This window comes from Cronobacter universalis NCTC 9529 (genome assembly GCF_001277175.1).
Lineage (GTDB): Bacteria > Pseudomonadota > Gammaproteobacteria > Enterobacterales > Enterobacteriaceae > Cronobacter > Cronobacter universalis.
The window spans coordinates 3,994,378-4,049,679 of sequence record NZ_CP012257.1; the positions used below are offsets into that span (position 1 = coordinate 3,994,378).

At 59.2% G+C, this 55,302-nt stretch carries 55 protein-coding genes (2 of these 55 cut by a window edge); 20 read left to right on the forward strand and 35 right to left on the reverse strand.

Annotated features, from left to right (window positions below; translation table 11 throughout):
* The 3 genes from gntR to AFK65_RS18455 all read right to left on the reverse strand — a co-directional run.
* Positions 1 to 492, reverse strand: partial view of a gluconate operon transcriptional repressor GntR gene (gene gntR, locus AFK65_RS18445; RefSeq protein WP_007702792.1) — the 5' end (the start) only. It extends 504 nt beyond the left edge of the window; the window shows 492 of its 996 coding nt (coding positions 1-492); its start codon is at positions 490 to 492; its stop codon lies beyond the left edge, outside the window.
* Positions 493 to 596: 104 nt separating this feature from the next.
* Positions 597 to 1,292 (reverse strand): pirin family protein, encoded by a 696-nt coding sequence (locus AFK65_RS18450; protein ID WP_007702796.1) that lies wholly within the window; start codon positions 1,290 to 1,292, stop codon positions 597 to 599.
* A 121-nt stretch (positions 1,293 to 1,413) separates the two neighbouring features.
* On the reverse strand, positions 1,414 to 2,454 hold the full coding sequence (locus AFK65_RS18455) for an oxidoreductase (RefSeq protein WP_038858718.1): 1,041 nt from the start codon (positions 2,452 to 2,454) through the stop codon (positions 1,414 to 1,416).
* A gap of 311 nt (positions 2,455 to 2,765) precedes the next feature.
* Between AFK65_RS18455 and yhhY the strand changes: the two genes are divergently transcribed.
* Positions 2,766 to 3,263, forward strand: a complete 498-nt coding sequence (yhhY, locus tag AFK65_RS18460; protein ID WP_038858716.1) for an N-acetyltransferase — start codon at positions 2,766 to 2,768, stop codon at positions 3,261 to 3,263.
* A 278-nt stretch (positions 3,264 to 3,541) separates the two neighbouring features.
* Here the strand turns inward: yhhY and ggt are convergent, their stop codons facing one another.
* Positions 3,542 to 5,308, reverse strand: coding sequence for a gamma-glutamyltransferase (ggt, locus tag AFK65_RS18465; RefSeq protein ID WP_038858714.1), 1,767 nt, complete (start codon positions 5,306 to 5,308; stop codon positions 3,542 to 3,544).
* Between the two features lie 125 nt (positions 5,309 to 5,433).
* Between ggt and AFK65_RS18470 the strand changes: the two genes are divergently transcribed.
* The gene (locus AFK65_RS18470; RefSeq protein ID WP_038858712.1) at positions 5,434 to 5,955 is read left to right on the forward strand and encodes a DUF2756 family protein; all 522 of its coding nucleotides are present in this window, start codon (positions 5,434 to 5,436) and stop codon (positions 5,953 to 5,955) included.
* On the opposite strand, the gene ugpQ is transcribed toward AFK65_RS18470, so the two are convergent.
* From ugpQ to AFK65_RS18530, 12 genes are all read right to left on the reverse strand, one after another.
* On the reverse strand, positions 5,952 to 6,692 hold the full coding sequence (ugpQ, locus tag AFK65_RS18475; protein WP_038858711.1) for a glycerophosphodiester phosphodiesterase: 741 nt from the start codon (positions 6,690 to 6,692) through the stop codon (positions 5,952 to 5,954). The genes AFK65_RS18470 and ugpQ overlap by 4 nt on opposite strands.
* Positions 6,689 to 7,762, reverse strand: a complete 1,074-nt coding sequence (locus AFK65_RS18480) for a sn-glycerol-3-phosphate import ATP-binding protein UgpC (RefSeq protein ID WP_007702817.1) — start codon at positions 7,760 to 7,762, stop codon at positions 6,689 to 6,691. The genes ugpQ and AFK65_RS18480 overlap by 4 nt, the downstream gene beginning before the upstream one ends.
* 1 nt (position 7,763) lies before the next feature.
* Positions 7,764 to 8,609, reverse strand: coding sequence for a sn-glycerol-3-phosphate ABC transporter permease UgpE (gene ugpE, locus AFK65_RS18485; RefSeq protein WP_038858709.1), 846 nt, complete (start codon positions 8,607 to 8,609; stop codon positions 7,764 to 7,766).
* Positions 8,606 to 9,493 (reverse strand): sn-glycerol-3-phosphate ABC transporter permease UgpA, encoded by an 888-nt coding sequence (gene ugpA / locus AFK65_RS18490; protein WP_038858707.1) that lies wholly within the window; start codon positions 9,491 to 9,493, stop codon positions 8,606 to 8,608. Before ugpA ends, ugpE begins: the two co-directional genes overlap by 4 nt.
* 136 nt (positions 9,494 to 9,629) lie before the next feature.
* Positions 9,630 to 10,949 carry a sn-glycerol-3-phosphate ABC transporter substrate-binding protein UgpB gene (gene ugpB / locus AFK65_RS18495; RefSeq protein ID WP_032805014.1) on the reverse strand — a complete coding sequence of 440 codons (1,320 nt, stop codon included), beginning with the start codon at positions 10,947 to 10,949 and terminating at the stop codon, positions 9,630 to 9,632.
* A 170-nt stretch (positions 10,950 to 11,119) separates the two neighbouring features.
* The gene (locus tag AFK65_RS18500; RefSeq protein WP_007702851.1) at positions 11,120 to 11,488 is read right to left on the reverse strand and encodes a type II toxin-antitoxin system death-on-curing family toxin; all 369 of its coding nucleotides are present in this window, start codon (positions 11,486 to 11,488) and stop codon (positions 11,120 to 11,122) included.
* Positions 11,488 to 11,709, reverse strand: a complete 222-nt coding sequence (locus AFK65_RS18505; protein WP_007702854.1) for a type II toxin-antitoxin system Phd/YefM family antitoxin — start codon at positions 11,707 to 11,709, stop codon at positions 11,488 to 11,490. Before AFK65_RS18505 ends, AFK65_RS18500 begins: the two co-directional genes overlap by 1 nt.
* A gap of 139 nt (positions 11,710 to 11,848) precedes the next feature.
* A complete protein-coding gene (gene livF / locus AFK65_RS18510; protein ID WP_007702856.1) occupies positions 11,849 to 12,562 on the reverse strand; it encodes a high-affinity branched-chain amino acid ABC transporter ATP-binding protein LivF in 714 nt (237 codons plus the stop codon).
* A 1-nt stretch (position 12,563) separates the two neighbouring features.
* Complete coding sequence (livG, locus tag AFK65_RS18515; RefSeq protein ID WP_007778908.1) at positions 12,564 to 13,331, reverse strand: high-affinity branched-chain amino acid ABC transporter ATP-binding protein LivG; 768 nt, start codon at positions 13,329 to 13,331, stop codon at positions 12,564 to 12,566.
* Positions 13,328 to 14,608 carry a high-affinity branched-chain amino acid ABC transporter permease LivM gene (locus AFK65_RS18520; RefSeq protein ID WP_038858705.1) on the reverse strand — a complete coding sequence of 427 codons (1,281 nt, stop codon included), beginning with the start codon at positions 14,606 to 14,608 and terminating at the stop codon, positions 13,328 to 13,330. The genes livG and AFK65_RS18520 overlap by 4 nt, the downstream gene beginning before the upstream one ends.
* A complete protein-coding gene (gene livH / locus AFK65_RS18525; RefSeq protein WP_004384851.1) occupies positions 14,605 to 15,531 on the reverse strand; it encodes a high-affinity branched-chain amino acid ABC transporter permease LivH in 927 nt (308 codons plus the stop codon). Before livH ends, AFK65_RS18520 begins: the two co-directional genes overlap by 4 nt.
* Positions 15,532 to 15,621: 90 nt before the next feature.
* Positions 15,622 to 15,867, reverse strand: coding sequence for a hypothetical protein (locus AFK65_RS18530; protein ID WP_007702486.1), 246 nt, complete (start codon positions 15,865 to 15,867; stop codon positions 15,622 to 15,624).
* 420 nt (positions 15,868 to 16,287) lie between these two features.
* Here AFK65_RS18530 and panM point away from each other — a divergent pair, with 420 nt between their 5' ends.
* Positions 16,288 to 16,680 (forward strand): aspartate 1-decarboxylase autocleavage activator PanM, encoded by a 393-nt coding sequence (gene panM / locus AFK65_RS18535; RefSeq protein WP_007765109.1) that lies wholly within the window; start codon positions 16,288 to 16,290, stop codon positions 16,678 to 16,680.
* A gap of 174 nt (positions 16,681 to 16,854) precedes the next feature.
* On the opposite strand, the gene AFK65_RS18540 is transcribed toward panM, so the two are convergent.
* From AFK65_RS18540 to AFK65_RS18550, 3 genes are all read right to left on the reverse strand, one after another.
* The gene (locus AFK65_RS18540) at positions 16,855 to 17,958 is read right to left on the reverse strand and encodes a branched-chain amino acid ABC transporter substrate-binding protein (protein ID WP_144421409.1); all 1,104 of its coding nucleotides are present in this window, start codon (positions 17,956 to 17,958) and stop codon (positions 16,855 to 16,857) included.
* A gap of 250 nt (positions 17,959 to 18,208) precedes the next feature.
* The gene (locus tag AFK65_RS18545; RefSeq protein WP_038858702.1) at positions 18,209 to 19,450 is read right to left on the reverse strand and encodes an aromatic amino acid transport family protein; all 1,242 of its coding nucleotides are present in this window, start codon (positions 19,448 to 19,450) and stop codon (positions 18,209 to 18,211) included.
* 376 nt (positions 19,451 to 19,826) lie between these two features.
* Positions 19,827 to 21,092 (reverse strand): 4-aminobutyrate--2-oxoglutarate transaminase, encoded by a 1,266-nt coding sequence (locus tag AFK65_RS18550; RefSeq protein ID WP_038858700.1) that lies wholly within the window; start codon positions 21,090 to 21,092, stop codon positions 19,827 to 19,829.
* Between the two features lie 118 nt (positions 21,093 to 21,210).
* Between AFK65_RS18550 and pdxR the strand changes: the two genes are divergently transcribed.
* Positions 21,211 to 22,704, forward strand: a complete 1,494-nt coding sequence (pdxR, locus tag AFK65_RS18555; RefSeq protein ID WP_071602580.1) for a MocR-like pyridoxine biosynthesis transcription factor PdxR — start codon at positions 21,211 to 21,213, stop codon at positions 22,702 to 22,704.
* Positions 22,705 to 22,752: 48 nt separating this feature from the next.
* On the opposite strand, the gene rpoH is transcribed toward pdxR, so the two are convergent.
* From rpoH to ftsY, 4 genes are all read right to left on the reverse strand, one after another.
* Entirely contained in the window at positions 22,753 to 23,610 is an 858-nt protein-coding gene (gene rpoH / locus AFK65_RS18560; RefSeq protein WP_004384844.1) for an RNA polymerase sigma factor RpoH, read from the reverse strand.
* A gap of 262 nt (positions 23,611 to 23,872) precedes the next feature.
* Positions 23,873 to 24,928, reverse strand: coding sequence for a permease-like cell division protein FtsX (ftsX, locus tag AFK65_RS18565; protein WP_004384843.1), 1,056 nt, complete (start codon positions 24,926 to 24,928; stop codon positions 23,873 to 23,875).
* Complete coding sequence (gene ftsE / locus AFK65_RS18570; RefSeq protein WP_015742802.1) at positions 24,921 to 25,589, reverse strand: cell division ATP-binding protein FtsE; 669 nt, start codon at positions 25,587 to 25,589, stop codon at positions 24,921 to 24,923. Before ftsE ends, ftsX begins: the two co-directional genes overlap by 8 nt.
* Positions 25,590 to 25,591: 2 nt before the next feature.
* The gene (ftsY, locus tag AFK65_RS18575) at positions 25,592 to 27,166 is read right to left on the reverse strand and encodes a signal recognition particle-docking protein FtsY (RefSeq protein ID WP_007702875.1); all 1,575 of its coding nucleotides are present in this window, start codon (positions 27,164 to 27,166) and stop codon (positions 25,592 to 25,594) included.
* A gap of 190 nt (positions 27,167 to 27,356) precedes the next feature.
* Between ftsY and rsmD the strand changes: the two genes are divergently transcribed.
* Positions 27,357 to 27,953 (forward strand): 16S rRNA (guanine(966)-N(2))-methyltransferase, encoded by a 597-nt coding sequence (gene rsmD / locus AFK65_RS18580; RefSeq protein ID WP_038858699.1) that lies wholly within the window; start codon positions 27,357 to 27,359, stop codon positions 27,951 to 27,953.
* A complete protein-coding gene (locus tag AFK65_RS18585; RefSeq protein ID WP_004384839.1) occupies positions 27,943 to 28,212 on the forward strand; it encodes a DUF1145 family protein in 270 nt (89 codons plus the stop codon). Before rsmD ends, AFK65_RS18585 begins: the two co-directional genes overlap by 11 nt.
* Positions 28,213 to 28,268: 56 nt before the next feature.
* Here the strand turns inward: AFK65_RS18585 and AFK65_RS18590 are convergent, their stop codons facing one another.
* Positions 28,269 to 28,634 (reverse strand): DUF2500 domain-containing protein, encoded by a 366-nt coding sequence (locus tag AFK65_RS18590; protein WP_007702880.1) that lies wholly within the window; start codon positions 28,632 to 28,634, stop codon positions 28,269 to 28,271.
* Between the two features lie 140 nt (positions 28,635 to 28,774).
* Here AFK65_RS18590 and AFK65_RS18595 point away from each other — a divergent pair, with 140 nt between their 5' ends.
* Together AFK65_RS18595 and zntA are read left to right on the forward strand one after the other, a co-directional pair.
* Positions 28,775 to 29,401 carry a lysoplasmalogenase gene (locus AFK65_RS18595; protein ID WP_007702881.1) on the forward strand — a complete coding sequence of 209 codons (627 nt, stop codon included), beginning with the start codon at positions 28,775 to 28,777 and terminating at the stop codon, positions 29,399 to 29,401.
* Between the two features lie 100 nt (positions 29,402 to 29,501).
* Positions 29,502 to 31,715 carry a Zn(II)/Cd(II)/Pb(II) translocating P-type ATPase ZntA gene (gene zntA / locus AFK65_RS18600; RefSeq protein ID WP_038858697.1) on the forward strand — a complete coding sequence of 738 codons (2,214 nt, stop codon included), beginning with the start codon at positions 29,502 to 29,504 and terminating at the stop codon, positions 31,713 to 31,715.
* 204 nt (positions 31,716 to 31,919) lie between these two features.
* Here the strand turns inward: zntA and AFK65_RS18605 are convergent, their stop codons facing one another.
* From AFK65_RS18605 to tusA, 4 genes are all read right to left on the reverse strand, one after another.
* Complete coding sequence (locus tag AFK65_RS18605) at positions 31,920 to 33,206, reverse strand: TRAP transporter large permease (RefSeq protein ID WP_007702884.1); 1,287 nt, start codon at positions 33,204 to 33,206, stop codon at positions 31,920 to 31,922.
* Between the two features lie 11 nt (positions 33,207 to 33,217).
* Positions 33,218 to 33,724 (reverse strand): TRAP transporter small permease, encoded by a 507-nt coding sequence (locus tag AFK65_RS18610; protein WP_007702885.1) that lies wholly within the window; start codon positions 33,722 to 33,724, stop codon positions 33,218 to 33,220.
* Between the two features lie 48 nt (positions 33,725 to 33,772).
* Positions 33,773 to 34,756 carry a TRAP transporter substrate-binding protein gene (locus tag AFK65_RS18615; RefSeq protein ID WP_007702886.1) on the reverse strand — a complete coding sequence of 328 codons (984 nt, stop codon included), beginning with the start codon at positions 34,754 to 34,756 and terminating at the stop codon, positions 33,773 to 33,775.
* Between the two features lie 187 nt (positions 34,757 to 34,943).
* A complete protein-coding gene (gene tusA / locus AFK65_RS18620; protein WP_007702887.1) occupies positions 34,944 to 35,189 on the reverse strand; it encodes a sulfurtransferase TusA in 246 nt (81 codons plus the stop codon).
* 207 nt (positions 35,190 to 35,396) lie between these two features.
* On the opposite strand from tusA, the gene AFK65_RS18625 reads away from it, so the two are divergent.
* A complete protein-coding gene (locus AFK65_RS18625; RefSeq protein ID WP_007702888.1) occupies positions 35,397 to 36,062 on the forward strand; it encodes a 7-cyano-7-deazaguanine/7-aminomethyl-7-deazaguanine transporter in 666 nt (221 codons plus the stop codon).
* Between the two features lie 73 nt (positions 36,063 to 36,135).
* Positions 36,136 to 36,693, forward strand: coding sequence for a DcrB family lipoprotein (locus tag AFK65_RS18630; RefSeq protein WP_007702889.1), 558 nt, complete (start codon positions 36,136 to 36,138; stop codon positions 36,691 to 36,693).
* A gap of 39 nt (positions 36,694 to 36,732) precedes the next feature.
* Here AFK65_RS18630 and AFK65_RS18635 read toward each other — a convergent pair whose 3' ends face one another.
* On the reverse strand, positions 36,733 to 37,923 hold the full coding sequence (locus AFK65_RS18635; protein ID WP_007702890.1) for an MFS transporter: 1,191 nt from the start codon (positions 37,921 to 37,923) through the stop codon (positions 36,733 to 36,735).
* 147 nt (positions 37,924 to 38,070) lie between these two features.
* Between AFK65_RS18635 and AFK65_RS18640 the strand changes: the two genes are divergently transcribed.
* Positions 38,071 to 39,138: an AI-2E family transporter gene (locus AFK65_RS18640; RefSeq protein ID WP_038858695.1), complete on the forward strand. Its 1,068-nt coding sequence runs from the start codon at positions 38,071 to 38,073 to the stop codon at positions 39,136 to 39,138.
* 5 nt (positions 39,139 to 39,143) lie between these two features.
* Here AFK65_RS18640 and AFK65_RS18645 read toward each other — a convergent pair whose 3' ends face one another.
* Entirely contained in the window at positions 39,144 to 39,653 is a 510-nt protein-coding gene (locus AFK65_RS18645; protein ID WP_038858693.1) for an NlpC/P60 family protein, read from the reverse strand.
* 294 nt (positions 39,654 to 39,947) lie between these two features.
* Here AFK65_RS18645 and AFK65_RS18650 point away from each other — a divergent pair, with 294 nt between their 5' ends.
* Positions 39,948 to 41,363 carry a glutamine synthetase family protein gene (locus AFK65_RS18650; RefSeq protein ID WP_038858691.1) on the forward strand — a complete coding sequence of 472 codons (1,416 nt, stop codon included), beginning with the start codon at positions 39,948 to 39,950 and terminating at the stop codon, positions 41,361 to 41,363.
* A 23-nt stretch (positions 41,364 to 41,386) separates the two neighbouring features.
* Positions 41,387 to 42,787 (forward strand): alpha,alpha-trehalose-phosphate synthase (UDP-forming), encoded by a 1,401-nt coding sequence (locus AFK65_RS21405; protein ID WP_038858690.1) that lies wholly within the window; start codon positions 41,387 to 41,389, stop codon positions 42,785 to 42,787.
* Between the two features lie 5 nt (positions 42,788 to 42,792).
* On the opposite strand, the gene AFK65_RS18660 is transcribed toward AFK65_RS21405, so the two are convergent.
* Entirely contained in the window at positions 42,793 to 43,983 is a 1,191-nt protein-coding gene (locus tag AFK65_RS18660) for a BaiN/RdsA family NAD(P)/FAD-dependent oxidoreductase (protein ID WP_038858689.1), read from the reverse strand.
* Between the two features lie 229 nt (positions 43,984 to 44,212).
* On the opposite strand from AFK65_RS18660, the gene pitA reads away from it, so the two are divergent.
* Positions 44,213 to 45,715, forward strand: coding sequence for an inorganic phosphate transporter PitA (gene pitA / locus AFK65_RS18665; protein ID WP_038858684.1), 1,503 nt, complete (start codon positions 44,213 to 44,215; stop codon positions 45,713 to 45,715).
* 50 nt (positions 45,716 to 45,765) lie between these two features.
* Here the strand turns inward: pitA and uspB are convergent, their stop codons facing one another.
* On the reverse strand, positions 45,766 to 46,101 hold the full coding sequence (gene uspB / locus AFK65_RS18670; protein ID WP_004388311.1) for a universal stress protein UspB: 336 nt from the start codon (positions 46,099 to 46,101) through the stop codon (positions 45,766 to 45,768).
* A gap of 394 nt (positions 46,102 to 46,495) precedes the next feature.
* Between uspB and uspA the strand changes: the two genes are divergently transcribed.
* From uspA to AFK65_RS18685, 3 genes are all read left to right on the forward strand, one after another.
* On the forward strand, positions 46,496 to 46,933 hold the full coding sequence (gene uspA, locus AFK65_RS18675) for a universal stress protein UspA (RefSeq protein WP_004388310.1): 438 nt from the start codon (positions 46,496 to 46,498) through the stop codon (positions 46,931 to 46,933).
* 174 nt (positions 46,934 to 47,107) lie between these two features.
* The gene (gene relB / locus AFK65_RS18680) at positions 47,108 to 47,299 is read left to right on the forward strand and encodes a type II toxin-antitoxin system RelB family antitoxin (protein WP_007702899.1); all 192 of its coding nucleotides are present in this window, start codon (positions 47,108 to 47,110) and stop codon (positions 47,297 to 47,299) included.
* Positions 47,299 to 47,574 (forward strand): type II toxin-antitoxin system RelE/ParE family toxin, encoded by a 276-nt coding sequence (locus tag AFK65_RS18685; RefSeq protein ID WP_007702902.1) that lies wholly within the window; start codon positions 47,299 to 47,301, stop codon positions 47,572 to 47,574. Before relB ends, AFK65_RS18685 begins: the two co-directional genes overlap by 1 nt.
* A gap of 62 nt (positions 47,575 to 47,636) precedes the next feature.
* Here the strand turns inward: AFK65_RS18685 and rsmJ are convergent, their stop codons facing one another.
* Both rsmJ and prlC read right to left on the reverse strand, forming a co-directional pair.
* The gene (gene rsmJ, locus AFK65_RS18690) at positions 47,637 to 48,389 is read right to left on the reverse strand and encodes a 16S rRNA (guanine(1516)-N(2))-methyltransferase RsmJ (protein WP_038858682.1); all 753 of its coding nucleotides are present in this window, start codon (positions 48,387 to 48,389) and stop codon (positions 47,637 to 47,639) included.
* A gap of 8 nt (positions 48,390 to 48,397) precedes the next feature.
* Positions 48,398 to 50,440 carry an oligopeptidase A gene (prlC, locus tag AFK65_RS18695; RefSeq protein ID WP_038858681.1) on the reverse strand — a complete coding sequence of 681 codons (2,043 nt, stop codon included), beginning with the start codon at positions 50,438 to 50,440 and terminating at the stop codon, positions 48,398 to 48,400.
* A 192-nt stretch (positions 50,441 to 50,632) separates the two neighbouring features.
* On the opposite strand from prlC, the gene AFK65_RS18700 reads away from it, so the two are divergent.
* On the forward strand, positions 50,633 to 51,475 hold the full coding sequence (locus AFK65_RS18700; protein WP_007702919.1) for a 23S rRNA (adenine(2030)-N(6))-methyltransferase RlmJ: 843 nt from the start codon (positions 50,633 to 50,635) through the stop codon (positions 51,473 to 51,475).
* Positions 51,476 to 51,549: 74 nt separating this feature from the next.
* Positions 51,550 to 52,902: a glutathione-disulfide reductase gene (gene gorA / locus AFK65_RS18705; protein ID WP_038858680.1), complete on the forward strand. Its 1,353-nt coding sequence runs from the start codon at positions 51,550 to 51,552 to the stop codon at positions 52,900 to 52,902.
* 76 nt (positions 52,903 to 52,978) lie between these two features.
* Here the strand turns inward: gorA and AFK65_RS18710 are convergent, their stop codons facing one another.
* Positions 52,979 to 54,583 (reverse strand): STY4199 family HEPN domain-containing protein, encoded by a 1,605-nt coding sequence (locus AFK65_RS18710; RefSeq protein WP_038858679.1) that lies wholly within the window; start codon positions 54,581 to 54,583, stop codon positions 52,979 to 52,981.
* Positions 54,584 to 54,855: 272 nt separating this feature from the next.
* Between AFK65_RS18710 and AFK65_RS18715 the strand changes: the two genes are divergently transcribed.
* Positions 54,856 to 55,302: the 5' portion of a GNAT family N-acetyltransferase gene (locus AFK65_RS18715; protein ID WP_007702941.1), read on the forward strand. 120 nt of this gene lie beyond the right edge of the window; only the first 447 of its 567 coding nucleotides appear in the window; it begins with the start codon at positions 54,856 to 54,858; its stop codon lies off the right edge, out of view.

Sequence of the window (55,302 nt, forward strand, 5' to 3'; positions counted from 1 at the left end):
GTTATCAAACCCCACGGCGATATCCAGACACGGCGAGACGCTGTCCATCAGCTCCACCACCGGAATGCCCGCCACTTCAATCATCTTGAGCGTGCGCGGCGTGTGGTTACGCTCGGTTAAAATCAGCCCGTCGATATTCCAGGAGAGCATCGACTCCAGGCGCTCCTCTTCCAGCTCCGGCTTATAGCCGTAGTGGGCGAGCATAGTCTGGTAGCCGTGCGCGTCGATAACGCTTTCGATACCGCGCAAGACTTCGGCGAACACCTGGTTGGTCAGAGAGGGCAGCAGCACGCCGATGGCGCGGCTGGTCGCGTTGGAGAGAATATCCGGCGCGCGGTTGGGAATGTAGCCAAGCTCATCCAGCGCCGCCGCGATTTTGCTGCGCAGCGCCAGCGAGACTTGCTCGGGGTTGCGCAGGTAGCGGCTGATGGTCATTTTGGTCACGCCGACGCGATCGGCCACATCCTGAAGTACCGGTCTTCTCTTTTTCATCGTCCTGAAGGGGGGATAAGGTCATGGGTAATAACCAGTTTATCACGGACGTGCAACAACCTTCCCCTGTTTAGAGGAAGGTTGCGAGTGAGGTTAAGGATTTATCAGACCGGCGGCAGATCGAACAGCAGGATTTCGCTGTCGCTGTCGGCGTGGATAGCAAGCGTCGCTTCATCCCAGATGGCCAGGCCGTCGCTGGTGGTCGCGCGGGTGCCGTTGATGGTCACATCGCCCTTCACGACCTGGATCCAGACGCGGCGGCCAGCGGCGGGCGCATACTCACCGTCTTCGCCATTCAGCAATGCCCAGCGCGACAGTTCCATATCCTGATGCACTTTCAGCGAGCCGTCGCGGGCATCCGGCGACAGTACCAGCTGGCGGCCCCGGGCGGCGTCGAAGCGGCGCTGCTCGTAGCGCGGCTCAATGCCGTTTTCAGACGGAATGATCCAGATCTGGTACAGGCGCAGACGCTCGGTGGCGCTCGGGTTGTACTCGGAGTGGCGCACGCCGGTCCCGGCGCTCATTATCTGGAACTCACCGGCAGGCACCTGCTCTTTGTTGCCCATGCTGTCCTGATGCTCCACCGCGCCTTCCAGCACGTAGGTCAGGATTTCCATGTCTTTATGCGGGTGCGTACCGAAGCCCTGGCCTGCGTCGATCACGTCGTCGTTAATCACCCGCAGGGCGGAAAAGCCCATGAAATTCGGGTCGTAATAGTTAGCGAACGAGAAGGTGTGCCAGGAATCCAGCCAGCCGTGATTCGCATGACCGCGGTCGTTTGCTTTGCGTAAATAGATCATCGTGTACCCCCTTAGCGATTTGATGGGGTAAGTGTGGACCTGTTACGTTCGCGATCATAGAGGGTGAAAATTGACTCCTCTGTTCAAATTTTGTGAACAAGAACAGAGGAGCCGGTATCCCTTATTTCGCAAGGGTTACCGTGGCGGGAGACGCCTGCTCGAAGCCGCGTTCGAGGATCTCGAGGTTAGTAAGCACATCAGATTCTCTGACATAATTCGGCGCGCCGTTGACGAGGGTATCATAGAGCGCGTCATAGACGCGGCCATAGTCGCCCGCTTCCGGTTTAATCTCTTCACGCACCGTTTCGCCGCGCGCGTTGACATACTCCAGATGGCCGATGCTCTCATCCGCGGCAAAGCCCGGCTCGCCCGGCATTATTCCGGCTTTCAGGCTGGTCTCCTGCTGGTCGATGCCATATTTGATAAACGAGCCCTTTTTGCCGTGGACGATAAATTTCGGGTAGTCGATTTTGACGTAGTGACTGGTTTTCACGATGGCTTTCAGATCGCCATAAAAGAGCTGCGCCTCGAAGGTGTCGTCCGGGTTCGCTTTGTTGCGCAGGCTGCGGATGTCATAGCTGACGTGATCGGGGCGGCCGAACAGCGAGATAATCTGATCCATCGTATGCACGCCGAGCCCGAAAAACATGCCGTCTTCCGGCAGGCCGGGTTTGGTTTCCGCCTCGGGCCGGTAGTAGTCGAAATGGCTTTCGATTTCGACAATCTCGCCAAGCTTGCCGCTCTCAATCACTTTACGCGTGGTCAGAAAGCAGGAGTCAAAGCGGCGGTTCTGATACGGCGTGACCACAAGCCCTTTGCTCTTCGCCAGATCCAGCAGCAGACGCGCGTCCGCGACGCTTGTCGTGAACGGTTTTTCCACCAGCACGTTTTTTCCGGCTTCCAGCGCGCGCTTCGCATAGTCAAAGTGGCTGTCGGCATGGGTGCAGATCACCACCAGTTTGACCGAGGCGTCGTTCAGGATGTCATCCAGATCGCTGGTGAAATGAATGTGCTGATAGCGCGGATGGCTTTCCAGCTCCGGTTTGGGGTGGCGACGGAAGATATGCGCGACGTGAAACGTCTCTTTGCGGTGTAAAACGTAGGGGAGATGGTAGCGGGTAGTGCTTTTGCCAAAACCAATAAAAGCGCAATTAATCGTCATTGCCCGGTCCTTTTTAAGAGTAACAGATGGCATTAACCATAGATTACAAGGCAAAAAAAAAGCCAGCACCCGGCTGGCTAAGAAATACTGGAAGCAATGTGAGCAATGTCGTGCTTTCAGGATGATCCGTTGGGGTTCCCCCTGAACGCATGGCAATAATAATCATTATCATTCGCATGTGTCCAGCCTTTTTTGAAAAAAATTTGGGAATTGACCGCCAGGAAAAAAGTACAGATGTTGAAGCGTATCTGGTACGTCGGGTAAGCCACGCGCCCCCGCCGTCGAGCCTTCGACCACACAGGGAGCACGTTATGAATGAGATAATCGTAAGACACGCGGAAGCAGAAGACGCGCAGGCGTTGCAGCAGATCCACACCATGTCGGAAATTATCCATAACACGCTGCAAATCCCACATCCGTCGCTCGCCATGTGGCGCGACCGGCTCGGCGCGCCGCAGCCGGGGCGTCGTCAGCTGGTGGCGTGTATTGATGGCGAGGTCGTGGGGCACCTGGCCTTAACGGTGGAACAAAACCCGCGCCGCAGCCATGTCGCGACCTTCGGGATGAGCGTTCATCCCGGCTGGCGCAACCGCGGCGTGGCATCGGCGCTGCTGCGCGAAATGGTTAATCTGTGTGATAACTGGCTACGCATCGAGCGAATCGAGCTGACCGTGTTTGTTGATAACGCGCCTGCGCTGGCGGTGTACCGTAAATTCGGGTTTGAGACGGAAGGCACGGGCAAGCGCTACGGCCTGCGCAACGGCGAGTATGTGGATGCGTATTTTATGGCGCGGATGAAGGCGGGTTAATAGTTCCCGCGCCGTTTCTGGGGTGGGTAAATCCACAGGGTGGGTAAGCGCAGCGCACCCACCGTTTACATGAAGCGATACGGCGGGTGCGCATGGCTTACCCGCCCTACACCGGGATATGCAAATTTGTAGGATGGGTAAGCGCAGCGCACCCACCGTTTACATGACGCAACACGGCGGGTGCGCGTGGCTTACTCGCCCTGCACCGGGATGTGCAAATTTGTAGGGTGGGTAAGCGCAGCGCACCCACCGTTTACATTGCGCGACACGGCGCTACCTTAATACCCCGCCGTTGAATCATCGACGCTGCGCGGATCGGACGCGCCGTAAAGCGCCCCGTCCGGGCCAATCATAATGCTCTGGGTGCTGCCCATCGCCTCTTTCACCGCCACGTTCTGTCCTTTCTCACGCAGTAGCTTCAGCGTATCCGGGCTAAAGCCCTTCTCCACCCGCAGCTCATCGGGCAGCCACTGGTGATGGAATCGCGGCGCGTTGGTGGCTTCCGCCACGTTCATACCGTAATCAATCGTGTTCACCACCATCTGCAACACGGTGGTGATAATGCGGCTGCCGCCAGGGCTCCCGGTCACCAGCCATGTCTTACCGTCTTTGACGACAATCGTCGGCGACATCGACGACAGCGGGCGTTTCTTCGGCCCCACCGCGTTGGCGTCGCCGCCTACCAGGCCATAGACGTTTGGCGTTCCCGGTTTGGCGGAGAAATCGTCCATCTGGTTATTCATCAGAATCCCGGTATCGCCCGCCACAATGCCGCTGCCGAAGGTGGTGTTAAGCGTATAGGTCACCGCCACCGCATTGCCGTCTTTGTCGACGACCGAAAAATGCGTGGTCTGGTTACTCTCATAAGGCGCGAGGTTGCCCGGTTTAATCTCTTTCGACGGGCGCGCTTTGTTAACATCGATCTGCTGCGCCAGGGATTTCGCGTAGGCCTTGCTGGTCAGCGCCTGCCACGGCACCTTCACGAAATCCGGGTCGCCCAGGTACTCCGAGCGGTCGGCGTAGGCGTATTTTTCCGCCTCGGCCATAATCTGCATCGCGTCGGCGCTGCCGAAGCCATATTTATGCAGGTCGAAATTCTCAAGGATATTCAGGATCTGCACGATATGGATCCCGCCCGACGACGGCGGCGGCATCGAATAGACCTGATAACCGCGGTAGTCGCCGCTCACAGGCGTGCGCTCCACCGCTTTGTAATTCGCCAGATCGGCTTTGGTGATAAGCCCGCCGTTTTTCGCCATCTCGTCGGCTATCTGGTCGGCAATCGGCCCTTTATAAAAAGCGTCCGGGCCATCTTTGGCGATAAGCTCCAGGCTTTTTGCAAGATTCGCCTGCACCAGCTTGTCGCCCTTCTGGTAGGGATTACCGTCCTGTTTCCAGAAAATCGCCTTGCTGGCCGGGTGGTTCGGGAGCGTCTCCACGCCGTAAGTTTTTAAATCGATGGCGAGCGCGTCGTTGACCGTAAAGCCGTCGCGCGCAAGCGTAATGGCGGGCTGAATGACTTTATCGAGCGGCATCGTGCCATATTTTTGCAGCGCCAGCGCGAAACCCGCCACGCTGCCCGGCGTGCCGGAAGCGAGATGCGAAGTGAGCGATTTTTTGCTGTCGGCGTTGCCCTGCGCGTCGAGGAACATATCGCGCGTGGCTTTCTCCGGCGCCATTTCGCGGAAATCGATCGCCGTTACTTTGCCGTCTTTGGTGCGCAGCATCATAAAGCCGCCGCCGCCGAGGTTACCGGCCTGCGGATGCGTCACCGCCAGCGCGAACCCCACCGCGACCGCCGCATCCACCGCGTTACCGCCCTGCTTTAGCACATCGACGCCCACCTGCGTCGCCGCCGCGTCCACCGAGGCGACCATGCCGTGTTCGGCACGCACCGGATGGAAGACATCTTCTTCCACGCCATAAGAGACCGGCGCAGGCGCTGGTGCCGCGACAGGCGGCGGCGCGGCCCCCGCCGTTAAACAAAAGGTGACCGCCAGCGCCGCTATCACGCTCTGGCGTACGGTTTTCCACTGCATCATCATTATTGTTCTCCGCTTATTATCCGGGACGCTCCCCGGAATAAGTCTGGTTCACAACTCTTAAAAGATCATCGTGCCGTCACAGAGGAGGTAAACTGAAAAGATCTTCCAGAGGGGAGGGAAACACCATGAAACGCTATTTACTGATTGCCGCGGCGCTTCCGCTGGCGGCGCTTGCCCAACCGATTAACGTCATCAACAACCCTAACCAGCCGGGGTACGTGAACCCGAGCCAGCAGCGTTTGCAGACGCAGATGCAAAGCCAGCAGCTTCAGCAAAAGGGGATGCTGAATCAGCAGATCCAGAGGCAAAGCCGCCTGCAACAGCAGCAGTTGCAAACTCAGATGAATAATAACGTTGAGCGAATTCAGCAGAACCAGCCGGGGACGCTGAACCCGCAGAGAGAACAGGTGCTGCCGAACACCAATGGCGGCATGCTCAATAGCAGCAGCGGAAGCTCACAGCACATGCTCAACAGCAACGGCGCGACGCTGAACGGCAGCAGCGCAAGCTCACAACACATGCTCAACAGCAACGGCGCGACGCTGAACAGCACACAGCAGCCGCACATGATTGAGCCGCGCCAGAACGGCGATATGCTGCGGCAAAACGGCACTACGCTGAATACGCAGAGCGCCATCACGCCTTAAGCGCGAAAATCCGGCCCGATCTCGTCAATCGCATCGGTGCAGATGCAGTCCACGCCCCAGGCGAGCAGCTCCAGCGCGCGCCGGGGCGAATTCACGGTATAGACCAGAATACGCAGCCCGGCGTCTTTCAGTTGCATGACACGCGCCTGATCCAAAAGCTTATGGTTCAGGTGAATGGAGACGCAGCCAAGACGCGTGGTCAACGCCTGCCAGTCGTCGCGCCATTCGTCCAGCAGTAGCCCGCGCGGCAGTTCCGGCGCCGCCTGTTGCGCCGCCTCCAGCGCCTCGATGGAAAACGACGAGAGCAGCGGCGCGGTCATGCCTTCCCAGAGCGCGCGCGCGGCCAGCGCCACCACGCGCCCGGTTTCGGAATCCGCGCCGGTCGTCGGTTTGATTTCGATATTCGCCATCATGCGGTGCTCGCGGCAGCGCTGCGCCACATCGCTCAGCAGCGCCAGCTTCTCGCCTTTAAACGCGCCGCTAAACCAGCTGCCAGCGTCCACTTTCAGCAGCTCATCCCAGTTCAGCTCGCCCGCCACACCCCAGCCATTGCTGGTGCGCTCCAGCGTGTCGTCATGCAGCAGGAAAATCTGACCGTCTTTCGTGAGCTTGACGTCAAACTCAATCATGGCGTGGCCCAGGCGCGCGCCGGTTTCAATCGCCGCCAGGGTATTTTCCGGCGCCAGTCGGCCGCCGCCGCGGTGGGCGACGATGGGAGGATATGGCCAGTTGCTCATAAACGTTGTCCTGTTTCACCGTCAAAAAAGTGCAGATGATTTTCCGGCAGGTGCAGCCACAGCTGGCTGCCCGGCTGCGGACGCTCCTGATGCGCCAGGCGCGCCACCACTTTCTGGCTGCCCCAGCGGCCATGCGCGAGGTTATCCGCGCCCAGCATCTCCAGCGTATCGAGCGGCAGCGGCACGCCGCCTGCGGCCTGTGAGCTTAGCGCAATATGTTCCGGGCGGATACCCAGCGTCACCTTGCGCCCGGCGAGCGCTTTGTGCAGCCTCCCGAGCGGCAGGGAAAGGCCGCCGTCGACGTCGAAATGGGTGCCTTCGGCATTCACCCGCCCTTCCAGCAGGTTCATCGCCGGGCTGCCGATAAAGCTCGCCACAAAGCGACTGGCGGGTTTTTCGTAGACTTCCACCGGCGTGCCTGTCTGCTCCGCCACGCCTTTGTTCATCACCATCACGCGCTGGGCGAGCGTCATTGCCTCGACCTGATCGTGCGTCACATACAGCGACGTGGTACGCAGGCGGCGATGCAACTCTTGCAGCTCAAGGCGCATCTGTACGCGCAGCCTGGCGTCAAGGTTTGAAAGCGGCTCATCGAAGAGGAACACCGCCGGATCGCGCACAATCGCGCGGCCCATCGCCACGCGCTGGCGCTGGCCGCCGGAGAGCTCGCGCGGGCGACGTTTTAACAGCCCGTCGAGCTCCAGAATGCGCGCCGCCTCTTTAACGCGCTCGGCGATGTGCGCTTTGCCCATCCCGCGAATTTTCAGGCCCCAGGCCATGTTCTCTTCGACATTCATATGCGGGTACAGCGCGTAGTTCTGGAACACCATCGCGATGCCGCGCTCTTTCGGCTCCATTTCGGTGACGCGCTGGCGGTCTATCCAGATATCGCCGCTGCTCACGCGCTCAAGCCCGGCCACCATACGCAGCAGCGTCGATTTGCCGCAGCCGGACGGGCCGACCATCACGATAAATTCGCCATCCGCGATGTCCACCGTCAGCGGCTGAATGACCTGCGTTTTGCCGTTGTCCCAGCTTTTGGTGACCGCCTGTAATTTGAGTCCTGCCATCTTATTTCTCGCTATCCACCAGCCCGCGAACAAACGCGCGCTGCATCACTAAAACAATCACCACCGGCGGGATAAGCGTCAGCAGCATCGCCGCCATCACCTGATTCCACTGCGTGCTGCCCTCGCCCACCGAAATCATGCCTTTAATGCCCGCCACCGCCGTGCCGAGCGACGGATCGGTGATGATCAGCAGCGGCCAGAGATACTGGTTCCAGCCGTAGATAAACGTAATGACGAACAGCGCCGCGAGGTTGGTTTTGGAGAGCGGCAGCACGATGTCGCGGAAAAATCGCATCGGCGAGGCGCCATCGATGCGCGCCGCTTCCATCAGTTCGTCAGGCAGCGTCATAAAGAACTGGCGGAACAGAAAGGTGGCGGTCGCGGACGCCATCAGCGGCAGCGTCAGGCCGGTATAGCTGTCCATCATCTTCAGGTTGGCTATTACTTCCACCGTCGGGAAAATGCGCACTTCCACCGGCAGCATCAGCGTAATAAAAATCATCCAGAAGAAGAGGTTACGCAGCGGGAAGCGAAACCAGACGATAGCGAACGCCGAGAGCATCGACACCGCGATTTTCCCGACGGTAATGCTGAACGCCATGATGAAACTGTTCAGCAGCATCAGCCAGAACGGCGCGCTGTTAGCCCCGACGCCGTTCACCCAAATATCTTTCAGGTTTTCCCACAGGTGCGTGCCGGGGATAAGCGTCATCGGCGTGGCGAACACGGCCTGATTATCGAGCGTCGCCGCGACAAACGCCACGTAGAGCGGAAAGAGAATCGCGGCGATGCCGAGGATCAAAATGGTATGGCTGAAAATCGTCAGCCCAGGGCGGTTTTCAATCATTGGTAACGCACCTTACTTTCCACATAGCGGAACTGCACCACGGTGAGAATAATCACCAGCGCCATCAGCACCACCGACTGCGCGGCGGAGGTGGAGAGATCCAGCCCGGCGAACCCTTCGCGGTAAATCTTGTAGATAAGCGTGGTGGTGGCCTGCACCGGCCCGCCCGCGGTGGCGGCGTCGATAACCGGGAAGGTGTCGAAAAAGGCGTAGACCAGATTCACCACCAACAGGAAAAAGCTCACCGGCGCGATAAGCGGCAGCGACAGCTTAAAGAAGCGGCGCACCGGGCCTGCGCCGTCGATGGCGGCCGCCTCGACCAGCGAGCGCGGGATCGACTGCAACGCCGCGAAGAAAAACAGAAAGTTGTAGCTGATTTGCTTCCAGACCGAGGCGAACACCACCAGGAACATCGCCTGGCCGCTGTTTTGCGAGTGGTTCCAGTAGTAGCCCATCTGCTCAAGCACATGGGTAATGAGCCCGCGTCCGGGATTAAAGAGGAAGATCCACAGCACGGCGGCGATGGCGGGCGCGACGGCGTAGGGCAGCAGCATCAACGTCTGGTAAAAACGGCTGCCGCGCACCACGTAATCCACGAGGGCCGCGAAAAACAGCGATATCAGCAGCCCGCTGACGGTCACCAGCGCGCTGAATTTAATGGTGGTCCAGAAGGAATCCAGGTAGTAGCTGTCGTGAAACAGCTGGGTAAAATTCGCCAGCCCGACAAACTGGCTCGATAGCCCGAACGGATCGATGCTCTGTACGGAGTACCAGAGCGCCTCGCCCGCAGGCCAGATAAAAAAGATGACGGTGATAATCAGCTGCGGCGCCAGTAACGCATAGGGCAGCCAGCCTGAACGAAACACCGGACGGGATGATGACATAGAGAAACGCTTTCCTGAAAAATGCCGGGTGCGGCTGCGCCTTACCCGGCCTACTAATCTGGTGCTTTGTAGGGTGGGTAAGCGAAGCGCACCCGCCGTTCGAAACAACACCCACCGCGCCAACCCGCTACCAGCGTTACGATTTCGTCGACTGCTCGAAGCGGCGCAACAGCTGATTACCACGCTCAACGGCGGAATCCAGCGCCTGCTGCGGGGTTTTCTTGCCGGTCCAGACGCTTTCCAGCTCTTCGTCAACCACGGTGCGGATCTGCGGCATATTGCCCAGACGCAGCCCTTTGGTGAACGGCAACGGCGGCTTGTTCAGCATCTGACGCGTCGCGATATCCGCGCCCGGGTTCTTCTCATAGAAGCCCTGCTGGCGGGTCAGATCGTAAGCGGCTTTAGTGATAGGCAGGTAACCGGTTTTCTGGTGCCATTCGGCGGCATTTTCCGGCTGCGCGAGGAAGTTCAGGAACTCCGCCACGCCTTTATACATCTCCTTGTTTTTGCCCTGCATCACCCACAGGCTCGCCCCGCCGATAATGGCGTTCTGCGGCGCGCCTTTCACGTCGGCGTCATAGGGCATCATGCCCACGCCGTAATTGAATTTGGCGTAGTGGCGGATATCCGCGAGCGAACCGGAAGAGGCGGTAGTGATGGCGCAATCGCCGTTGTAGAACTTCTCGGTGGACTCATCCTTGCGCCCGAAGTAGCTGAAATCGCCTTTCTTATTCAGGTCTTCAAGCAGGGCGATATGCTTCACCTGCTCCGGCTTGTTGAATTCCAGCACCGCGTCAGCGCCGTCAAAGCCATTGTTTTTGGTGGCGACCGGCAGGCCATGCCAGGCGCTGAAGTTTTCAATCTGGATCCAGCCCTGCCAGCCGCTGGCGTAGCCGCACTTCATGCCAGAGGCTTTCAGCTTCGCGGTATAGGCTGCGAGATCCTGCCAGGTTTTCGGCGGCTGCTCCGGGTCTAAGCCCGCTTTTTTGAAAGCGTCTTTGTTGTAGTAGAGCACAGGCGTGGAGCTGTTAAACGGCTGGGAGAGCAGATGGCCGCTTTTCGCGTCGGTGTAGTAACCGGCAACCGTCGGCACAAACTGCGACTCATCGAATTTAATGCCAGCGTCGTTAAACACTTCGTACACAGGCTTGATGGCTTTGGACGCCATCATGGTGGCGGTGCCTACTTCGTAAACCTGCAAAATCGCGGGCGCATTGCCGGTACGGAAAGCGGCGATCCCGGCCGCGAGGCTCTGCTCGTAGTTACCTTTGTAGACCGGCTCGATTTTGTACTCCGGGTGCGCCTCGTTAAACCGTTGCGCCAGTGAATTCACCTCTTTACCCAGTTCGCCTTCCATCGAATGCCAGAACGGAATGGTGGTGGCGGCCATCGCCTGGCTGCTCAGCGCCCATCCCAGAGCCACACAAATTGCTGTACGTCGTAACGAAGCTGTCATGTCTGTTATCTCTCTGATTATGCGTCGTTTGAGATGCGCGAAATCACGCGTTTTATGCTCGCGAGCTAACATGACATGCGCGTATGACAGAAAAATAACTGGATAATGACAAGATAGTGACGTGAGAGCGGCAGAGAAATGACGCGCCGGTGATGGTCTGATGACGCAGGTTAAGCGCGAAGCTGAGCAGCAATCTCTTCCAGCGACAGACGTCCTGCCGCCGCGTTGACGGTCATCTCAACGAAACCCGGATTGGCCGCCACATCAATGCCGTTTCGCTTAAGAAACAACAGCGTGATGAATAGCGCCGTACGCTTGTTATCGTCGTTAAAAATATGGCCGCGCGCAACCGCCAGCAAATGCATGGCCGCCAGCAGCCAGATATCATTAACGCCCTCATACTCATATTTGTTGAGCACGCGGTACATCAGCGCTTCGGCCCGCCCTGGATCAGGCATACCGGTAACCCCCGGCGTGACCTGCAACAGACGGTCATGGAAACGGATTATCTCTTCCGCTGAGATAAAATGAATCGTCATTATTTATCCGCAAGCTCCCTGATTTCATTACCGTGCACAGCCATGATCTCCGCAAATTCCGCATCCAGCTTCGCGGCCTGATAACGCTCGAATTCTTCTGCGCTAATGATCACCGCTGATTTATGGCCACGGCGGGTAATGGTGACTGGCGTCCCGGCCGCCGCTGATTCCAGCGCAGAAGCCAGCTGCTGTCTCGCTTCGCTATAGTTCATGGTACGCATACGCCCTCCTTTCAGGTACAAGTTAATTGTACAACTAAGATGTACGTAAAACAAAAGCCGGGCGGCGAAAAATGCCTTGCCCGGCTTAAATAATGGCGTGTGCCCGGCATGCATTACGCCGCCGGGCCGTACAGGCGAATCAACCGCCGAGATACGCGCTGCGCACCGCTTCGTTGGCAAGCAGCGCCTCGCCGGTGTCTTCCAGCACTACGTGACCGTTCTCCAGCACGTAGCCGCGATCGGCGAGCTTCAGCGCCTGGTTGGCGTTCTGCTCGACCAGGAAAATCGTCATCCCCTCTTTGCGCAGCTGCTCGATGGTGTCGAAAATCTGCTGGATGATGATCGGCGCCAGGCCAAGCGACGGTTCGTCAAGCAGCAGCAGGCGCGGCTGGCTCATCAGCGCGCGGCCAATCGCCAGCATCTGCTGTTCGCCGCCGGACATCGTCCCGGCGCGCTGGATGCGGCGCTCGTGCAGGCGCGGAAAGAGATCGTACACGCGCTGAATGCGCTCCTGATACTGCGGGCGATCGGCGAAGAAGCCGCCCATCGCCAGGTTCTCTTCCACCGTCATACGGGAAAAGACCCGGCGGCCTTCCGGCACAATCGCCACCGCCTCGCGCATGATTTTCGCGGTCTGCCAGTCGGTAATGTCTTTACCATCAAAGATGATTTTCCCGGTGCTCGCGCGCGGGTCGCCGCACAGCGTGCCGAGCAGCGTGGTTTTACCGGCGCCGTTCGCGCCGATCAGGGTGACGATTTCACCCTGGCGAATATGCAGACTGACTTCATGCAGCGCCTGGATTTTGCCGTAGTGCGCGCTCACCCTGTCAAAAGATAACATCACGTTTTCCATCTTATGCCTCACCCAGGTATGCGCGAATCACGTCGGGGTTGTTGCGGATCTGCTCCGGCGTGCCGTTGGCAAGCGGCGTCCCCTGGTTTACCACGTAAATACGGTCCGAAATGCCCATCACCAGTTTCATGTCGTGCTCAATCAGCAGAATGGTCGTGTTGTGATGGTTGCGCAGCTCGACAATCAGTTCGTCCAGCTCTTTGGTCTCTTTCGGGTTCAGGCCCGCCGCCGGTTCGTCAAGCATCAGGATCGCAGGCTGCGTCACCATACAGCGGGCGATCTCCAGACGGCGCTGGTCGCCATACGCCAGGTTGCCCGCCTGGCGGTTGGCGTGCTGCAACAGGTTGATACGCTCAAGCCAGGTAGCGGCGCGATCGAGCGCCTCGCTGTGCGCGCGGCGAAACGCCGGGGTTTTCAGCAGGCCGGAAAACAGCCCGGATTTTAGCTGCTGGTGTTGCGCCACCAGCAGGTTTTCAATCACCGTCATTTCACGGAACAGACGTACGTGCTGGAAGGTGCGCACCACGCCCATCCGGGCGATCTGCTGGCCCGGCAGCCCTTCGAGATGCTGGTCGCGCAGCATAATGGTGCCGCCGGTCGGTTTATAGAAGCCGGTCAGGCAGTTGAACACCGTGGTCTTGCCGGCCCCGTTCGGGCCAATCAGCGAGACGATTTCACGCTCGCGCAGCTCAAGAGAGACATTGTTGACGGCAAGCAGGCCGCCAAAGCGCATCATCAGGCCGCTTACCGATAATAAAGGCTGACTCATGCCTGCTCTCCTTTACTGCTCACACCATTTTTCAGTTTCAGCTGCGGGCGCGTCATCGGCAGCAACCCTTGCGGACGCCAGATCATCATCAGCACCATCAGGCCGCCCAGCACCAGCATGCTGTATTCGTTCAAATCACGCATCAGCTCGCGCGACACCACCAGCAGGATAGCCGCCAGGATCACCGCGAACTGCGAGCCCATGCCGCCCAGCACCACAATCGCCAGCACGAACGCGGATTCCGCGAAGGTGAACGATTCCGGGCTGACAAAGCCCTGGCGCGCCGCAAACAGCGTTCCGGCGAAGCCCGCGAACGCGGCGCTGATGGTAAACGCGGTCAGTTTGATGCGCGTCGGGTTCAGGCCGAGCGAACGGCAGGCGATCTCATCCTCGCGCAGCGCTTCCCAGGCGCGGCCGAGCGGCATACGCAGCAGACGGTTAATCACAAACAGCGAGAACACCACCAGCAGCAACGCCACCAGATAGAGCCAAATCACGCGGTCGCTCGGGTCATACTTCACGCCGAAGAAGTTGCTGAAGGTATCCCAGCCGCCTTCGCGCGCGGTGCGGCTGAACTCCAGGCCGAAGAAGGTCGGTTTCGGGATCTGGCTGATGCCGTTCGGGCCGCCGGTAATTTCCGTGTTATTCAGCAGCAAAATACGCACGATTTCGCCAAAGCCTAAGGTCACGATCGCCAGATAGTCGCCGCGCAGGCGCAGCACCGGGAAGCCGAGCAGAAAACCGGCGGCGGCGGACACCAGGCCCGCCAGCGGCAGACAGGTCCAGAAGCCCAGCCCGTAGTAGTGATTCAGCAGCGCGAAGGTATAAGCGCCGATAGCGTAGAAACCGCCGTAGCCCAGCACCAGCAGGCCGGAAAGGCCTACTACCACGTTCAGGCCGAGGCCCAGAATCACGTAAATCATGGTGAGCGTAGCGATATCCACCGTCCCGCGCGACACCATAAACGGCCACGCCACGGCGACCAGGAGCAGCGCCACCAGGAACAGTTTCTGTTTCACCGTCGAGCCGTCAATCGCCGGCAGAATAAACTTCGGACCGGAGACGTTTTTCAGGCCCTTCTGGAACAGCGGGCGCAGGAGCTGGAATAAAAAGACCACGCCGGTGCCGATGGCGATCCACTCCCAGCGAATGCTGTCGGCGGTATCGACCACGAGACGCGTGCCGTCCAGCTCCAGCTGAACGCCCATAAAAATGCCTGCCAGCAGGAAGAACATGGCGGCGGCCAGCAGCGCCGCCACAAAATGCATCGGTTTCATACTTTTTCTACCTCCGGGCGGCCCAGAATACCGGTCGGCATCACCAGCAAGACGCCGATCAACAGGGCAAACGACACCACATCTTTATATTCCGTGCTCAGATACGCCGAGCAGAGCGATTCGGTCACGCCCAGGATCAGGCCGCCTATCATCGCGCCCGGAATACTGCCGATGCCGCCCAGCACCGCCGCGGTGAAGGCTTTCATCCCGGCCATAAAGCCGATGTAGGGGTTAATCACGCCATAGAACTGGCCGAGCAGCACGCCCGCCACCGCCGCCATCGCCGCGCCAATCACAAAGGTCAGCGCGATAACGCGATCGGTGTTAATCCCAAGCAGGCTCGCCATTTTCAGATCTTCGGCACAGGCGCGACAGGCGCGGCCCATGCGGGAGTAACGGATAAACAGGGTGAGCGCGAGCATTGCGATAAAGGTCACGACCCAGATAACCAGCTGCATGGTGGTGATGCTGGCCGCGAAGTTTTCGCTGCTGCCGATGGTCCACTGGCCGTTAAAGAGGCTCGGGAGCGCGACGTCGCGCGAGCCCTGCGTCAGGCTGACGTAGTTTTGCAGGAAGATAGACATCCCGATGGCGGAGATCAGCGCAATCAGGCGTTTGGAGCTGCGCACGGGGCGATACGCCACGCGCTCGATGCTCCATCCGTAGGCGCTGGAGACGACAATCGCGCCGATAAACGCGGCGCCGACCAGCAGCCAGCTGGCGTCGATGCCCATCATCATCAGCGCGGCGATGATCATGAATGACACATAGCTGCCAATCATATACACCTCGCCGTGGGCGAAGTTGATCATGCCGATAATGCCGTAAACCATGGTATAGCCGATGGCGATCAGCGCGTAAGTACTGCCCAGCGTGACGCCGTTAAACATCTGCTGCAGAAAATAGAGAAACTGCTCGGACATAACGTAACCTTATTAAATCCTGCCGGAAGAAGCGCCGACAGGCGGGATGAATATCGGGTGTGCTTTACTACGACTCGTTATGCAGAACGGTTAACGACCCGTTGGTATGCCGCTTAAAAACGCCAGAGAAAATCCTTTCAGATCGCTTTTTTCATCCCAGTTCAGCGGCCCGGTTACGGCATTCGCGCCGCGAGCGTATCGGTTTCCTGTTAGCGCGGCGGAGGCGGCGCTGTTAACGCCATTTCCGGCCGCCGTGTTGACGGTCATCGCCCTGACTGCCTGAGATAGCGCCAGCGCAACCATCTCCGCAAGCCAGCGCTTTGCGTTGCTGTTCATTCTCAGAATCCCCGTTCGTGATGTGTGTTGCTGTTTAGTTTTATTATGGTTAAAAAACATTCTGCCGTTTTAATAGACAACGCTACTTTTACCTGTCTCTTTAATGAGTTAGCGTGGTTTTTAGCGAAACTATAATTAAAACATCTATTTTTCAGTCTATTAAGCAAAGATAATATTCTGAAATATACCCGAGATAAACAAAAAAAAGCGCAGCGGCCAGCATAAAATATCGGCATTATTAGCCAGATAAAACGCTACCTTTCAGCGTTATGTGCTGGTTAAATTTCATTCCCCGCGCTTTCAAGCTACCTAATCAATAAGACAAAAACTAATCAGCTACCGAATAGATCTTGCCGGGGCGTCCAGCAGCTGAAAAAAATCAGGTAAACTCAGAGATTCATCCCTGGCGGAAAGGCTGTTATGAAACTCACCATTCTTCGTCTGCATACCCTGAGCGAACAGGACAAAATCGACCTCGCGAAAATCTGGCCGGAATATCCTTCTGAATCGTTACGTCTTGATGAGAACCATCGAATTTATGCCGCGCGCTTTAACGACCGGCTGCTGGGCGCGGTGCGTGTGACGCTGCGCGGCACCGAAGGCGCGATGGATTCCCTGCGGGTGCGCGAAGTGACGCGCCGGCGCGGCGTCGGGCATTACCTGATTGAAGAGACGATCCGCGATAACCCGTCGATGACAGACTGGTGGGTGATGGATATTGGCGTGGAAGATTACAACGTGATGAACGCGTTTATGCAGACGCTCGGATTTGCGGCGCAGCAGGATGGCTGGGTGAAGCGGTTAGAGGCGTAAGGCAGACGTAGCTATTGATAAAAAGGCAGGTGCGCTTCGCTTACCTGCCCTACAACCCCTTCAATCTCAGGCCGTAGAGCGGGTAAGCCTGCGCACCCGCCAGGTTTACCTGTAAGGTGGGCGCGCTTCGCTTACCCACCCTACAAAACTGTAGTGCGAAAGACGCCCGGGAAATTATTTGGCGTCGGTCGCGGTACCATTGGCATGCCAGGTAAACACGCCGAATTCAAACCCTTTCAGATCGCCTTTCGAATCCCAGGAGAGCGGGCCCATCACGGTATCGACGGAGTTCGCTTTCAGGTATTTGGCGATGGCCGCCGGATCCTCGCTCTGATTCAGACCCGCAGCCAGCGACTGCAGCGCGGCGTAGGTGGTCCACACGAACGCGCCGCTCGGATCCTGTTTCTTCGCCTTGATAGCGTCCACAATCGGTTTGTTCGCCGGCACCTGATCGTAGTTCTTCGGCTTGGTGACTAACATGCCTTCGGCGGAATCGCCCGCGATGTTAGACAGCGACACGTTCGCCACGCCTTCCGGGCCCATAAACTGGGTTTTCAGGCCCGCGGAACGCGCCTGGCGCAGGATCTGGCCCATTTCCGGGTGATAGCCGCCGTAGTAAACGAAATCGATATTTTCTTTCTTCAGGCGCGCCACCAGCGTGGAGAAATCTTTTTCGCCCGCGGTAATACCGTCAAAGAAGACCACGTTCGCGCCGCCTTTCTTCAGGCCGTCCTGCACCGCGCGGGCCAGGCCTTCGCCGTACTGCTGTTTGTCATGAATGATAGCGATGCGCTTCGGCTTCACTTTATCAAGAATGTATTTCGCGGCGGTCGGGCCCTGATCGGAATCCAGACCGGTGGTGCGCAGGATCAGCTGATAACCGCGCGCGGTCAGCTCCGGCGCCGTCGCCGCTGGCGTAATCATCAGAATGCCTTCGTCTTCATAAATATCAGACGCCGGCTGGGTGGAAGAGGAGCACAGGTGGCCGATGACATATTTCACGCCGTCATTCACCACTTTGTTCGCTACCGCCACCGCTTGTTTCGGGTCGCAGGCGTCGTCGTATTTGGTGATAACCAGCTTGTTGCCTTTGATGCCGCCTTTGGCGTTGATATCTGCCACCGCCTGCTCGGCGCCGGTGAACTCCTGGTCGCCATACTGCGCTACCGGGCCAGACATGGCGCCCACAACGGCAATTTTAATATCTTCCGCCATCGCCATGCTGCTCATCGCCAGCGCAATTGCGCCTGCCAGTAACGCTTTGCCCTTCATTTTCATCCTGAGGTTCCCCATTCTTGTGGTTATTGCAGTTGTGATGTTGTTGTTTTTCGCTACTTTATTTCCGCTTCGCTTAGCAGCGCAGCATTTAATATTAGTTTTAAGCCCTGCCGCCCGGCTAAAAGCAGCATACTCTGCTAAAAACATACCCCATTTTTATGAATTTGGAATCACTATTTTTCACGTCAATTATGGTGGGAAGTGGCGAAAAAACGTCCGCCGCGCCTGTCACGCGGCGGGTTATCGGGTTTTACCAGCCTGCGGGCAGATAACCGAAGGCGGAGAGCACCGCGTAAATCGCGCTGGCGACATAGAGCAGCACAATCAGCCCCTGGATGAGCGGATGCGTGCTCCAGCTACACTGCCAGCGGGGCGTTATCTCCCCGCGGCGGCGCGCGCCGCGCAAAATAAGAATAGGCATAATGGAGAGGATCACGCCGCTGAAGACGCCTGCAAAGTAGAGCGCGTTCACAAAAGAGACCAGTCCGCTGTAGGCCAGCGCGAACGGCGGCAGCGCCACGACCGCCAGCACGCCGAGGCGTTTAAGCGGCTGCGCGTCGTCGCCGAGACGAAATTTGTCGAAGATATTGGTCAGGAAACTGCCGCCAAGCCCCCAGTAGGAGGTGAGCATCGCGCACAGCGCGAAAATATTGGCGGAAAAGAACGCCCACTCGCCGAGCGCCCGGCCCCAGGAGATGGTCGCCACTTCAGAGATATTATCAAGCCCGCTCAGCGCGATAACCGACAGCGGCACCAGCGCCAGCAGCGTAAAGGTAATGACCATCCCGACGATAATCGCTTTCGGCAGCTTTTCAGGTTTGTCGGCAAACCCGCGCGCCATCTCCGGCACAATGTACTGCGCGGCGAAGCAGAACGCGGTGACGTTAAACACCGGCACCATGTAGCGCCAGTCGCCATCCAGCAGCCAGCGCATCTGCGTCGATTCATGCAAAAGCGTGGCGACTACCAGCACCGCAATCATCACCACCATGCCGATACTGATAAATTTCTCGCCGCGCCCGATTGCCTTCAGCCCGAGCCAGAGAATGCCCGCCGCCGGAATAAAGAAAATCAGGCTGCCGATGGCGGGCGAGACGCCGATAAGCGAGCTGAGCAGTTTGCCGCTGCCGGTCATGTAGGCGGTGAGCGCGCCGACGCTGTTAACGCATACCGACGCGAACATCAGCCAGGCGCCGATGCGCCCGACATAGCGCCCGGCGAGGCCGCTTAACTGTAAATGCGCGCGGGTGCGCAGCGTCGCTTCCGCGACATACAGCATGGTGATAGTGGTCAATACGCCGACGAGGGCGAGCCAGAAGAGGAGCGGCATAAAGCCCGCTTTGCTGGAGGCGTAGGCGATGGAGAGTACGCCCGCCCCGATGTTGGTGCCGACGATCATCGCGACGCCTTCAACGAAGCTCAGGGATTTAGAGGATGACGCTGCCCGCTCTCGGGACGCCCACAGTGAGGCGGAAGTGGTGTTCTCAGACATAGTTCTTCCTTAAATATCCGGCGGCTATCACCACCGGAAGCGGTTGTGTTCACGGTGTGTTGTTGTGTTAGCAAGTGAGATATTTAAGCTTCGGGCCTGTCAGCCTCCCGAAGCGCGCTCCTTCGCAGGTCACCCCAAAGACGCGCCGTTATGGCCCGCTGCTGCGCGGCGGCCAGACCATAAGGCGGGCGCCCTCGGGGTAATTCCTGTTCGTTTTACGGCAGGGTTTGGTCTGCCTTGCACGGTGGGCGCGCTACGCTTACCCACCCTACGGACTGTTTCGGTGGGTGCGCTGCGCTTACCCACCCTACGGCCAGAGGCTGTGCTTTTATGTAGGGCGGGTAAGCCGTGCGCACCCGCCGTTTAAGCCCCAGATTTAGCGCCCCAGCGCGCGCGAGAGGATCTCCAGCGCCTTGCTGAACTGCGCGTCCGGGATGGTCAGCGGGTAAAGGAAGCGGATAACGTTGCCGTAAACGCCGCAGCTCAGCAGCAGCAATCCCTCTTCGCGGGCGCGCGTCAGCACCTGCTGCGTAAATTCAGGCGACGGCTTGCCGGTCTGCGGATCGTTAAACTCCACCGCCACCATCGAACCCTGCCCGCGGACTTCGGCAATCGCCGGACAATACGTCCGCGCCTGGTTGAGCACTTCCTGTAAGTGCTGGCCCAGCTCGTTCGCGCGTTGGCAGAGATTTTCCTGCTCAATCACGTCCAGCACCGCGTGCGCTGCTGCGACCGCCAGCGGGTTACCGGCGTAGGTGCCGCCAAGACCGCCCGGCGCAGGCGCGTCCATCACCTCCGCGCGCCCGACCACGCCCGAGAGCGGCATCCCGCCCGCGAGGCTTTTCGCCATCGTCAGCAGATCCGGCTTCACGCCGTAATGCTCCATCGCGAAGAGTTTGCCGGTGCGTGCAAAACCGCTCTGTACTTCATCGGCAATCAGCAGAATGCCGTGCTCGTCGCACAGCGCGCGCAGGGCCTCCATAAATGCCGGCGGCGCGACGTTGAAGCCGCCTTCGCCCTGTACCGGCTCCAGCACGATGGCCGCGACCTGATCCGGCGCGATATCGGCTTTAAAAATACGCTCCAGGCTCGCCATCGCGTCATCCACCGACACGCCGTGCAGCGCGTTCGGGAATTGCGCGTGGAATACCGAGCCCGGGAACGGGCCGAAGCCGATTTTGTAAGGCGCCACTTTGCCGGTGAGCGCCATCGTCATAAACGTGCGCCCGTGGAAGCCGCCGCCGAAGGTGATTAAGCCAGGGCGGCGGGTATACGCGCGCGCGATTTTCACGGCGTTTTCCACCGCTTCCGCGCCGGTGGTGAAGAACGCGGTCTTCGCCGGGCCGTCAATCGGCGCGCAGGCGTTGATGCGCTCCGCAAGCGCCACATAGCTTTCGTAAGGGACTATCTGGTACGCCGTATGCGTAAAGGCGCGCAGCTGATTTTCGATGGCCTCCACCACGCGCGGGTGACGATGGCCGGTGTTCAGCACCGCGATCCCCGCCGCGAAATCGATAATCTCGTTGCCTTCCACGTCCCACAGGGTGGCGTTGTCGGCTTTTTCGGCATAGAAGCCGCACATGACGCCGACGCCGCGTGGGGTGGCGCTCTGACGACGTTGGTTCAATTCTGAATTTTTCACCCGCATTCTCCTGCTGATAAACGTCACTTTTTAGCAACAAACCTGAAACAGTGACGTTTATTTACCCAGGCTATGGCCCTATAATCGAGTACCAGTTTTGAATAAATGAGGGATCCAATTGCATTCTTTAGTGTCCGATCTCTTATTGCTTCGCCTCGGCGAACAGCGCGATGAACGCCTGCATAAGCGGCTCTATAACGCGCTGCGCCTGACTATTCTCGATGGCAGCCTGCCTGCGCAAAGCCGCCTGCCCGCCTCGCGGGATCTCGCGCAACAGCTCGGCCTTTCTCGCAACACTGTGTTAACAGTTTATGAACAATTACTCGCAGAAGGATATGTGACCTCTCGCGCCGGCAGCGGCACGTTCGTCGCCGGAATGCTGCCGGACAGCCTGTTATCTGCGCCGCCGGTAGCGCAGGGGCAGCACGATCGCGTTGCGCACGCGGAGTTCTCCTCGCGCGGCAAAACGCTGCTCGGCCAGGTCAGCGCCAGCCCGAAACAGTGGGGCGCGTTTATCCCCGGCGTGCCGGACGTTCAGGCGTTCCCGCATCAGCTGTTCAGCAAAATTCAGGCGCGGATCAGCCGCCGCCCTGGCCCGCAGCGCCTCACCTACAGCTGCCAGGGCGGCACGCCGGAGCTACAGCGCGCGCTGGTGGATTATCTGCGGGTGTCGCGATCGGTTCACTGCGCGGCGGATCAGGTGCTGATCACCGAAGGGATTCATCAGGCTATCGATCTGGTGGCGCGCATGCTGTGCGATCGTGGTGATACGGCGTGGGTGGAAGAGCCCTCATACTGGGGCATCCGCCATGTGTTGCAGATGAATGAGGTAAACATTACGCCGGTGACGGTCGACCGCGCGGGCATGGTCCCGCCGGAAAGCGCCGGGACGCCGCCGCGGCTGATTTTCGTCACGCCGTCGCATCAGTATCCGCTGGGCGCGGTCATGAGCCTTGAGCGCCGTCAACGCCTGTTGACGCTGGCGCGCCAGACCGGCAGCTGGATCGTGGAAGACGACTACGACAGCGAATTTCGCTTTTCCGGCCAGCCTATACCGGCGTTGCAGGGGCTGGTGGCGGACCCGCCGGTGATTTACATCGGCACCTTCAGCAAAACGCTCTATCCGGGCCTGCGTATCGGCTATGTGGTGCTGCCGCGCGCGCTGGCGCAGGAGATGAAAACCGCGCATGCCGAGCTTTATCGCGGCGGCCATTCGATTATCCAGGCGGCGCTGGCGGAGTTTATCGAGGCCGGGCATTACAGCGCCCACATCCGGCGGATGCGGCTGCTGTATGGCCGCCGCCGGGCGTTTCTGACAACGCTGATAACGCGCTATCTGGGGCCGGAGGCGCTGTCGGATTTCAGCGATAACGCCGGGCTGCATCTGGTGCTGAATCTGCCGGATGATGCGGACGACGTGGAGATTGCCCGTCTTGCCAACGCGCGCGACATTCTGGTGCGCCCGCTGTCGCGCTACTACCTGACGGAGAACCGGCGTCGCGGCCTGCTGATGGGGTTCGCCTGCGTGGCGGAGGAGAAAATGGAGGGGGCGTTTAAAGCGCTGCTGACATGCATCGAGGCGGCTTACCCGGCGCTTTCGCGCCGCGCATAAAACAAAACACCCCGCTTAAGGCGGGGTGTGTCATCAGGCTGACGTGGCTTACGCTTCTATCGCGGCGCGCAGCTTTTTCATCGCGTTTTTTTCAAGCTGACGCACGCGTTCGGCAGAGACGCCGTAGCGGTTGGCCAGCTCCTGCAACGTGCTTTTGTTGTCTTCATCCAGCCAGCGCGCGCGAATGATCTGCTGGCTGCGCTCGTCAAGACCCTGCATGGCGTCGGTCAGTTTGTCGGCGGCGTGTTCTTCCCAGTTGTCATCCTCAATGCCGTCGGCAAAGTTAGAAGACTTATCCTGAAGGAACAGCACCGGAGCCATCGGCTGGCTGTCACCCGCGTCATCATCCGGGGACATGTCAAAGGTCATGTCCTGCGCGGCCATACGCGATTCCATTTCACGCACGTCTTTGCTGGAAACGCCCAGCTCGCGGGCCACCATTTCCACTTCATCCTGGTTAAACCAGCCCAGACGCTGCTTGGTTTTACGCAGGTTAAAGAACAGCTTACGCTGCGCTTTGGTGGTGGCGACTTTCACGATGCGCCAGTTACGCAGCACATATTCGTGAATTTCAGCTTTGATCCAGTGCACGGCGAAAGAAACCAGACGCACGCCCACTTCCGGATTGAAGCGACGCACCGCTTTCATCAGGCCGATATTGCCTTCCTGAATCAGGTCCGCCTGCGGCAGGCCATAGCCCGCATAGTTACGAGCGATATGAACAACAAAACGCAGGTGAGACAGGATCAGCTTTTTCGCTGCTTCCAGATCGCCCTGGTAATGCAGCTTTTCAGCCAGTGCCCGCTCTTCGTCTGCCGACAACATCGGCCAGGCGTTGGCCGCCCGGATATAGGAATCCAGGTTACCGACCGGGGCTAAAGCTAAAGTTTGCATTTCTTTGGTCATTCAAATCCTCTCAATCGACATCGGACTGGCGTTCGTCCCCATCAGGCAACAAACGGGCCAGTGTGTTTGAGCAACGAGAATATCAGCCACTCTTTTATCAGACCGTGATTTTATCCACAAGTTCCCTGTAGGCTTGTGAATAAATTACGCACAAAATGTGACATTGCTATGATAAAGCGTGGGCAGGAGAAGCAGAAGTTCATCGGTACGCATCCCCTGCTGACGGGAACTCGTAGCAGGGGATGATTATAACAAATATTTTTTACTCGGGGGTAAAGTGACGTAAATGTTGCACCGTGGCAAGCCAGGCGGCCGCCCAGCCGATCATGGAACAGACCAGCAGCAGCAACAGGCACTCATCGAAAGATAACCCGCTGATTTCAAAGGTTGTGCCGAAGACTTTCGCCACATCCGTCACCGCGGCGGATAACCGCATCACCAGGATTTCTGACAGAATCAGTGAGAGCAATGCGCCGGTAAACCCGAGCAGCGCGCCGCCGTACAGGAACGGACGCAGAATAAAACCATCCGTCGCGCCAATAAGTTTCTGCACGTTGATGGTGTCGCGGCGCGCGAAAATGCTCAGGCGCACGCTGTTACCGATAACCAGGAATACGGCTGCCACCATCAGCACGCCAATCATCGCCGCGACGCGCCCGACCAGCCCGGTGAGCGCCGACAGCCGCGCGAACCAGCTGTCGTCCATGCGCACTTCGTCAACGCCCTGAAGCTTCGCCACGCGGTCGCGCAGCGTGTTGAGCGCTTCGCTGCTCTGAAAATCGAGCTTCGGCTCGACCACTACCACCGCCGGCAGCGGGTTTTCTTCCAGCATATCCAGCGCGCCGCCAAAGCCCGACCAGTTGCGGAATTCGCCAAGGGCCTCGTCGCGCGAGAGGTAATTCACCTTCGCCACGCCCGGCTCGGCCTGAAGCTGCCCCACCACCTGCTGCGCGGCGTTATCGTCGAGCGTTTTATCGAGATAGACCGTGATCTGCGGCGACGGGTAATACTGCGTCGCGGCCTCGCTGACGTTCTTATAAACCATGTAGCAGACGCTTGGCAGCGTCAGCGAAATGGCAATCACCATCACCGTTAAAAACGTGGCGAGCGGTTTGCTTTTCAGATCGGCAAGCGCGCCCTGCCAGGCGTAACGCACCTGTTCATTGATGCCGCCCTGACGCGATTTGCCTTTGGTGTTGGAGCCTTTATTTCGCTTCTGCACAGGCCGTCCTGTTTCACCGGAAGAACGCTGTTTACGGAAATTATCCAGTTTGTTGCTAAAGCGCCGGATTTCATTCAGCGCGTCACGTTTATTCACCAACACGGCCTCCATGCAAATGCCCTTCGCTCAGGGTGAGCACCGGGTAGCTGCGCCGTGAGATAAGCCCGGTGTCGTGCGTCGCCATTAATACGGTCACCCCGACGCGGTTAAATTCTTCGAAAAGACGCAGAATGCCTTCCGAGAGGGCGTCATCCAGGTTGCCCGTCGGTTCATCCGCCAGCAGTACGGCCGGTTTATTCACCACGGCGCGGGCGATGCCCACGCGCTGCTGTTCACCGCCGGAAAGCTGAATCGGGAAGTTTTTCGCTTTGTCCAGCAGACCGACCTTATCCAGCGCCGCCGATACGCGACGGCGAATATCTTCGCCGCTGGCGCCCGCGATGATCAGCGGGATCGCCACATTATCGTAGACCGTTCTGTCCATCAGCAGATGGTGATCCTGGAAAATCATGCCGATCTGACGACGCAGAAACGGCACTTCGCGGTTTTTCAGGCGGCTGATATCGTGACCGCCGAACCAGATTTTCCCGGCGCTCGGCCGTTCGATACCGCAAATCAGCTTCAGCAGCGTACTCTTACCGGCGCCGGAGTGGCCGGTAAGAAATGACATCTCGCCAGGCCGCAGGTGGAAGGTCACCCCCTGCAGCGCTTGTCTCCCACCGAGATAGGCTTTGCTGACATGTTCAAAGCGAATCATGGTTAATCCTCTCGGGCAAAAAGTGCCTCAATAAAGTCGCCCGCGTTAAACGGACGCAAATCTTCAATACGTTCGCCCACACCAATGTAGCGAATCGGAATACCAAACTGATCGGCCACCGAGAAGATCACGCCGCCTTTGGCGGTGCCGTCCAGCTTGGTGAGCGTAATGCCGGTGAGCCCTACCGCCTCGTGGAACAGCTTCGCCTGGCTGACGGCGTTCTGCCCGGTGCTGGCATCGATAGTCAGCATCACTTCATGCGGCGCGTTCTCGTCGAGCTTTTTCATCACGCGAACGATTTTTTTCAGCTCTTCCATCAGGTGCGATTTATTCTGCAAACGCCCGGCGGTATCGGCAATCAGCACGTCCACGCCGCGCGCTTTCGCCGCCTGGATGGCGTCGAAAATCACGGAGGCGGAATCCGCGCCGGTGTGCTGCGCGATAACCGGAATGTTATTGCGCTGGCCCCAGACCTGGAGCTGCTCCACCGCGGCCGCGCGGAAGGTATCGCCCGCCGCCAGCATCACCGATTTGCCCTGCTGTTCGAACTGACGCGCCAGTTTGCCGATGGTGGTGGTTTTACCCACGCCGTTGACGCCCACCATCAGGATAACAAACGGCGTTTTGCCTTCGACATTCAGCGGCTCGTCCACTTTCGCCAGGATCTCGCCCATCTCTTCTTTCAGCAGGCCGTAGAGCGCCTCGGCATCGCGCAACTGCTTGCGGCTCGCGCCTTCGGTGAGACTGGCGATGATTTTACGCGTGGTGTCCACGCCCACGTCGGCAATCAGCAACTGCTCTTCGAGCTCCTCGAACAGATCGTCGTCGATTTTTTTGCCGCGGAACAGACTGATAAATCCGGAACCGAGATTTTCTTTGGTTTTCAGCAGGCTGCGTTTAAGACGCGCGAAGAAGCCCTCTTTGGTGGGTTTTTCCTGCTCTGCGACCGGCGCGACGTCTTCGATATCTTCCGGCTCGGCTTCCAGCGCCGCTTCCGGGTCAGCCGCCAGCGCTATCAGCTCTTCTTCGCTAATTGGCGCGTCTTCTGCACTCTCGTCTTCATCGCGCGGCGTTTCCACCGCAGGCTCGACGGCCGGCTCTTCAACCACCGGCTCTTCAATAGCCGCCGCTTCTTCAATTACGTCTTCTTCGACAATCGTTTCCGGGACGACTTCTGGCTGCGGCTCAGCGACAGGCTCCGGCGCAAGCGTTACCGGCGCGCGATTTTCTTCCTGCTCAGGCAGCCACTCTTCTGCCTGGGCAACCGGCGGGTTTACGGCGTCCGGCTCGGGTTCCGGTTCTGGCTGAACCGGCGTCTCAATGGTTTCCGGCTGCGCGGCCTCTTTTTCTTCATGCGCCACGCTTTCGCTGACGGCCACGACCTCATCGGCGAATTTTTCAGACTCCGCCAGGGAATGAGGGGTCTCATCAGCCGCTGTCTGCGAGTCAGGCTCAACGCGCTCTTCTGTCGCCGCGGGTTGTTCTGTTACTTTTTGTTGTTCGGCTTCAGTTTTTGCCTGCTCTTTCTGGCCAAAACCCAGCCAGGAAAAAAAGCCACGTTTCTTCTCTTTTGCCATTGGCGAATGCACTCCTCGCGGTTAATACATGGCGCAGTCCCGTCGTCTGGCTCAGGGTACTGAAAAAAATTGCGAATGAATAAGTTAGTCTACCACTTTCCCGCCGGGGCGGCATACCGCCGCACGGAGGTTTCGCCCGCCCGTTTGCGCCGCTAGAATAGCAGCCTGAACAGAAAAGCGTGTGAGCATAATGAAGAAACCAACCTCCTCGGGTAGCGGCCAGATCCGCATTATTGGCGGACAGTGGCGCGGCAGGAAGCTGCCGGTGCCGGACAGCCCCGGCCTGCGCCCCACCACCGACCGCGTGCGCGAAACCTTATTTAACTGGCTGGCGCCCTATCTGGTCGGCGCGCGCTGCCTGGACTGCTTCGCTGGCAGCGGCGCGCTGGGCCTGGAGGCGCTCTCCCGCTACGCCGCCGACGCCACGCTTCTGGAGATGGAACGCGGCGTCGCGCAGCAGCTTCAGAAAAACCTTGCTACGCTCAAATCCAGCGCTGCCAAGGTAGTGAACACTAACACACTCAATTTTCTGAGCCAGAACGGCGAGCCGCACGACATCGTGTTTGTCGATCCGCCGTTTCGTAAAGGGCTGCTGGAAGAGACGCTGAACCTGCTGGAAACGCGCGGCTGGCTGGCGCCGCAGGCGCTGATTTACGTTGAAAGCGAAGTGGAAAACGGCCTGCCGCCGGTGCCTGCCAGCTGGCAACTGCACCGCGAAAAAGTGGCGGGCCAGGTGGCGTACCGGCTTTATCTGCGCGAATCACAAGGAGAGCAAAATGCTGATTAATCTGGGACGCCTGCTGATGCTGGGCGTGTGGGGCTTTCTGCTGCTGAATCTGATTCAGCCCTTCCCGCGCCCGCTGAATATTTTCGTTAACGTGGCGCTATTTTTCATGATAATCATGCATATTCTGCAATTATCGCTGCTGCGCGCCACGCAGCCGAAAGACGCCCCGCCGTTAAGCCGTTTCCAGCAGGCGCGTATTTTTATCTTCGGCGTATTTGAACTGATCGCCTGGCAGAAAAACCAGAAGAAGCCGCGTTAACGCGCGGGCAGGCCATTTTGTAGGGCGGGTAAGCGACGCGCACCCGCCATGCCAGGTTAACGCGCGGGCGCGGGAACAAACTCCAGAAACCGCGTCCCCTGATACACCAGCTGGCCCTCATCGCCCACCGTCAGCTGATGGTAATGGGCCTCATCCAGCCGAAACCGCATCTCTGCCCCGCCTTCCTGCGGGCGAAACGTCGCCTCATACCGTACCGTTTGCGCAGGCGGCGCGACCTGCTGCTCCCGCGAACGCCGTCCGTTAACCGGTTTTTCCCGCTTGCTGGTCACCACCACGTTTTGCTGCGTGACCGGGGCCGCGTCATTTTCTGTTTTCTCGCGCCGCTGCTGCACATAGCGAAATGAAGCGGCCGCGACGATTAACGCGATGATAATAATGAAAAAAAGCGGTGGCTTACTCATGGCAGATCCCGGCGGCTTAACTCTTTTTAAGAATACCCCGCAGCGCCAGGCGTTGTCATCCCGCCCGTCTGACCACTAGACTGAAATCAAGGGCCGTGCGCCGCGTGCGCACGTTACAATAACTGAATCAGGGACTTATCATGCTTTGGTCGTTTATTGCTGTCTTTTTATCCGGTTGGCTGTATGTCGATGCGTCTTACCGCGGCGCGACCTGGCAGCGTTGGCTGTTTAAGCCATTAACGCTGCTGCTGTTACTCTTGCTGGGCTGGCAGGCGCCGCTCGCGAGCCCGACGGGTTATCTCGTGCTGGCGGGCCTGGTGGCGACGCTTGCGGGTGACGCGCTTATGCTGCTGCCGCGCCAGCAGTTGCTGTACGCCTTCGGGGCGTTTTTCCTGTCGCATCTGCTCTATACCGTCTGGTTCGCGAGCCAGATGACGCTCTCCTTTTTCTGGCCGCTGCCGCTGGCGCTGCTGGTGATTGGCGCGGCGCTGATCGCGACTATCTGGACCCGCCTTGGCGATCTGCGCTGGCCGATTTGCACTTATATCGGCATGACGCTGGTGATGGTGTGGCTGGCGGGCGAGCTCTATTTCTTCCGCCCGACCGACACCAGCTTCTCCGGCTTCGTCGGCGCGGTGCTGCTACTGCTGAATGCGGTCGTCTGGCTTGGCAGTCACTACCGTAAGCGCTTTACCGCGGACAGCGCCATCTCCGCCGCCTGCTATTTCGCGGGCCACTTTATGATTGTCCGCTCGCTTTACCTTTAACGCCGGGCGGTGAAATGCCGCCCACAATTCTCTTGACTCTGGAGTCGACTCCAGAGTGTAAGCTCCGGTAATGAGAAAATTATCATTACCGGAGGACGCCATGCGCAACCCTTCTGAAAAACGCCACGCGACACCGCAGTTCGCGAAAATGACGCCGATCCCTGCCCCGCAAAAACCCGCCATCAGCAACGCTGACTGCTGCGAAAGCGGCGCCTGTGAGACGTCGCCTGCGGTGGAAACGACCGGCGCGCTGAGCTGGCAGGTCGCCGGTATGGACTGCGCCGCCTGCGCGCGCAAAGTGGAAAACGCGGTGCGGCAGGTGCCCGAAGTGCGTCAGGTCCAGGTGCTGTTCGCGACCGAAAAACTGGTAGTGGACGCCCCCGCCTCGCAGCGTGAGGCCATCGAACAGGCGGTACGCGCCGCCGGTTATACGCTACGCGACGCTCATGTGCCTGCCCCGGCAGCGCCTTCAGGCTTGCGGGAAAACCTGCCGATTATCGTTATCGCCATCTTTATGGCGCTGAGCTGGGCGCTGGAACAGTTCCATCCGCTGGCGGGCCGTATCGCGTTTACCGTTACCACGCTGGTCAGGCTGTTCCCGGTCGCGCGTCAGGCCTGGCGGCTTATCCGCAGCGGCAACCCGTTCGCCATTGAAACGCTGATGAGCGTGGCCGCCACCGGCGCGCTGATTATCGGCGCCAGTGAAGAAGCGGCGATGGTGCTGCTGCTCTTTTTAGTCGGCGAGCGGCTCGAAGGCTGGGCGGCGAACCGCGCGCGCAGCGGCGTCAGCGCGCTGGTGGCGTTACGACCGGAAACGGCCGTGCGTTTGCGCGGCGACGCGCGTGAAACCGTGTCGATAAGCGACCTCCAGCCCGGCGATGTGATTGAAGTGGCCGCAGGCGGCAGGCTTCCGGCGGACGGCAAGTTGATCGCCGCGGCGGCAAGTTTCGATGAGAGCGCGCTGACCGGCGAATCGCTGCCGGTCGAGCGCCAGCCGGGCGAAAAAGTGCCTGCGGGCGCGACCAGCGTCGATCGTCTGGTGTCGCTTGAAGTCACGTCACGCCCCGGCGACAGCGCCATTGACCGCATTCTGCATCTGATCGAAGAGGCGGAATCGAAACGCGCGCCGATCGAGCGCTTTATCGATCGCTTCAGCCGCCTCTATACCCCGGCCATTATGGCGGCGGCGCTGTTGACGGCGATTATGCCGCCGCTGTTGTTTGCCGCGCCCTGGCTGCCGTGGGTTTACAAAGCGCTGGCGCTGCTGCTGATTGGCTGCCCGTGCGCGCTGGTGATCTCGACGCCTGCGGCGATCACCTCGGGCCTTGCCGCCGCCACGCGTTTCGGCGCGCTGATCAAAGGCGGCGCTGCGCTGGAGGCGCTGGGGCGCGTTGAACAGATCGCTTTCGATAAAACCGGCACGCTGACAGCGGGTACGCCGCAGGTCACGGCGGTCGATCCGGTTGACGGGCTGGAAGCGGAAGCGCTGCTGGCGTACGCCGCAGCCGTTGAGCGGGGCAGCACGCATCCGCTGGCGCAGGCGGTGGTGCGCGAGGCGAACGCGCGCGGCGTGGCGACGCTGCGCGCCGGTGCGCAGCGCACGCTGGCGGGCGCGGGGGTTGAAGCGCAGGTGGAGGGCCGCCTGCTTCGCATCAGCGCGCCGGATAAAGTGACTATTGAGCTTCCCGCGGAGTGGCAGGCGCGCATCCGCGAGCAGGAAGCGCAGGGCCAGACGGTGATCGTGGTGACCGCAAGCGATCGGCTTCTCGGCACGCTGGCGCTTCGCGATACGCAACGCGCCGACGCGCGCGACGCGGTGGAGAAACTCCGGGCGCTGGGCGTGGGGAGCGTGATGCTGACCGGCGATAACCCGCGCGCGGCGGCGGCAATTGCCACAGAGTTGGGAATAGACTATCGCGCCGGGCTACTGCCTGCGGATAAGGTGACGGCGGTCAATGAGCTTAACGCCCGCGCGCCGCTGGCGGTGGTCGGCGACGGTATCAACGATGCGCCGGCGATGAAAGCCGCGACCATCGGTATTGCGATGGGCAGCGGCACCGATGTGGCGCTGGAAGCCGCCGACGCGGCGCTGACGCACAACCGGCTGGAGGCGCTGCCGGAGATGATCGCGCTTGCCCGCGCCACGCACCGCAATATTCGCCAGAACATCGCGATTGCGCTGGGGTTAAAGGCCGTTTTCCTGGTGACGACGCTGCTCGGGTTGACCGGCCTGTGGCTGGCCGTGCTGGCCGATACGGGTGCTACGGTGCTGGTGACCGCCAATGCGTTAAGGCTGTTGCGTAAACGCGGCTGACGGGAAACAAACACGGTGGGTGCGCTACGCTTACCCACCCTACAAAACCAACTCCCCACATCCAGACCAGCTGTAGGGCGGGTAAACGAAGTGCACCCGCCACCTCAACGGCGCTTACCCACCCTACATCACAGCGGCGGAATACTCGTAGGGCGGGTAAACGAAGTGCACCCGCCACTTCAACCTGAACACCCGCCATCGCCCTTACATCATCCCTAATATCCGCGGCAGCCAGAGCGAAATGGCCGGAATGTAAGTCACCATCGCCAGCACAATAAGCAGCACGCCATAGAACGGCAGCATGGCGCGCACCACGGTTTCGATATTCTGCTTACTCACGGCGCTCGCCACAAACAGCACCGACCCCACCGGCGGCGTAATCAACCCGATCCCGAGATTCACCATCATGATCATCCCGAAATGCACCGGATCGATGCCTAGCTGATTGGTGACCGGCAACAGCACCGGCGTCAGGATCAAAATGATCGGCGCCATGTCCATCAGCGTGCCGATAAGCAGCAGCATGATATTGAGGTACATCAGAATGACGTATTTGTTATCCGACAGCGTCGTGAAAAATTCCGTAATGCGCGTCGGCAGTTGCATATAGGTCATCACCGCGCCGAACGCCGCCGCAAAACCGATGAGGATCATCACGATCGTCACCGTTTTCACGGTGCGGAACATCAGCTTTGGCAGCTCGCTCCATTGGTAATCGCGGTAAATAAACATCGTCACGAAAAACGCCCACAGGCACGCCACCGCCGCCGACTCCGTCGCGGTAAACACGCCGGTGAGAATGCCGCCCAGGATAATCACGACCGTCATCAGCCCCCACAGCGCATCGATGAAAATTTTCAGCGCCTGCCTGAGCGGAATACGCTCGCCTTTCGGGTAGCCGCGCCGCCGCGCGAAGGCGATGCAGAGCACCATCAGGCTCAGTCCCAGCAGCAGCCCCGGCAACACGCCCGCGATAAACAGCGTCGCGATAGACACAGTGCCGCCCGCCGCCAGCGAATAGATAACCGAGTTATGGCTGGGCGGGATAAGAATCGCCTGCACCGAGCCGCTCGCCGTGACCGCCGCGGCGTATTCTCGCGGGTAGCCTTTCTTTTCCATCTCCGGGATCATCACGCTGCCGATAGACGCGGTATCCGCCACCGACGAGCCGGAAATCGCGCCGAAAAACGTCGAGGCGACAATATTCACCAGCGACAGCCCGCCGCGGATAAAGCCCACGAACAGATAGGCGAAGTTCACCAGCCGTCGGGCGATACCGCCTTCGGCCATAATCGCGCCCGCCAGGATAAAAAACGGGATCGCCAGCAGCGTGAATTTGTTAACGCCGCTGGTTATCTGGATCATCAACGCTTCCAGCGGCAGGTCTATCCAGAGCGCGCCCACGATGGCGCTCAGGCCCACCGCGAAAGCGACCGGCATCCCGAGCGCCAGCAACACCGCCAGCGTGGCCAGTAAGATAAATGCGTCCATAACGTTCCCCGCTAGCTATGGTTGCCAATGAGCACGACCGGGCGGTTCTCCTGAGAGCCCCACAGCAGCCGCTCGATGACGAACAGAATCATCACCGCCGAGCCGATGGGCAGCGGCAGATAGCTTTCTCCGGAGGTCAGGACCGGAAATTCCGCGACGGGCTGCTCCCACAGCTCCATGCACAACAGGGCGCTGTAGTAAAACATGACCGCGGAAATGATGAGCATCAGCAGATCGACCGCGCGCGCGCAGACCCGCTGCGCAAACGGCGGCAGGCGATCGGTCAGCATGTTCACCGCGATATGCGAGCCCGCGCGGTAGCCCACCGCCGCGCCGATGAAGGTAAACGTCACCATGCAGATAATAGCGACCGGCTCAGGCCAGGATTCTCCCCGGTTGAGCACGTAACGCGAGAAAATCCCTATCGGGATCACGACCGTCATGATCAACAGCGCGAACCCGGCCACCATCATGGCGAGCAGGTACAGGCGATCCATCCAGACCAGAAATCGGGACATAAATACTCCGCAGAAGATGAGGCGCCGGGGCCAGCCCGGCGTAGGGGGTTATTTGACGTCAGCGATGGCTTTCATCAGATCCTGATGCTTCGCGCCATACTGGTCGCGTACCGGCGCGGTCGCTTTCACGAAATACGCCTTATCGATGTCGTGGAACTGCACGCCGCCCGCTTTCATTTTGTCGAGCGCCTGCGTGTTATAGGCATTCCACAGCGCACGCTGTTCCATTTGCGCCTCGCGGGCGAGCGTCAGGATTTTCTGCTGCTGCTCGGGCTTGAGCTTGTCCCACTTCACTTTCGAGTAGAGCAGCATTTCGGGGATAATAAAGTGGCCGCTCAGGGTGTAATGCTTCGCGACCGGCAGGTAGTTATGGGCGATATAGGTCGGCGGGTTGTTTTCAGCGCCGTCGATAACGCCGGTTTGCAGGCCGCTGTAGACTTCGCTCACCCCCATCGCCACGGCGTTCGCGCCCATCGCTTTCAGCGTGCCAATGGCGACCGGACTCCCCTGTACGCGGATTTTCATGCCCTTGAGCTCGTCCGGCTTCACGACCGGGTTTTTGGTGATTAAATTGCGGGTGCCGGAGTCCATCCAGCCTAAAAAGACCAGCCGCGATTTCGGGTTGCTGGTGAGTTTATCGCCGATTTGCTTGCCGATATCGCCATCAATGACCTTGTGCATATGCTCTTCATCACGAAACACATACGGCAGCGTAAACACTTCGATCTCCGGCAAAATCGCCGCGACTGGCGCCATTGAAACGCGGATCATGTCGATTGCGCCCATTTGCGCCTGTTCGATCATCTGCTTCTCATCGCCCAGCACGCCGCCCGGAAACGTTTTAATTTCCAGCTCGCCGTTGGTTTGTTGTTTTAACTTTTCACCCATGTTTTGCACGGCGACGACATTCGGGTATCCCTGCGGGTGAACATCGGCCGCTTTAATCACTTGCGCATGCAGAGCGGGCGCAAACAGCAGTGACGCGGTGGAGAGGCAAAGACCGGCCAGGGCCGGGATAAATCGCTTTTTCATCGGGTCGCTCCAGAGGATAAGGACAGGCTAGTTATAAAACGGTGTTTTGATTTGTCGGTTATAAACTAGACGACGTCCTGTAAAGGCAGGGTGAAGCGCCTCACAAAAGCAACAACTTTGAAACAAGGGTTTAAAAAGAATGTGACGTGAGTTCAGAAAGCCGCATGACGGCGGCTTACGGCAGGGATTACTGATTTTTGCGCAGCAGGTAGCGATACGGCAGCGTTTCGGTTTGCGAGGCCACCAGTTCATGCTCCATAAAGCGGCAGAAGCCAGGGATATCGCGCGTCGTCGCCGGATCATCGGCCACGATCAGCAGCGTTTCGCCGGGCTGCATATTACGCACGGTTTTACGCACCATCATTACCGGCTCAGGGCAGCGCAGCCCGAGGGCGTCCAGGGTATGGTCAGGGTGGGCGAACAGATCGGTCATGCTTCTCTCGGGGTTGTGAAAAACCGCCCTAGTTTACCCCCCGTTTTTCGTGACGCAACTCATGTGAACGATTGCGTTAAAATTAACCATTGCATTGGCGAGACAAAGCAGTATCATGCGGCGGCTTTGCGCAAACGCGCCGCGTCTGCCTTAGTAGCTTGAAGATGAACTGGGTTCCCTCACCCCAACTAACAAAAAGGTCACAATATGACTCCCTTTACCTCTGGTCAGCGCCGCAACGCGCTCGTCTGGCTGTCGTTGTTTCATTTGCTGGTGATCACCTCCAGCAACTATCTGGTGCAGCTGCCGGTCTCCATTTTTGGTTTTCACACCACCTGGGGCGCGTTTAGCTTTCCGTTTATTTTCCTCGCCACCGATCTGACCGTGCGCATTTTTGGCGCGCCGCTGGCTCGCCGCATTATTTTCGCCGTGATGGTGCCTGCGCTGCTGGTCTCCTACGTGATCTCCTCGCTGTTTTATATGGGGAGCTGGCAAGGGTTTGGCGCGCTCTCGCACTTCAATCTGTTCGTCGCGCGCATCGCGACCGCGAGCTTTATGGCCTATGCGCTGGGGCAGATCCTCGACGTGCATGTCTTTAACCGTCTGCGCCAAAGCCCGCGCTGGTGGCTGGCGCCGGGCGCGTCCTTGCTGCTCGGCAACGTCAGCGATACGCTGTCATTTTTCTTTATCGCCTTCTGGCGCAGCCCGGACCCGTTCATGGCCGAACACTGGATGGAGATCGCGCTGGTGGATTACACCTTCAAGGTGCTTATCAGCCTGGTGTTCTTCCTGCCGATGTATGGCGTGCTGCTGAATATGCTGTTGAAAAAGCTGGCGGATAAATCCGATTTCCGCGTGCTGCAGCGCGGTTAAAGGTTCACGGAATTTCTTGTGTTAAGATGCAGGGATGGGTCGTGTTGACCGTCTCTTGTAAAGGAATAAGTGAATGCGCAATCTGGTGAAATATGTCGGTATTGGCCTGCTGGTGATGGGGCTTGCCGCCTGCGATAACAAAGACAGCAACGCGCCGGCCAGCGCCGGTGCCTCACAGAGCGAAGCTTCCGGCCAGCCAGTCAGCCTGCTGGACGGCAAACTGAGCTTCTCCCTGCCGGCGGATATGAGCGATCAGAGCGGTAAAGTGGGCACCCAGGCGAACAACATGCATGTCTACTCCGATCAGACCGGCCAGAAAGCCGTGATCGTCATCGTCGGCGAGAAAAGCCAGGAATCACTGGAAGTGCTGGCGAAACGTCTGGAAGACCAGCAGCGCGCCCGCGACCCGCAGCTGCAGGTCGTGACCAATAAAGCGATTGAAATCAAAGGCCAGAAGATGCAGCAGCTCGATACCGTCATCTCCGCCAAAGGCCAGACCGCTTACTCCTCCGTGGTGCTGGGCAATGTCGATGACAAACTGCTGACCCTGCAAATCACGCTGCCTGCCGATAACCAGCAGCAGGCGCAGAGCACCGCAGAGAACATCATCAATACCATCGTGGTGAAGTAATCCGCGGTAAAGATTACGCTTATAACAGCGGCCTGCCCTTTACGGGGCGGGCCGTTTTTTTAACTGCGCGCTTAACAGAATGGCGAGCAACACCAGCCCCGCCGCCGCCAGATAAATCGCCGGTACGCCCGCCCAGGCCATCAGCACGCCTGCCGCCGGCCCGGTTATCCCGAGCGACAGATCCATAAACAGCGTATAGGTGGCGAGCGCCGCGCCCTGGTTGCTCTGGGGCACCGCCTTCACCGCCACGACGCCGAGCGCAGGGAAGACCAGCGAGAAGCCTGCGCCTGCGAGAAACGTCCCCGCTTTCGCCATCCACGGCTCCACCGCCAGCCCAACCAGCAGCAGCCCAGCCGTTTCCACCACGCCGCAGATTAGCGTCACGTTAATGCCGCCCAGCCGGTTAATCGCGTTAGGGAATAGCAAGCGCGTGCCGACAAACGCGCCGCTGAAGAGCGTCAGGGCGAAGGCCGCGCCGTCCCAGCCTTTCGCCTGATAGAACAGCGTGATAAACGTGGCGATCACCCCGAAGCCGGAAGTGGTGAGCGCCAGCGCCATGCCGAACGGCCAGACCTTGCCGAGCACCGCGCGAAACGGCAGCGGTTTGCCCTTACTCGCCTTCACCGCCGGACGCGGCAGCGCTAACACAATCCCGAGCAGCGCCACGCCCATAATAACGCCCGCCACCAGCGGCAGGCCGCCCAGACGGTACAGTAGCGCCCCGAGCGGCGCGCCCACGGCCATCGCGCCGTAGGTGACCACGCCGTTCCAGGAGATCACTTTGCCGATATGCGCCGAACCGACCACGCCGACGCCCCAGAGCGTCGAGCCGGTGCCCGCGCAGCTCTGCCCAAAGCCCAGCACCACACGACCGAGACACAGCAGCGCCAGAGATACCAGCGGCAAGCCGCCGCCCCACCACGCCAGAAAATAGCTCGCGCCGCTCAGCAGACAGCCGAACATGCCGACAATGACCACGGTTTTCGGCCCCCAGAGATCGGCGTAGCGCCCGGCATGAGGACGACTTATCAGCGTGGCGATATACTGAAGGCTGATGACCAACCCCGCCCAGAACGGGCTAAATCCCATCACGTCATGGACATAGCCCGGCAGTACCGCGAGCGGCAGGCCGATGGTCAGGAAGGTAGCGAAATTGAAGATAACGATGGAGACGATTTTCAGGTTCAGCCGCAGGCCGCTTAACGCGGGTTCGGCACTTGCATCCGGCATGACATTTCACTTTTTTGGCAACAGCGGTAGCGTCAGTATAAACCTGAAATTTCCTTCAACGGAAACGCCCGCGTTTCAGACTTCCTCCCTGCGGCGCAATGCCCATTGCACACTACACTAAGAAAGCCCTCATAAAAGGAATTGGTTATGATTGGTCCACAACGACCCCAACCCCCCCAACAAGATAAAGTTGGCCTGCACATGCTGCAAAAGCTGGCGGCGCTGGTGATTATTCTGGCCGGTATTCACGCCGCGGCGGATATGATTGTCCCGCTGCTGCTGGCGCTGTTTCTGGCGATTGTACTCAACCCTCTGGTGACCTGGTTTATGCGCCGGGGCTTTCGCCGCCCTGTCGCGATAACTATCGTCGTATTTGTGATGCTGATAGGCCTGACGCTGCTGTTAGGCGTGCTGGCGGCGTCGTTTAATGAATTTATCGCGTTAATGCCGAAATATAATAAGGAACTGACGCGAAAACTGCTGCATCTTCAGGAAATGGTGCCGTTTATGCATCTGCATCTTTCGCCGGAGCGTATGCTGCAACGCATGGATTCCGACAAGATGATGACCTTCGCCACCACGCTGATGACGCAACTCTCCGGCGCGATGGCGAGCGTCGTGCTGCTGGTGATGACGGTGGTCTTTATGCTGTTTGAAGTGCGCCATGTGCCTTATAAGCTGCGTTTTGCGCTCTCTAACCCGCAACTGCATATCGCCGGGCTGCATCGCGCCTTAAAAGGCGTCAGCCACTATCTGGCGTTAAAAACGCTCATCAGCCTCTGGACCGGCGTGATCATCTGGCTCGGCCTGACGCTACTCGACATCCAGTTCGCGCTGATGTGGGGCGTGCTTGGGTTTCTGCTCAATTATATTCCCAACATCGGCGCGGTGCTCTCGGCAATACCGCCCATGATCCAGGCGCTGCTGTTCAATGGCGTGTATGAAGTCGTCATGGTGGGGGTGTTGTTCCTGCTGGTGCATATGATCCTGGGGAATATCGTGGAGCCGCGTATGATGGGCCACCGTCTCGGGATGTCCACGATGGTGGTGTTCCTCTCCCTGCTGTTCTGGGGGTGGTTACTCGGGCCGGTCGGCATGCTGCTTTCGGTGCCGCTTACCAGCGTCTGTAAAATCTGGATGGAAACCACGCACGGCGGCAGCAAAATCGCCGTCCTGCTTGGCCCCGGCCGCCCGAAAACCCGGCTACCGGGGTAGTACCGTCACACCACGCGGCGCGCCGCGAGATAACGCGCGCGCCAGTAGCCGTTGCTGAGGCTGGAGATGGTTACGCCTTTCTCTTTCGAGGCGTGGATAAACTGATTATCGCCGATATAGACCCCCACATGGCGCTGTCGCGGGCTGGTGCTGAAAAACACCAGATCGCCCGGTTGCAGCGCCGTTTTTCTTACCGCTGTGCCCTTTCTGATCTGCTGCGAGGTCGTGCGCGGTAGTGAAACGCTCGCCGATTCGGCAAACAGATGCTGCATCAGCGCGGAGCAATCGACGCCGCGGTGCGTCGTGCCGCCCAGGTGATAACGGGTGCCCTTCCAGCCCGCGTAGCGGTTTAATAATGCGCGTTTCAGCCGCGGAGGTTGCGGCGCAGTCTCTGCGAAATGCCAGGAATAGCCAGGGGCGGCATCGTGAGAATGCCAGGACGGGGGCCGCGCGGCGCTAAACGCCGGGGCTGCAAGCAGTGAGGTAAAATAAAAAAACATCATTAAAAAACGCATCGCGGTCGTTACCGTAGTGTGTTGTGACTCCTTACCCGGTCAGGAAGTGCGCTCCGTATGTGCTTCCTCTGACGGGGCGCAACGTTAACGACTGGCGATAAAACAGACTATCGACTCTCACTACATTCGCTTGTTACTCCTTTTTCATCGCCCTTCATAACCCCTTCTTCCGGCAACGAATAAACGCCATTTTTATAAGCCAGACCGTTCTTTTTACGGGATTTTTACACCGCCGCCTTACGGAAAACGCTAGCCTTTGACCATCGCCCGAGTGGCCTACAAGAAGCGTGACCTATGTTTTCCTTTGCTCTTACTCCCTGGTTTAAAACCCCGAGCCCGACAGCGGCGCCTTCCGATCAGGAACCGATGATGTTCTCTACATTGCTGAATACCTGGATGCTGGCGGGCGCGGCGCACGGCGCGCCGGTCTCTTTTCGCCAGGAAGCCGACGCTTACCTGCGGGAATATCCGCATACCCGCCACGTCGATATTTATCTGCATGACCTGAACGGCTGCCGCCGCGGCAAGCGTATCAGCGCCGGGAGCCTGCGCGCGCTCGCCCAGGGCTGCTACTTTCCGCTGTCGGTCTATGCCATGGATAGGGAAGGGCACGTTGTTGAAAGCGCTATCGCCCGGCACGAGCCGGACAGGCTCTGCCTGCCGGTGAGCGGCACGCTGCGCCCCTGCGCGAGCGATCCAGCGCATCACGCCCAGTTGCTGCTCGCGATGCAGGACCCCGACGGCGCAGGCTGCGCGCTGGAGCCGCGCGTCGTGCTGGAGCGCCTGCTGGCGCAGTTCCACGCGCGCGGCATCTACCCGGTGATAGCGCCGGAGGTGGAATTTTATCTGCAGGCCGTGGACGGCGCGCCGCCGACGTCGCGCTGTTTTGATATCGATATGCCGGGCCGCGACAACGCGCTGCTGGAAGCGATGGAAACCGAAGCGCGGCGTCAGGGGCTGCCTGTCTGCGGCATTGTGGCGGAAGCGGAAGCCGGCCAGTTCGAGCTCAATTTTAACCACACCCCGCGCGTGGTGGAGATGTGCGATCGGGTGCTGGCGGCGCGGCGGCTGGTGCATCAGGTGGCGGAAAAACAGGGTTACTTCGCAAGCTTTATGGCCAAACCGCGTTCTGAGCTGGCAGGCAGCGGCCTGCATGTACACATCAGCCTGAACGACGCGCAGGGCAATAATCTTTTCGCCGGTGATACTGACACCCCAAACGTCATGATGCGCCGCAGCCTGAGCGGCCTGCTGGCGCTGATGCCCGCAAGCGTCGCGCTGGTCACGCCGGGCGCGAATGCCTTCCGGCGGCTGCGTAAGAGCTTGAACGAACCGCTGTTTTCCTCGTGGGGCTATAACGATCGCTCGGCGGCGCTGCGCCTGCCCTGCGCGGATACAGCGCGTCAGCGCATCGAATACCGGCTCGCGAGCGCCGACGCCAACCCGTATCTCGTGGCGGCGGCGGCCCTCGCGGGCATTCTCTATGGCCTTGATCATCCGTTAACGCTCCCGGAAGCGGGCGTAAGCACTGATTTGCCTGCGCTGCCGCTCTTCTGGCCGGACGCGCTCGCGCGTTTTCAGGAGGCGGAGTGGCTGCGGCAACAGCTGGGCGGGCCCTTCAGCGACGCCTGGCTTGCCTGCAAACGTCAGGAGCTGGCCCGCTTCGAAAGTGAAGTCACCGACGCGGAAAAACGCGCCCATCACCATTAATCACGCGGAAAAAGAGGTGAATCATGTCTCGCTTAGTCATGATATCCGGCCGCTGCGGCGTGCCGCACGGCGCCGATGCGCAGGCGGAAGCCCTGCACGACATCATGCGCCAGCGCGGCGGCCTGTGGATGGGCTGGAGCGGCGCTGTCGGCCTTGCGGGCGCGCCGCGCCGCATCGCGGTGCGGGAAACGGCGGGCTATACGCGCCAGCGTTGGGATATGTCGCCTGCGGAATACGCCGGTTACTACCACGGCTACGTGCATCAGGCGCTGTGGCCGGTGTTCCATAACCGCCCCGATCTCGCCGCGCACCAGAAAAGCGCGTTTTGCGCCTATAAAGCCTGGAGTGAAGCGGTGGCGGAGATGGCGGCCGAGGAGATCTGCCCGGACGATGTCGTCTGGGTGCAGGATTACCACCTGATCCCCCTTGGGCGTAACCTGAAAGAGGCGGGCCTGCTGAACCCGTGCGGCTTCTTTTTGCATCAGCCGTTCCCGCCAGGCGACGTGTTCAGAACGCTGCCGGAGCACGACTGGCTGATGCGCTCGCTCTTTTTCTACGATCTGATTGGCTTTCAGTCCGGCAGCGATGTGAATAATTTCCTGCTGTGCGTGATGCGCCACTACCGCACGGAGCGGCTTTCCGCCACCACGCTTCGGGTCAACGGTCACATTATTAACGTCGGCGTGTTTCCCTGCGGCGTGGCGACGCATCGCCCGGCGCGCCACGCGCCGCCCGCCCCAAAAAACGGCGCGTTATATTCGCGTAAGCTTATCGTCAGCGACGATGTGATAAACGACATCAGCGGCATTCACTACCGTATCGACGCCATGCGCACCCTGCTGAACAACCATCCGCAATACCTGCGCGACGTGACGCTGTTGCAGCTGAGCGACCCGGCGAAGGAGTACCCGCACTTCTCGCCGCAGCTTGAGCGTCAGCTGGCGCGCTTTTGCAGCGAGGTGAACGGCGCGTTTGGCGATCTGAGCTGGTTTCCGGTGAATTATCTGCATAACGACGCGCTGAACCGGCGCGCTATTACCGGGATTTACGCACGCGCCCGCGCCGCGCTGTTTACGCCGCTGTCAGAAGGCGTAAGCCTGAGCGCGAAAGCCTATGTACTGGCGCAGGACGCCGCCGATCCGGGCGTGCTGATCCTCTCGCAGTGCAGCGGCACGGCGGAGCAGCTTAAAGGCGCGATGGTGGTCAACCCGTATGACGCCAGTGAGCTTAGCGAAGCGCTGCATTCGGCGCTCGCCATGCCGCTGGCGGAACGAAAACAGCGCCACGCGGCGCTGCTTACGCAGGTGCGTCAGTATGATAACCAGTGGTGGGCGGGCGCGTTTCTCGACGCGCTGGATGGTATGCCCGCGCCGCCGCGCTTTCCGCGCCAGCACGGGATTTTCACGCCGCAGAATCTCTACTGAGGATGTTATTCGGCAAGCGCCTGGGCGCAGGCCCAGGCGGAGCTCCAGGCCCACTGGAAGTTATAACCGCCCAGCCAGCCGGTCACATCCACCACTTCGCCGATAAAATAGAGGCCCGGCACGTTGCGCGCCTCCATGGTGCGCGACGAAAGCTCGTGAGTATCGACGCCGCCGAGCGTCACTTCCGCGGTGCGGTAGCCTTCGGTGCCGTTGGGCTGGACGCGCCAGCCGTGCAGCGTCTCCAGCAGCTCTTGCTGCTGACGGCTGTTGAGCTGTTTCAGCGTGACGTCCGGGAGTTGCCCGAGGCTTTGCAGGCACTCCACCAGCCGCTTCGGCAGCAGCATGGCGAGCGTGTTTTTCAGGCTCTGATTGGGGTGCGCGGCGCGCTGTTCGTCGAGAAACGCCGCGGCGTCCGTATCCGGCAGCAGGTTAACAGTGACCCACTCTCCCGGCTGCCAGTAGCTGGAGATCTGCAAAATCGCCGGGCCGGAGAGCCCGCGATGGGTAAAGAGAATGCTTTCGCGAAAGACGGTGCCGTTATCGGCGGTGACCACTGCCGGCACCGAGACGCCGGAAAGGGTCTGGATCTGATCAAGCAGCGGCTTATGCAGCGTGAACGGCACCAGGCCCGCGCGGGTCGGCAATACCTTCAGGCCGAACTGCTCCGCCACTTTATAGCCAAACGGCGTGGCGCCGAGGCCCGGCATCGACAGGCCGCCGCTGGCGATCACCAGCTTCGGCGTCTGCACCGCGCCGCCATTGAGCGTCAGGGTATAACCGCTTTCGTCGCGCGCGATCGCCAGCACTTCGCTGCGCAGCCGCACGGTGACGCCGCCCTTCTCGCACTCCGCCATTAGCATCGTGACGATTTGCTCTGCCGAGTCGTCGCAGAAAAGCTGCCCGAGGGTTTTCTCATGCCAGGCGATGCCGTGCTTACCCACCAGATCGATAAAATCCCACTGGGTGTAGCGCGCCAGCGCCGATTTACAGAAGTGCGGATTGGCGCTGAGGTAAGCGGCGGGCTCAACGTAAAGGTTGGTGAAGTTGCAGCGTCCGCCGCCGGACATCAGGATTTTGCGCCCCGGTTTTTTGCCGTTATCCAGCACTAACACCCGGCGGCCCGCCTGCCCGGCCAGCGCCGCGCAGAATAAACCTGCCGCGCCCGCCCCTACGATGATGGCATCAAACTGTTCCACAACCCTTCCTCATTGCCGTTAAGGCCGCGAATTGTAAAGTTTCCTCTCTGGTCGCACCAGACAAAACCCTGTTACAAATTCTAATAAATTGAATTTAAAAGGTAATCTCTTTAGTGAAATTGACGCTTCAGTGACACCGATTAAAAAAAGTCTATATTTCACTTTGCCCACGCCGCCGTTGTCTTAGATAATGCGCCGCGTTCATGTCCTCAAAATGGCGTAACGTCCTATGCTACATTTGTTTGCCGGGCTGGATTTACATACTGGCCTGTTACTATTGCTTGCTCTGGGATTTGTACTGTTTTATGAAGCTATTAACGGCTTCCATGATACGGCAAACGCAGTCGCAACGGTTATCTACACACGCGCTATGCGATCGCAACTTGCGGTGGCTATGGCGGCTCTCTTTAACTTCCTCGGTGTTCTGCTTGGCGGCTTAAGCGTAGCCTATGCGATTGTGCATATGCTGCCGACCGATCTGCTGCTGAATGTGGGCTCCGCGCATGGCCTGGCGATGGTCTTTTCCATGCTGCTGGCCGCGATTATCTGGAACCTTGGCACCTGGTATCTGGGTCTGCCGGCGTCCAGCTCCCATACGCTTATCGGATCCATCATCGGGATTGGTCTGACCAACGCCCTGATGACCGGCACGTCCGTTGTGGATGCGCTGAATATCCCGAAAGTGCTGAACATTTTCGGCTCGCTGATCGTCTCGCCGATTGTCGGCCTGGTGTTCGCGGGTGGACTGGTGTTTTTACTGCGTCGCTACTGGAGCGGCACCAAAAAACGCGCCCGTATCCACCTGACGCCTGCCGAGCGTGAAAAGAAAGACGGCAAGAAAAAGCCGCCGTTCTGGACCCGTATTGCGCTGATCCTCTCCGCTATCGGCGTGAGTTTCTCGCACGGCGCGAACGACGGTCAGAAAGGCATCGGTCTGATTATGCTGGTGCTGATTGGCGTAGCGCCTGCGGGCTTTGTGGTGAACATGAACGCCTCCGGCTATGACATCACCCGCACCCGCGATGCCATCAGCAACGTCGAAACGTACTTCCAGCAGCATCCGGCGGCGCTGCGTCAGGTCGCGGGCATAGACCCGGTGATCCCGACGCCGGAGCAGGTGAACCCGACGGATAATCCGAAAGAGTTCCACTGCGACGCCAGCCGCGCCATCGTGGCGCTGGACCGCGCTAAAGGGATGCTTAACAACATCGACAGCTACGACAAGCTGAGCGTGGAGCAGCGCAGCCATCTGCGCCGCATCATGCTGTGCATCTCTGACACCACCGATAAAGTGGCTAAGCTCAAAGAGACCAGCGCGGACGATAAGCGTCTGCTGAAGAACCTGAAAGCGGATATGCTCAGCACTATCGAGTACGCGCCGGTATGGATCATCATGGCGGTCGCGCTGGCGCTTGGCGTCGGTACGATGATTGGCTGGCGCCGCGTGGCGACCACCATCGGCGAGAAAATCGGTAAAAAAGGCATGACCTACGCACAGGGCATGTCGGCGCAGATGACGGCGGCCGTGTCCATCGGCATCGCGAGCTATACCGGTATGCCGGTTTCCACGACGCACGTATTATCATCGTCCGTCGCGGGCACCATGATCGTCGACGGCGGCGGTCTGCAGCGCAAAACCGTCACCAGCATTCTGATGGCCTGGGTCTTCACCCTGCCGGCCTCCATCATGCTCTCGGGCGTGCTGTACTGGATAGCGTTGCGTTTCGTGTAAGCGAATTTACGTGAACGTTAAGAAGCGGGTCAGGAAACTGACCCGCTTTTTTAATGCCAAATCATCAGGCCGATAAGACTGATAATCACCAGACCGCATAAAGCGCTGGTCAGAATAAACTGGCGGCGCACGCGTTCGCAGCGGCGAATAAATTCGTCGTCATGATGATCGAGATAACGTTGCCAGTAGATATACCAGACGAGGCGAATCTGCTTACTCGGCTGACCATGCGCGGTAAAAAAACCGCCGCCATCCACATACTGATACAGCAGCGGATCGCATCCCCGCAGCACCACCAGCAGCGCGCGTAACGATGAGAAATAGCGCGCCATGTTAATAACGCAAACCAAGAATAAGGCCCAAAACAGCGCGACGGTGCTGATCATACCTTCCCCCCGACGACTCGCCTGGAAAGCAATGGCTCTCCAATACCTGAAAGACTGTTCTGTGAAGCGTGCATGCGTGAAAGTCGATCGGGTTCACATTTATTCACCCGAACGGCTTTTTTAATAGTGTAGGAGATCCGGTAATTTTTTTACCACATCGTTAATCCTTATCAACGCTTACTAATTAATTTTCCGCTTCAATGTATGCGACCGCGGCGGATTGACGGATGTACCAGGGCGCTATAAGGTAAAATTAGCTTTAGCACTAAGTCTTTACGCCGCAATGAGTTCCCGCGGTTGTGGTACGCAGGACGCGGGCACGGGGATGACGCCGCAGGTAGCCACGCGCCATCCAGTCCACTGGTCATCGACATCTTATGGAAGGAGTAACACTATGGCTTATAAACATATTCTTATCGCGGTCGATCTGTCCCCTGAAAGCAAGGTACTGGTAGATAAAGCGGTATCCATGGCGCGTCCCTACAACGCGAAAATTTCTCTGATTCATGTCGATGTAAATTATTCCGACCTTTACACCGGGTTAATTGACGTTAACCTGGGCGACATGCAGAAGCGCATCTCTGAAGAGACGCACCACGCGCTGACCGAGCTTTCCACCAACGCAGGCTATCCGATTACCGAAACCCTGAGCGGTAGCGGCGATCTGGGCCAGGTGCTGGTTGACGCCATCAAGAAATACGATGTGGATCTGGTAGTGTGCGGTCATCATCAGGATTTCTGGAGCAAACTGATGTCTTCCGCCCGCCAGCTTATCAACACCGTTCACATCGATATGCTGATCGTCCCGCTGCGCGACGACGAAGAGGCGTAAGTGGCAACGGCGGGTGCGCAATGCTTACCCGCCCTACAGGCTCTCGTTGGCAGTCATTTCGGATTTTATTGTCCTCAAACCGCGGCACAGGCCGCGGTTTTCATTTCCGCTTTAATTGGTTTACTCCCACCCGGACGTTATACTGCTTAAAAATGAATCGCAGAGAAAACGCGTATGCCGAAACATGACTCGCCCGGTGTCTCCAGATTTGAGACCCATGAACAGGCGGAACAGTACGAGCAGTGGTTTCGTGAAAAAGTGGAAGCCGCAGCGGCAAGCCGCCAACCCATTACGCCGCATGAAGATGTGATGGCAAGCGCGCGCAAGATCATTGAGAGCGCAAAAGTGAGGAGAAAAATGGCGTAATGCTCCCCATTCAATGGACTGAAGAAGCAAAAACGGATCTTTTTGCGCTTATTAGCTTTGTCGCCAGTGACAATCCTTCCGCCGCGCAGGCGCTGTTAACGCGTATTGAAGAATCGATTTTACCCGCAGCGCACTATCCGCAGATGTTCCGCGAAGGCAGAGTGCCGGATACGCGTGAAATCATTGCTCACCCGAATTACATCGTCGTTTATAAAGTCACTGCCGAGTACCTGCTGGTGTTGAGCGTACTGCATGCCCGTCAGCAGTACCCGTAATGACTATCGCGATACGGGCGAACAGACCGCCCGGTACGCACACGCTTACCGGGCCTGGCTGTTTACGCTGGCGTGCCCGTGTAGATATCAAACCGGTGGCCTTTCGTCACTACGGCGTTTGGCGTCGCGACGTCGCCAAGCGGCGGCGCGTAGTCCGGGCGTTTGACGACCACGCGCTTGATGGCGAGCCTGCGGGCCGGCGCCAGCAGCCCGTCGGCGTCGAGATCCGGCCCTACCAGCGACTGAAACACCCGCATCTCCTTTTTCACCAGCGCGCTTTTCTGCTTGTGCGGGAACATCGGATCGAGATAGACCACGTCCGGACGCGGGGTTATCGCGTCGAGCGCCGTCAGGCTGGAGGCGTGAATGAGCTGTAGCCGCTCGCGCAGCCATGGCCCGATTTCCGCATCCTGATAGCCGCGCGCAAGGCCGTCGTCCAGCAGCGCTGCCACAACCGGATTGCGCTCCAGCATCCGCACATGACACCCCACCGACGCCAGCACGAACGCGTCGCGCCCAAGCCCCGCTGTGGCGTCCACCACCTGCGGCAGATAACTGCCCTTGATGCCAACGGCTTTCGCCACCGCCTCGCCGCGACCGCCGCCGAATTTACGCCGGTGCGCCATCGCGCCCTCGACGAAATCGACAAAAATCCCGCCAAGCTTTGGCTCGTCGCGCTTGCGCAGTTCAAGACGCGCGGGCGTCATCACCAGCGCCATCGGGTTATCGGCGTCGTGCGTCAGCCCCCAGCGGGCCGCCAGAACAGATAAGGCGCCGTCTCCGGCGCCTGTTTCATCAATAAGACAAATGTTCACGCGTGTCGTCAGCCCTGGATGCCGTAGTGTTCCAGCATCGCGTCGAGCTGCGGCTCGCGGCCGCGGAAGCGTTTGAACAGCTCCATCGGTTCTTCGGAGCCGCCGCGCGTCAGGATGTTGTCGAGGAACGACTGGCCGGTTTCGCGGTTGAAAATCCCCTCTTCTTCAAAACGGGAATAGGCATCCGCCGCCAGCACATCGGCCCACAGGTAGCTGTAGTAACCCGCCGCGTAGCCGCCCGCGAAGATATGGCTGAACGCATGCGGGAAGCGGCCCCAGGCCGGGCCCGGCACCACGGCGACCTGTTTTTTGATCTCCGCGAGCGTCTCCAGGACTTTCGCGCCCTGCTCCGGGCTGAACTGCGCATGCAGACGGAAATCGAACAGGCCGAACTCCAGCTGGCGCAGGATAAACATCGCCGCCTGGTAGTTCTTCGCGGCCAGCATTTTATCCAGCAGCTCCTGCGGCAGCGGCTCGCCGGTTTCATAATGGCCGGAGATAAACGCCAGCGCCTCCGGCTCCCAGCACCAGTTTTCCATAAACTGGCTCGGCAGCTCGACGGCATCCCACGGCACGCCGCTGATGCCCGCCACCCCTGGGGTTTCGATACGGGTCAGCATGTGGTGCAGGCCGTGACCAAACTCATGGAACAGCGTGATCACTTCATCATGTGTGAACAGCGCCGGTTTGCCGCTCACCGGACGGTTAAAGTTACAGGTGAGGTAGGCGACCGGTTTTTGCAGCGAGCCGTCCGCTTTACGCATCTGGCCGACGCAGTCGTCCATCCACGCCCCGCCGCGCTTGTTCTCACGCGCGTAGAGGTCCAGGTAGAAGCTGCCGCGCAGTTCGCCGCTCTCGTCATACAGCTCGAAGAAGCGCACGTCCGGGTGCCAGACGTCGATATCTTTGCGCTCTTTGGCGCTGATGCCGTAAATGCGTTTCACCACTTCAAACAGGCCGTTAACCGCTTTGTTTTCCGGGAAGTACGGGCGCAGCTGCTCATCGCTGATGCTGTAGAGATGCTGTTTCTGTTTTTCGCTGTAGAACGCGATGTCCCACGGTTGCAGCTCGTCAACGCTGAAGTGCTCTTTGGCGAAGGCGCGCAGCTGGGCGAGCTCTTTTTCGCCCTGCGGACGCGCGCGTTTAGCCAGATCGGTTAAGAAATCCAGCACCTGCTGCGGGTTTTCCGCCATTTTGGTGGCGAGCGATTTGTCGGCGTAGCTGTCAAAGCCCAGCAGTTGCGCCAGCTCATGACGCAGCGCCAGGATCTCTTCCATCACCGGCGTGTTGTCCCATTTGCCCGCGTTCGGCCCCTGGTCAGAGGCGCGCGTGCTGTAGGCGCGGTACATCTCTTCGCGAAGCGCCTGGTTGTCGCAATAGGTCATCACCGGCAGGTAGCTTGGGATATCCAGCGTCAGCAGGAACCCTTCTTGCTCTTTGGCTTCAGCCATCGCTTTCGCGGCCGCCAGCGCGCTTTCCGGCATCCCGGAAAGCTCAGCTTCATCGGTAATCAGCTTCGTCCAGCCCTGGGTCGCGTCCAGCACGTTGTTGCTGTAGAGCGAGCCAAGCTCAGAGAGGCGCGCGGCGATTTCGCCGTAGCGTTTTTGCTTCTCTTTCGGCAGGCCAATGCCGGAAAGCTCGAAATCGCGCAGCGCGTTATCGACTGCTTTTTTCTGCGCGGTGTCGAGCTTCGCGTAGTTCTCGCCGTCGCGTAAATCGCGGTAGGCCTGGTAAAGCCCTTCATGCTGGCCCACCCAGGTGCTGTATTCAGAGAGCAGCGGCAGCGTCTGTTCATACGCTTCGCGCAGTTCCGGGCTATTTTTCACGGAGTTCAGGTGGCTTATCGGCGAGAAAATACGGCCCAGTCGATCGTCGGTTTCCGCAAGCGGCTGGCAGAGCGATTCCCAGCTGTAAGGCGCGCCGCGGCCGACTACCGCCTCCACCTGCGCGCGGCAATCTTCCAGCGCCTTCGTAACGGCAGGCACGACGTGCTCGGGTTTAAGGGAGGAAAACGGCGGCAGTTCAAAAGGCGTCAGTAATGGATTGGTCATAAGCGCGTCCTGATTAGTGTTGTTAAGCGCATCTTGCAGCGACAATGTCTTGTAGCATGGGGTTTAGTGTAGTTAATTTCAATGGCTGGCGCTGGGCTTTACCCGCCACGACAGCACATCCCGTAAGCGGTCACTTTCCGGTATACTGTCCAGAATCGATGTTCATTTACGCCTTTTGGAAACCCATCCTCCATGCTCAGTTACCGCCACAGCTTCCACGCCGGCAACCACGCCGATGTCCTCAAACACACCGTCCAGAGCCTGATCATTGAATCGCTCAAAGAGAAGGAAAAACCGTTTCTGTATCTGGATACCCACGCGGGCGCCGGGCGCTATCTGCTGAGCGGCGAACACGCCGAACGCACGGGGGAATATCTGGAAGGCATCGCGCGCATCTGGCAGCGGGACGATCTGCCCGCCGAGCTTGAGCCGTACATCAGCGCCGTGTCGCACTTCAACCGTAGCGGCCAGCTGCGCTACTACCCCGGCTCGCCGCTTATCGCGCGCCAGCTGCTGCGTCCGCAGGACAGCCTGCAACTGACCGAGCTGCACCCGAGCGATTTCCCGTTGCTGCGCGGCGAATTTCAGAAAGATGAACGCGCCCGCGTCGAGCGCGCCGACGGCTATCAACAGCTGAAATCGAAACTGCCTCCCGCTTCACGCCGCGGCCTGATTCTTATCGACCCGCCGTACGAAATCAAAACCGATTATCAGGCGGTGGTTCAGGGCATTAATGAAGGCTACAAGCGCTTTGCGACCGGCGTCTACGCGCTCTGGTATCCGGTGGTATTACGCAACCAAATCAAGCGTATGATGAACGATCTGGAATCCATCGGCATTCGTCGCATTCTGCAAATCGAGCTGGCGGTGCGCCCGGACAGCGATCAGCGCGGCATGACCGCCTCGGGCATGATTGTCATCAACCCGCCGTGGAAACTCGAACAGCAAATGGCGACGCTGCTGCCGTGGCTGCACAAGGCGCTGGTGCCGGCGGGCACCGGCCACACGACGCTTAAGTGGGTTGTGCCAGAGTAATCGCAGCTATAGGTGGAACCCCTGTTCGTCAGGACTACAATCGCGTTAATTCGAATCATTAAAAGGTAACAGCCATGACCAGACACTACGACTACCTCGCCATCGGCGGCGGCAGTGGCGGTATCGCTTCTGTCAACCGTGCGGCCATGTACGGCCAGAAATGCGCCCTGATTGAAGCCAAAGCGCTGGGCGGCACCTGCGTCAACGTGGGCTGCGTACCGAAAAAAATCATGTGGCACGCCGCGCAAATCGCCGAGGCGATCCATCTGTACGGGCCGGATTACGGCTTTGACACCACCGTCAATCATTTCGACTGGCAGAAGCTGGTGGCGAGCCGCACCGCCTATATCGACCGCATCCATACCTCGTACGACAACGTGCTGGGCAAAAATAACGTCGATGTCATTCAGGGCTTCGCCCGCTTTGTGGACGCGCATACCGTTGAAGTGAACGGCGAGCGGATCACGGCCGATCACATCCTGATCGCGACCGGCGGGCGTCCGAGCCACCCGGACATTCCGGGCGCGGAATACGGTATCGACTCCGACGGTTTCTTCGCGCTGTCGGCGATGCCGCAACGCGTGGCGGTCGTCGGCGCGGGCTATATCGCCGTCGAACTGGCGGGCGTTATCAACGCGCTGGGCGCGAAGACGCACCTGTTTGTGCGTAAACACGCGCCGCTGCGCACGTTCGATCCGATGCTTTCCGAAACGCTGGTGGAAGTGATGCAGGCCGAAGGCCCGCAGCTTCACACGCACGCGACGCCGAAAGCCGTAGAGAAAAACAGCGATGGCAGCCTGACGCTGCATCTGGAAGATGGCCGTTCAGAAACGGTTGACGCGCTGATCTGGGCGATTGGCCGCGAGCCGGAAACCGATAATTTCAACCTTGCGGCTACGGGCGTTAAAACCAACGAAAAAGGCTATATCGTCGTTGATAAATATCAGAATACCAACGTGCCGGGCATCTACGCCGTCGGCGATAATACCGGCGCGGTCGAGCTGACGCCGGTCGCGGTCGCGGCGGGCCGTCGCCTCTCCGAGCGCCTGTTTAACAACAAGCCGGATGAGCATCTGGATTACAACAACATTCCGACCGTGGTCTTCAGCCACCCGCCTATCGGCACCGTCGGGCTCACCGAACCGCAGGCGCGCGAGCAGTATGGCGATGCGGACGTGAAAATCTACAAATCGTCGTTTACCGCGATGTACACCGCTGTCACCACGCACCGCCAGCCGTGCCGCATGAAGCTGGTCTGCGTCGGGCCGGAGGAGAAAATCGTCGGCATTCACGGCATCGGCTTTGGGATGGACGAAATGTTGCAGGGCTTTGCGGTGGCGCTGAAAATGGGCGCGACTAAAAAAGACTTCGACAACACCGTCGCCATCCACCCGACCGCCGCGGAAGAGTTTGTTACGATGCGCTAAGCGCCAGCGCCGCGCGTAAAAACAAGGGGAAGCGTCTGCTTCCCCTTTTTGCCGCCGCGATTTTACTGCCCTGGGATTACCGAATCGTCTGGTAAATCGCCTCGCGAATGTTCACCCACTTCTTCGTTTCATCGTTCGGGTTCGCCTGCGCGCGCAGCTGCGCCTGCTCCAGTTCATGCTTCTGGCGTTCAACGACCGCCGGCACGGTGCAAAACGTCTGCAGATACTCTTTACGCATGGACGTCATTTTCTCGCCCTGCGACAGCGCGTGGCTTAACGTCGTGATCATCCGGCGGCACGGCTTTTTCTCATCCATCTGGAGGCGATAGCGCAGCAGCGTTTCCAGCGTCTCGTCATGGCCTTTCGCGAGCGCCTGCTCGGTCCAGGCCACTTTCCAGTTCATCCCGGCTTCGAGAAAGAGGCGCGTGACCAGCTTGTCATCACGATCGATAGCCGCGCGCAGGTTCTCTTCATCCCAGGTGATACCCATATTGCTGAGCTTGTGGCGCGGGCTGTCGTCGTTGTTTTCCGGCTCGGCGGCCATCGCGGTGGCGACAGGCGCGGTCACTTCGCGCTCTGCCGCAGGCGGCCTGAGCGCATCGCTGGCGACAAACAGCGCGCCCACCACCATCGCAATAGCGCCAAGACCCACCGCGCCCCAGACCGCGCCCATCACCAGCTGGCGCGTCTCCTGCTGCTTCCCATCCTGGCGGCGGCTCGGGCTTTCAATGGCATCGCGCACCTCAAAGATATCGCCGCCGACCACGCTGTTTTTCTTCGCGGCATGATCGATAAACGCTTTCAGCTGCGCATCGTCAGCCTTCATCAGCGCGGCCGGGTTCACGCGCGTGCGCCCTTCGCCGCAGGCTTTATGCAGCGGGGCGCTGATGGCGTTGAAATAGTTATCCAGCATCACTTCCTGCGCGCCGGAAAGCGGTTTACCGAGCGCGGCGTCGTTGCGGATCTCGCGAATATCATCCAGCAAGGTTTGCAGCGTTTTGCGCGGCTCGACGAACAGCGTCAGCGAGGTCGCGCCCTGGAAGAGTTTGTCGTAATGGCGGGCAAAGAGCTTTTTATCCACCACCAGCATCGCCAGCTCGCTGAATAACATGCCGCTCAGGATGTCGCCCTTGTCGCCCATCTTCAGCCAGCGGCGCACTTTATCGCCGCCGCACAGCTGTTTGAGCTGGTTGACGCGCTGTTGTTCGTCCGGCCAGGCTTCGCGCACCATGCCGCGCAGGGTGAAATCCAGCGCGCGCAGCTGGCGCAGCGCGTCGGGCTGCATCTGCGCTTTATCCACGTCCATATCGGTGGAGTAGCCCAGTTTCGGCTGCTGGTTGCGCACCTTCTCAAGGCAGGCCACAAAACGCAGCGCCGCGAGAAGCTGGTTCTCCGTCACATCCTGGCCGCTCTCATACTGCGGCACCAGCTGCTGTAAATGACGCAGTTGCAACGTGAACTGCGACAGTCCGGCGTCGTTAAGATTCAGGCGTCGGGCGATGGTCGCCCAGTTGCCGAGATTCAGACGCGCCTGCTCAAGCTGCTGTAAAAACCATTGCGGATCTTTGCCCTCCGCAACGTTAACGCCAAGCAAAACCAGAATTTCAACCGACGCCTGGCGAATGACCGTGAGCGCAGTTTCAAATGTTTCTCTTACCAGAGGCTGTGTGGAGCGGGCCATGTTGCATCCTTTTCACGCTCAACGCTCCGACAAAACGCAAACGGAGCGGGCGAAATTTCACTTAAGTATATTGTTATTTCTGAATTTTTTTTGTCTGCGCTGACAGGCAGTGAAACAACATAGCTGAAAATGGCCGGAAAAAAAGTGACACATCGAATTTTGCGTGAAAAATCGCCGTTCCCTGCCTGAATTAGCGGGAAAACGGCGGCGGGGATGACAGCGGCGCGCTTTTCAGGCAACACTGATTGCTGCACTGGCCACGCGGAGACCCTATGCATCCCGACACGTCTTTTAACGACGCCCTGCTGACGTTCGATTCTGCCCATCTCGTCTACCGGCCCCTCACGCCTGACGACTGGCCGTTCTTTTTAAGCCTGCAACGGGACGACAATGTGATGCGTTTTGTGACCGACCCGCGCTCTGACGCGCAGCGGATGCAGGATTTCGCGTCGCGCCTGCCGCCCTGGACGCCCGCGAGCGCCCGCTGGCTCTGTTTGCTGATGAGCGAAAAGCACAGCGGGCAGCCGGTCGGCGTAACAGGGTTTGTGATGCGTGGTGAAGGCATGGCGGAAGTCGGGTTTCTGCTGGCGAGCGCCTTTCAGGGGCGGGGTTACGGCTATGAATCGCTGCGCGCGACCTGCCGCCTCGCCTTTGAGGGCTGCGGCCTGCGACGTCTGGTGGCGACCGTCACCGGCGGCAATATCGCGTCTAAGAAGACG

Excerpts from the sequence above, each read along its gene's own strand:
- AFK65_RS18450 (WP_007702796.1), bottom strand. The coding sequence starts at position 1,292 with ATGATCTATTTACGCAAAGCAAACGACCGCGGTCATGCGAATCACGGC.
- AFK65_RS18455 (WP_038858718.1), bottom strand. The coding sequence starts at position 2,454 with ATGACGATTAATTGCGCTTTTATTGGTTTTGGCAAAAGCACTACCCGC.
- yhhY (WP_038858716.1), top strand. The coding sequence starts at position 2,766 with ATGAATGAGATAATCGTAAGACACGCGGAAGCAGAAGACGCGCAGGCG.
- ggt (WP_038858714.1), bottom strand. The coding sequence starts at position 5,308 with ATGATGATGCAGTGGAAAACCGTACGCCAGAGCGTGATAGCGGCGCTG.
- AFK65_RS18470 (WP_038858712.1), top strand. The coding sequence starts at position 5,434 with ATGAAACGCTATTTACTGATTGCCGCGGCGCTTCCGCTGGCGGCGCTT.
- ugpQ (WP_038858711.1), bottom strand. The coding sequence starts at position 6,692 with ATGAGCAACTGGCCATATCCTCCCATCGTCGCCCACCGCGGCGGCGGC.
- AFK65_RS18480 (WP_007702817.1), bottom strand. The coding sequence starts at position 7,762 with ATGGCAGGACTCAAATTACAGGCGGTCACCAAAAGCTGGGACAACGGC.
- ugpE (WP_038858709.1), bottom strand. The coding sequence starts at position 8,609 with ATGATTGAAAACCGCCCTGGGCTGACGATTTTCAGCCATACCATTTTG.
- ugpA (WP_038858707.1), bottom strand. The coding sequence starts at position 9,493 with ATGTCATCATCCCGTCCGGTGTTTCGTTCAGGCTGGCTGCCCTATGCG.
- ugpB (WP_032805014.1), bottom strand. The coding sequence starts at position 10,949 with ATGACAGCTTCGTTACGACGTACAGCAATTTGTGTGGCTCTGGGATGG.
- AFK65_RS18500 (WP_007702851.1), bottom strand. The coding sequence starts at position 11,488 with ATGACGATTCATTTTATCTCAGCGGAAGAGATAATCCGTTTCCATGAC.
- AFK65_RS18505 (WP_007702854.1), bottom strand. The coding sequence starts at position 11,709 with ATGCGTACCATGAACTATAGCGAAGCGAGACAGCAGCTGGCTTCTGCG.
- livF (WP_007702856.1), bottom strand. The coding sequence starts at position 12,562 with ATGGAAAACGTGATGTTATCTTTTGACAGGGTGAGCGCGCACTACGGC.
- livG (WP_007778908.1), bottom strand. The coding sequence starts at position 13,331 with ATGAGTCAGCCTTTATTATCGGTAAGCGGCCTGATGATGCGCTTTGGC.
- AFK65_RS18520 (WP_038858705.1), bottom strand. The coding sequence starts at position 14,608 with ATGAAACCGATGCATTTTGTGGCGGCGCTGCTGGCCGCCGCCATGTTC.
- livH (WP_004384851.1), bottom strand. The coding sequence starts at position 15,531 with ATGTCCGAGCAGTTTCTCTATTTTCTGCAGCAGATGTTTAACGGCGTC.
- AFK65_RS18530 (WP_007702486.1), bottom strand. The coding sequence starts at position 15,867 with ATGAACAGCAACGCAAAGCGCTGGCTTGCGGAGATGGTTGCGCTGGCG.
- panM (WP_007765109.1), top strand. The coding sequence starts at position 16,288 with ATGAAACTCACCATTCTTCGTCTGCATACCCTGAGCGAACAGGACAAA.
- AFK65_RS18540 (WP_144421409.1), bottom strand. The coding sequence starts at position 17,958 with ATGAAAATGAAGGGCAAAGCGTTACTGGCAGGCGCAATTGCGCTGGCG.
- AFK65_RS18545 (WP_038858702.1), bottom strand. The coding sequence starts at position 19,450 with ATGTCTGAGAACACCACTTCCGCCTCACTGTGGGCGTCCCGAGAGCGG.
- rpoH (WP_004384844.1), bottom strand. The coding sequence starts at position 23,610 with ATGACCAAAGAAATGCAAACTTTAGCTTTAGCCCCGGTCGGTAACCTG.
- ftsE (WP_015742802.1), bottom strand. The coding sequence starts at position 25,589 with ATGATTCGCTTTGAACATGTCAGCAAAGCCTATCTCGGTGGGAGACAA.
- ftsY (WP_007702875.1), bottom strand. The coding sequence starts at position 27,166 with ATGGCAAAAGAGAAGAAACGTGGCTTTTTTTCCTGGCTGGGTTTTGGC.
- rsmD (WP_038858699.1), top strand. The coding sequence starts at position 27,357 with ATGAAGAAACCAACCTCCTCGGGTAGCGGCCAGATCCGCATTATTGGC.
- AFK65_RS18585 (WP_004384839.1), top strand. The coding sequence starts at position 27,943 with ATGCTGATTAATCTGGGACGCCTGCTGATGCTGGGCGTGTGGGGCTTT.
- AFK65_RS18590 (WP_007702880.1), bottom strand. The coding sequence starts at position 28,634 with ATGAGTAAGCCACCGCTTTTTTTCATTATTATCATCGCGTTAATCGTC.
- AFK65_RS18595 (WP_007702881.1), top strand. The coding sequence starts at position 28,775 with ATGCTTTGGTCGTTTATTGCTGTCTTTTTATCCGGTTGGCTGTATGTC.
- zntA (WP_038858697.1), top strand. The coding sequence starts at position 29,502 with ATGCGCAACCCTTCTGAAAAACGCCACGCGACACCGCAGTTCGCGAAA.
- AFK65_RS18605 (WP_007702884.1), bottom strand. The coding sequence starts at position 33,206 with ATGGACGCATTTATCTTACTGGCCACGCTGGCGGTGTTGCTGGCGCTC.
- AFK65_RS18610 (WP_007702885.1), bottom strand. The coding sequence starts at position 33,724 with ATGTCCCGATTTCTGGTCTGGATGGATCGCCTGTACCTGCTCGCCATG.
- AFK65_RS18615 (WP_007702886.1), bottom strand. The coding sequence starts at position 34,756 with ATGAAAAAGCGATTTATCCCGGCCCTGGCCGGTCTTTGCCTCTCCACC.
- tusA (WP_007702887.1), bottom strand. The coding sequence starts at position 35,189 with ATGACCGATCTGTTCGCCCACCCTGACCATACCCTGGACGCCCTCGGG.
- AFK65_RS18625 (WP_007702888.1), top strand. The coding sequence starts at position 35,397 with ATGACTCCCTTTACCTCTGGTCAGCGCCGCAACGCGCTCGTCTGGCTG.
- AFK65_RS18630 (WP_007702889.1), top strand. The coding sequence starts at position 36,136 with ATGCGCAATCTGGTGAAATATGTCGGTATTGGCCTGCTGGTGATGGGG.
- AFK65_RS18635 (WP_007702890.1), bottom strand. The coding sequence starts at position 37,923 with ATGCCGGATGCAAGTGCCGAACCCGCGTTAAGCGGCCTGCGGCTGAAC.
- AFK65_RS18640 (WP_038858695.1), top strand. The coding sequence starts at position 38,071 with ATGATTGGTCCACAACGACCCCAACCCCCCCAACAAGATAAAGTTGGC.
- AFK65_RS18645 (WP_038858693.1), bottom strand. The coding sequence starts at position 39,653 with ATGCGTTTTTTAATGATGTTTTTTTATTTTACCTCACTGCTTGCAGCC.
- AFK65_RS18650 (WP_038858691.1), top strand. The coding sequence starts at position 39,948 with ATGTTTTCCTTTGCTCTTACTCCCTGGTTTAAAACCCCGAGCCCGACA.
- AFK65_RS21405 (WP_038858690.1), top strand. The coding sequence starts at position 41,387 with ATGTCTCGCTTAGTCATGATATCCGGCCGCTGCGGCGTGCCGCACGGC.
- pitA (WP_038858684.1), top strand. The coding sequence starts at position 44,213 with ATGCTACATTTGTTTGCCGGGCTGGATTTACATACTGGCCTGTTACTA.
- uspB (WP_004388311.1), bottom strand. The coding sequence starts at position 46,101 with ATGATCAGCACCGTCGCGCTGTTTTGGGCCTTATTCTTGGTTTGCGTT.
- uspA (WP_004388310.1), top strand. The coding sequence starts at position 46,496 with ATGGCTTATAAACATATTCTTATCGCGGTCGATCTGTCCCCTGAAAGC.
- relB (WP_007702899.1), top strand. The coding sequence starts at position 47,108 with ATGCCGAAACATGACTCGCCCGGTGTCTCCAGATTTGAGACCCATGAA.
- AFK65_RS18685 (WP_007702902.1), top strand. The coding sequence starts at position 47,299 with ATGCTCCCCATTCAATGGACTGAAGAAGCAAAAACGGATCTTTTTGCG.
- prlC (WP_038858681.1), bottom strand. The coding sequence starts at position 50,440 with ATGACCAATCCATTACTGACGCCTTTTGAACTGCCGCCGTTTTCCTCC.
- AFK65_RS18700 (WP_007702919.1), top strand. The coding sequence starts at position 50,633 with ATGCTCAGTTACCGCCACAGCTTCCACGCCGGCAACCACGCCGATGTC.
- gorA (WP_038858680.1), top strand. The coding sequence starts at position 51,550 with ATGACCAGACACTACGACTACCTCGCCATCGGCGGCGGCAGTGGCGGT.
- AFK65_RS18710 (WP_038858679.1), bottom strand. The coding sequence starts at position 54,583 with ATGGCCCGCTCCACACAGCCTCTGGTAAGAGAAACATTTGAAACTGCG.